The organism is Streptococcus varani, assembly GCF_001375655.1.
Taxonomy (GTDB): Bacteria; Bacillota; Bacilli; order Lactobacillales; family Streptococcaceae; genus Streptococcus; species Streptococcus varani.
Map to the genome: position 1 here is coordinate 230,258 of NZ_CTEN01000001.1, position 57,671 is coordinate 287,928.

Sequence of the window (57,671 nt, forward strand, 5' to 3'; positions counted from 1 at the left end):
AAACTTTATGCACCTGATAAAACTGATTCCGGAAAATATGCTATTGATTCCGAAGGGAATCCTTACGATTTCAATAAAGACGGAATTACTGAAAATCTTATCGCTGACCCTAACAATGATACAAAAGGTTGGTTCCATCACGAAGGTGATCGTGCAGGAGATGATAGTCGTTGGGCATTCCGAAATAAAGAGCTGGGTTCCTTAGCAGATTTCTCTCAGGAAAACAAAGAAGTTGTTAGCTTTTTAGAAGGTGCGACAAACTACTGGGTTGGAATGGGAATTGATGGCCTTCGCCATGACGCTACATTACATATGAACCCTGCATTTGTTAAAGGTTTAAAAGATAATGTAGCTGAAAAAACAACGATCTCTCATTTTGGTGAATACTTCATTGGAAGGCCTGATCCTAAGTATGGAGACTATATTTATTTCCCTAAACAAACCGGTGTTAATAATCTAGACTTTGAAATGTATCGCTCATTAACATCTACTTTTGGAGACTTCAGCAAGTCAATGAAAGATTTTGGTGAAATGCTTCAATATACTCAAAAAGATTACGAGTATGAAAATCAAGCAGTAACCTTTATTGATAACCACGATGTTACACGTTTTGGCTTTGTGCAACGAGAACCAAAAGTTTATAACGCTGGACTAGCTGCACTTTTGACAAGTCGTGGAACTCCAAATATCTACTACGGAACCGAACAATATGTTCAACCTACCGATGCTAGTGACGTATCTGGCCGAGTGTTCATGGATAAAAACAGTTCCTTTAATACCAATACTACAGCATATAAATTAATTAGAGCCATATCTGATTTACGCAAAGATAACGATGCTATCGCTTACGGCGAAACAAATGTTATGTATAGTGATACTGATGTTATCGTATTCGAAAGAAAATTCTATGATGATATTGTACTGGTTGCAATCAATCGTCGTCCTGACCAAAGCTACACAATATCAAATGTACATACTAACTTGCAAAATGGCAAGTACACCGACCATTTGAATGGACTATTGAATGGGTCAGAGGCAACTGTATCCAACGGAGTTATTGCTAATCTTGAGTTGTCTGGTGGAGAGGTCAATATCTGGAGTTATAAGGATACATCTACTAAAGCTCCTAAAATTGGAGATGTCGTCTCTACAATGGGACGTGCTGGAAATACAGTGTATATCTACGGTAAAGACTTTGAAAATGCATCTAGTGTTAAATTTGGAGATGTAGAAACACCAATTTTAGAAAATACAGGTACTAAAATCAAAGTTCAAGTTCCAACAGAAGCAGTTCCAGGTTATAATAAGATTACAGTTTCAAGTTTATCTGGAACAAGCAATCAATTTGATTATAATGTCCTCTCCGGCGACCAAACTCAAGTTGTTTTCCACGTAAAAGCTGACACTAATGTCGGCGAAAATATTTACGTTGTTGGTAATATCCCTGAATTAGGAGATTGGAACCCCGACAAATGCTCAGAAGCTTTCTTAAATCCAAAACACCCAGAATGGTACCTACCTGTAAGCGTACCTGCTGGTAAGGAAATTAAGTTTAAATTTATCAAGAAGGATGCCAGTGGTAAAGTTATCTGGGAAGAAGGTATCGCTGATAGAAGCGTTGTCTCTTCAGATGACTCTGCTGGTGTTATAGACACTCCAATATATAACTGGGGTCAATAATTTCATTATTTCATAATTCAATACATTAAAATAGGAGGAAAATCGTTATGGAATTTAATTTTAAAAAAGCTGCATTCTCAGCTTTAATTGCAACATCTGTTGTATCTCTTGCTGCCTGTGGAGCTGGAAACAAGAAAGCTGACAACACATCTGAATCTAAAGAGTTGACCGTCGCTGTCGATAAACTCTACGTAGACTATATGGAAGGGATCAAAGCTGACTTCGAAAAAGAAAATGGTGTCACAGTCAATGTAAAGGCTGTTGACCAAAGCGATGTGCTTACTAACCTTCCTATCGATGGTCCTACAGGTGAATCTCCAGACGTTATGATGGCACCGTATGACCGCGTTGGTGGTCTCGGTTCAGAAGGTCACATTGCCGAAGTTACAATCAGAAATGAAGATAACTTCGATGACACAGTTAAAAACCTTGTGCAATTAGATGGCAAAACTTTTGCTGAACCATCAGTTATTGAGACATTAGTTCTCTACTACAACAAGGACCTTGTTCCAAACGCACCAAAAACTTTTGCTGATTTAGAGGCTCTTCAAAAAAACGATGCATTCAAATTTGAATCTGAAGCAGGTAAATCTACTGGTTTCCTCGCAAACTGGACAAACTTCTACTATGCTTATGGCTTGACAGCTGGTTACGGTGGCTATGCATTTGGTAAAGATGGCACTGATGCAAGCGATGTCGGTGTCGCAGCTGGCGATTCTTTGAAGGCGCTCGAATATGCTAAAACTTGGTATGACCAATGGCCACAAGGTATGAAAGACATGACCAAAGCAGGTAGCTTTGCTTCTGACCAATTTATCAAAGGTAAAGTTGGTGCATTGATTGATGGACCTTGGGTTGCTGCTTCATTCAAAGATGCAGGAGTAAACTACGGCGCAGTTAAGATTCCAACTCTTCCAAATGGTAAAGAATACAGCCCATTTGCAGGTGGTAAAGCTTGGGTCATCTCTAACTATTCTAAGAATAAAGAAGTAGCCCAAAAATGGCTGGACTATGTTACAAATGATGAAAACCAAACAGCATTCTACGAAAAAACTCAAGAAGTTCCTGCCAATGTGAATGCCCGTAAAGTCGCTTCTGAAAAAGGAACAGATATTACAAAAGCTGTAATCGAACAATTTGATAGCTCTAAACCAATGCCAAACATTCCTCAAATGGCTGAAGTTTGGGAACCATCTGCTACTATGTACTTTGATGTTGTATCTGGTAGCAAGACTCCAGACCAAGCTTCTAAAGATGCATTGAAAACAATCAAAGATGCAATTGAACAAAAGTATGGTAACTAACCTATTGTAGCAATTGGCTGAGCATTATCATGGTAATGCTCAGTTTTTGCTACTGAGGTATGAAAATAGATAGAAAGAAGGAGAATATGATAGATAAAGGGAAAACAAAAAATCCAAACTTGGCTATGTTTCTCTCTATTATCCCTGGATTGGGACAACTATATAACAAACAAGTTATAAAAGGGGGATTCTTTTTAACAATTTTTTTATTGGAAATTGTTGAAATTCTTACATTTGGAATTCGCGCAATCAACGATTTGATTACATTAGGCTCTACACCTATGGAAGATCACTCTCTGTTTATGCTCATAGAAGGGGCAATTCAGATTCTGGCCTTCATTCTAATGTTTCTACTTCATGCTGTTAGCATGGCTGATGCAAAACATACGGCCCAGTTGATTAATCGTGGCAAAAAAGTTCCCGTGACGTTGAAAGAAACATTGCTGGGGATTTATGAAAAGGGATTTGCCTATATTCTCATCATCCCTGCCTATATCACTATGATTTTTGCAATCGTCTTTCCTGTCATTGTAACGCTATTCATTGCATTTACAAACTATGATTTCCGTCATATTCCACCAAATAAGTTATTAGATTGGGTTGGCTTTAAAAACTTTTTGAATATCGTGCAACTCAGTACCTTCAAAAGTGCTTTTACGTCTGTTTTATCTTGGACAATTATTTGGACCTTACTTGCCTCTACTCTTCAGATAGTAATTGGTGTCCTTGTAGCGATTGTATATAATCAGCCTAAAGTCAAATTCAAACGTATTTTCGGAGTTATCTTTCTATTACCTTGGGCTATTCCTGGCTTTGTATCCATCATGAGTTTTAGTAATTTTTTCAATGACTCAATTGGCGCCATGAATATGCAAGTTATTCCCTTCCTAGAACAAATTTTTCCATTTTTAAACTTTGGTTTGATTTCGTGGAAGACAGATCCAACTTGGACAAAGGTTGCGGTTATCATGGTGCAAGGTTGGCTTGGTTTCCCATATATCTACATCTTGGTATCTGGTATCCTCCAATCTATTCCACAAGACCTTTATGAAGCTGCAACTGTGGATGGTGCAACTGCTTTGCAAAAATTCTGGAAAATTACTTTACCAATGATTTTGGCAGTAGCTGCTCCAACCTTTATCTCTCAGTATACCTTTAACTTTAACAACTTCTCTATCATCTATCTCTTCAACAATGGTGGTCCTGGTAGTGTCGGTGGTGGTGCTGGCTCAACAGATATCCTGATTTCATGGATTTATAAGTTGACAACACAAAATGCTCCACAGTTTTCAATTGCAGCAGCAGTCACATTGGTTATTTCAATCATTGTCATTTCAATCTCATTGATTACCTTTAAGAAGTTCAATGCATTTAACATGGAGGAAGATTAAATGAGTCAATTTTCATTAAAAGGTGGTATGAAACGCAAACAAAGACTGACTTCATTCTTTACCTATGCATTTCTCATACTGGTTTCAATTATTGTTTTGTTCCCCGTCCTAGTTACTGTTAGTTCTGCTTTCAAACCAGGAAATGTGATTGCATTTACACTTGATTTTAATAATAGTTGGACACTTAATAATTTCACCAGGTTATTCACTGAAACAGATTATGGACGTTGGTATTGGAACACTTTGGTCGTTGCTTTTTGGACTATGGTGGTACAAGTTACCATCATCACCTTAACGGGCTACGCTTACAGTCGCTACAAATTCGTTGGTCGTAAGAAAAGCTTGATATTCTTCCTAATCGTCCAAATGGTTCCTACAACTGCATCTTTGACTGCTTTCTTCGTTATGGCTTGGCTATTCAATGCTCTCAACCAATACTGGTTCCTCATCATGATTTATGTCGGTGGTGGTATCCCGATGAATGCTTGGTTGATGAAAGGTTACTTTGATACTGTTCCTTACGATTTGGATGAATCAGCCAATTTAGATGGCGCAGGTCATTTAAGAATTTTTTATCAAATCATCTTACCTTTAGTCCGTCCAATGATTGCGGTTCAAGCTCTCTGGGCATTTATGGGACCATTTGGTGACTTCATGTTGGCAAAATTCTTACTGCGTTCACCAGACTACTATACTGTCGCTATTGGTTTACAAACCTTTGTTTCTGATGCGAAACGCCAGCAAGTCACTCTCTTTGCTGCTGGGGCCATTCTCGTAGCAATCCCAATTTCCATCCTATTCTTCTTCTTGCAAAAGAACTTCGTTTCTGGATTGACAAGTGGTGGTACCAAGGGTTAAGATTGTATATGCAAAACATGTCAGAGTGGGCAAGCAAGCTTGTGCCACTCTTTCTTATCAGATTTTCAAGATTATACGCAAAGAAAATCAAAGATAGATGCGGTAAAGCGACGCAGACATACCTAGTATTAGGCAAGGAGCTTTAACAAAGACTAATGTTGATTTTCAAAGACTATCCGATCAGAATCTTTGGAAAAACGCTTGTTCCATAGCATCTTAGAGCTTTTTGTGTTATATTATTTGTGGATAAATAGTAATCGTATCCTATGAAAGAAAGGACCCAACATGCAGCCCTACCCACTCTCGTATTTTTCAAGTATTTTTACGGCTAAAGATAGTTTCGCCAAACGAAAAGATTCTAAAATCTGGCAAAAACTTTTGACAACCTTCTTTCTCATCGCCCTCTTAGTCATTCCGACCTCTATTCAAGTTGCCAACCTTAAGACCTATCCCTTAGACACCTTGCTTGAGGGAGTCTATGATCCGCTGACTCAGGAGGTTATGCTGGACTTTAAGCAAGCTCAAATCGTGGGTGACCAATTCCTCTATTCTGGCAAGAGTCACGAGAAGGTTTATGCTTCGGAAACTCCTCAAGATGTCCAAGGTTTTTCCTATCAATTCACAAAAGAAAAACTGATTATCCGCAAAGATAAGGAAAATCTAGCAGAGATTTCTTATCAGCACTTTTCCACTAAGGATTTTGCTGACAGAGCTTCTTTGACATCTGCCATTTCCCAAGCCTGGTTTAGAGAGAACCGAATCCCAACTAGCCTACTAATCATGGGCATATCTAGCTTACTTTTAGCCATCAACTTTATATTTTTGATCCTTGGATCTACTTTGATTCTCTGGCTGATTTCCAAAACTAAATTTTTTGATTTTAGGAACTTTGGAGAGTGTTATCAGTTCTCTCTCAACTGTTTAGGTCTCCCTACTTTATTGGCCTGCTTATTTGGACTTTTTCAACAACCCATCCAAACTGTTATCCTGGTGCAAAATATGCTCTTTGCCCTCGCCTTGGTCTGGGTATTCTACAAGACACGTTTCCGTGACTTAGACTAGGAGATTTTTATGCGTTCTACCATTAAAGACGTTGCTAAATTAGCCGGAGTCTCACCTTCGACTGTGACGCGTGTCATTCAAAACAGCTCTGCCATTAGTCAAAAAACAAAGGACATTGTCCGTCAAGCCATGGTAGAACTGAAATATCATCCCAATCTTAATGCTAGAAGTTTGGTCAGCAGTTATACTCAGGTTGTTGGTCTAGTTCTTCCAGAAGACTCTGATATTTTTTATCAAAACCCCTTCTTCCCTCAGGCTCTGCGTGGTATCTCCCAGGCTGCAGCGGACCATAATTATGCTATTCAGATCAGTACTGGTCAAAATGAGCAACAGCGGCTAGAAGCCATTTCCCAAATGGTGGATGGTAAGCGGGTGGATGGCCTCATTTTCCTCTACTCTATGCCCGATGATCCCCTAGTAGAACTAGCTGTTGAACGGCAGTTTCCTTTCCTTATTCTGGGAAAGGCAATCTCGCCTTTTATCTCCTTAGTGGATAATGATAATATCCGGGCTTCCTACGAAGCGACCAGTTACTTCATTGATAAGGGCTATAAAAACATCGCTTTCATGGCCGGAAACAAGGAGTTAGTCGTCTCTCAAGACCGTTATGAAGGTTATAAGAATGCTTTGACCTCTCATCACCTTCCTATCAATGAGAGCAAAGTTAGCTTCTCAAATGGCTTCCTCCTAGAAGAGAACAGTTACAAGGTCATGCGGAAGTTGACCAAACAAGCGATTGACGCTATCGTGACAACGGATGCTATGGTAGCTGAGGGAGCTCTTTCTTATCTCAAGGAGCACCAGCTGGATTTTCCCATTATCACCTTTGATTCTGTCAAGCCAAAGATTGATGTAGAGGCCTATGTTGATATCAATGCTCTTGAATTGGGCCGAGAATCCTTTAATACCCTTCTACAAATTATTAGCGACAGCAAAGACAAGAAACAAGTCTGCTATCGTCATGTCATTCCACACGCTATTAGAAAACTTAAGTAAGAAAGGAGCCCTCTGTACCATGGCCCTAAGAACATTCCAGCCCTATCTAGATGATACGGCAACCATTCGGTTGGTAATGGAAAAACGCTTCGATGCGGACCTTATGTCCTTTACCATCGAATCCCATCAATCCGCCTTTGAGTTGTTTATTAACAGACGAATCGAAGATGCACAAACAGTTACCTATCTTTTAAAGAGCATTCATCGTTTCAATTTAAAAGAAGAGTATTTCATTTATGACCAAGATCGAAATTCTGCTGAATTAGCTTATGGACACATCGTCCGTAGCAGCCTTTTTGAACAAGAATATACCTATTCTGGCAGTGATTTAGGAGCAACTTATCATCCAAGTGAGACAAGCTTTAAAATCTGGGCTCCTATTTCTAAACAAGTCATCCTTTGTTTAGAGGACTCTACTTATCCCCTGGTTAGAAAAGAACATGGAGTCTGGGAAATGAACCTTCCTGGCGATTGGGATGGTAAGGCTTATCACTATCTTCATCGTGTCAACGGTCAATGGGTGGAAGTCCATGATCCCTATGCTATCTCATCCATGGCTAATTCCGGAAGAAGCATCGTCATTAATCCAGTCAGATTGGCTAAACCCACACGATCCCAGACCCATATCCCCCTGTCACAGGCTGTCATCTATGAGATGAGCGTGCGTGATTTTTCTTGGCAAAAGGAAGCTGGCTTCCAACATCCTGGCCAGTTTAAGGGCTTAAATGAATCCCCAAAACTCGAAAATTTATCCCTAGGTATGGATTACGTTAAAAACCTAGGGGTAACCCATATCCAACTCATGCCTCTTTATGATTTTGGTAGTGTCGATGAATTGCATCCTCAAGCAGTCTATAACTGGGGCTACGATCCCGTTCAATACAATGTTCCAGAAGGATCCTTTTCTTCTAACCCAAGAGACCCCTATGCTCGTATCTTAGAGTTACAGGCAGCTATCCAGGCCTACCATGATGCAGATATCAACGTCATTATGGATGTAGTCTACAATCATGTTTATCATGCTGAGACCTACGCGTTTGAGAAAATTGTCCCTGGTTACTTCTATCGTTACAACGAGTTTGATCAGCGAACAGACGGTACCTTCTGTGGGAATGACGTAGCTAGTGAACGAAGTATGGTTCGCAATTATATCAAACAATCTCTAAAACACTGGGTGCAACTATATGGTTTTGATGGTTTCCGCTTTGACCTCATGGGAATCCTTGATAGTAAAACCATGCACCAAATTCAGATAGAATTATCAAGCATCTTTCCAAGCATCTACTTATACGGTGAAGGATGGTCCATGCCTACTGGCTTACCACCACAAAAACTAGCTCATCAGTACAACGCTTATGAGTTGACAAAAATTAGCTTCTTCAACGATGACTATCGTGATACCTTCAAGAAAATTCTTCTCAATCCTTTTTATATTATCGAACATCAGCAACAAGAAAAGATTCAAGATTTACTAGCAGGTAGTATCAACAGTCATTTCATCAGTCCAACACAGTCGCTCAACTACTTGGAATGCCATGACAATGCGACCATGTATGATTATTTCAAAATTAAAAATCCTGAGATTTCCCACCATGACCAAAAACGAGCAGCGAGTTTTGGTCTACAATTGGTTCTAATTAGCCAAGGTTTGTCCTTTATTCACTGTGGTCAAGAGTTCTTCAGAGAAAAGGATGGGATTGATAATACCTACAATAGTCCCGATGCGATCAACCGAGTTGATTGGATCAGAGCGCTTCGTTACCAAAATCACGTCCAGTATATTCGTGATTTCATCGCATTCCGCAAGGCACACCCAAGTCTGTCTCAGGACAATTATTGTCAGATTCAGGAAAACTGTCATTTCTTCTGGTTATCAGAACTTGTACTTCGTTACGAAGTTCATTCTGACAACCAAATTATCCAGTTTATTATCAATTTTTCTCATCAGGACTTTTTATACACCAAGAATGAAAAACAAGAAGTTCAATTTACTTATCCACCGCTTGTGGATAAGTCCCAAGAAACTTTCTACATTGCAGGCCAAAGCATCTGCACTCTGCTTGAAGAAAAAAGATAAACCGATGGAAGAGGAAAGGACAAAAAAATCTAGAACAGAGCAAAAAGCATAGAATCACCTTATCAAAAAACCTTGATTCTATCATTTTTTAAAGTGTTTCATTTTCATATAATAGGCTGGGATTCGGTTTTTCCCAGCCTATTTTTGCGCTTACTTCATTTTTAATCCCCTTTTGCGAACAAACTGTGTAGGAGGTTATGAATGAAAAAATATTCTACACTATTGTTATCGTCTACACTCTTGTTGTCTACCCTGACCAACAGTTCCTTGATTGCTGCCCAGGAGACGGAAAACTCTACTGAGTTGCCCTTGACAACCACAATAGCAGAGTCAAATCAAGAAGTTACTAGCATCTTAGAAACCACAGAGACATCTGAAGAAATCATACCTTTGGATCCTAGACCAAAAGTTGCTGTCACCGAATCGGCTGTAACTAGCCAAGCCAATCAAATCATCACTACTCAGCAAAACGGCAATAACCTATCCATCTTCTACCAACGATCCAATGCACAAAAAAATCTCGAAATTAAATATGCCATCTGGTCTCATGAGAATGGTCAAGATGATTTGAGATGGATCAGTGCAAGAGATTACCAGACTGATATTTCCCTTGTAGATTCTAAAGCTGGTAGGTACTCTATTCATGCTTATATCACCATCGAGGGAAAATCAATCTTTTTACAGGCTATATCCATAGATATCACCAGGCCAGCACCTAGCATGACAGCAAAGATTAACCAAATTGGACTACTGGATATCGCCATTCATAATATCTCTCCGGATGTTCAAGAAGTCCTTGTTCCCACATGGTCCAATGTCAATGGTCAAGATGACATCAAATGGTATAAAGCCCAACGACAAACAGACGGAACCTATAGTCTACGTGTTTACCTCAAAGACCATCACTTCAATACAGGCGCTTATTCCATCCATGTCTATACTAAAGATACCCAGGGAAGACAAAATTTTGTTACCAATACAAGTATCCAGATTTGCAATCAAGATGTTCCTAGCAAGCCCCAACCAGACATTGCTCTTGAAAACCTGCAAGCCATTCATGGAAGATACCAAGTCGCTGTTTATGAAACAGCAAGTAGCAAACCGATTCGTTCTGTAGAGGTGGCTAGCTGGTCCATGGAGAAGCAGGCCAATCTCATATGGCGTACTGCCAGCTTAGAGAATGGCAAGTATCTTGTTGCTGTCGATTTTCAGGAGCAACAAAATCATAGTGGAAATTACCATAACCATGTCTATGTGACCTATACAGATGGTAGCCGCGTTGGTTATGCCAGTCAGATAGTCGATTTGACATCGGCCAGACTTCCACTAAAGTTCAGCACACATCTAGCCAAAATTGGGCATATCCAAGTCACACTGAGCAATGTTTATGATCATCAAGATCTACAATTTGCTGTTTGGTCAGATGAGAATGGACAGGATGATCTCAGATGGTATAGCGCCAAAAAGTCTGCAGACCGAACCTATTTAGCAGATATTCTACTAAACCAGCACAAAGGAGTTGGGAAATACCACGTTCATGCCTATCAGGGTGGAAAAGGTTTGGGTGCCTATAGCATGATGGTAAGTAATAGTGATCGCTATTCTTCCAATAATACCTATCCCATCGGCCAATGCACTTGGGGAGCTAAGGAAGTAGCTCCTTGGGTCGGAAACGCCAACCAGTGGCCCGCATCTGCACAGAGGGCTGGCTTCAGAATAGGAAATAGACCACAAGTAGGAGCCATCGCAGTTTGGCCAGCAGGCCAATATGGACATGTTGCTGTCGTTACTGCAATCGACAGTAGTGGCCGTATCCGTGTTCAAGAATCTAATTATGCAGGAAATATGAGCATTGGAGACTACCGGGGTTGGTTCAATCCAGTTACCAGTGGCGTCACCACCTATATCTATCCTCATTAAAAAATCAACGACTCTTTTGTTTTTTGGTATAATAAAAGAAAACGATTTGGATAGTTTCTTATGACACAAACCACTAAAAGAGCCTTAGAGGAATCTTTAAAAAACTTGCTCCTAACAAAGCCCGTCCCTAAAATTACCATCCAAGATATCGGAGATGATTGCGGAATCAGTCGAATGACTTTTTACTACCATTTCAAAGATATTTATGATTTGGTTGAATGGGCTTGTATGGAGGATGCGCAGAAAGCCTTAGGAGAAAACGGGCACTATGATAGTTGGCAAGTGGGACTGCTTCATATTTTTGAAGCTGTTCAAGACAATAAACCCTTTATTCTCAATGTTTATCATTCCGTCAGTCGTGAACAAGTTGAAAATTATATCTATCAAATCACCCATCCACTTATCCTGTCTATTATAGATGAAAAAGCTTGTGAATTTCATATTCGGGATGCGGAAAAGCAATTTATTGTCGATTTTTATAAATATGCTCTTGTTGGCTTTCTTCTAGATTGGATCAAAAAAAAACATGAAAGAAAATCCCAAAGAAATTATCGCTCGACTTTCAGTATTGATTCACGGTCATCTCTTAACCACTCTCCAACATTATAAGAAAAGAAGTTCCTAGCAACTTTACAAAAAGCCCAAAATGTTTAATTTTTTATCATTGGGGCTTTTTTGTTTATAGTATTCATCCCTTCAAGGAATTATACTAAAGAAAAAATATCGGAGGTTGTTTACATGTACTACTCTAGTGGAAATTACGAAGCTTTTGCACGGCCCATGAAACCGGAAGGGGCAGATCACAAGTCAGCTTATATTATTGGTTCCGGTTTGGCTGCTCTAGCTGCAGCCTGTTTTCTAGTTCGTGATGGACAAGTTCCCGGCAAACAGGTTCACATTCTGGAAAAAGATCCTATCCCCGGTGGAGCCTGCGACGGTTATCAGTACAGTGATATTGGGTATGTGATGCGAGGTGGACGTGAAATGGATAATCATTTCGAGTGTATGTGGGATCTCTTTCGTTCAATTCCAGCACTTGAAACACAGGGAGCAAGTCTTTTAGATGAATATTATTGGCTTAACAAGGCGGATCCCAATTTTTCTCTTTGTCGTGCTACTGTAAATCAGGGTCAAGATGCTCGCACCGAAAATAAATTTGGTCTTTCGGATAAGGCATCTACTGAAATTATGACATTGTTTTTCACACCTAACGAAGAACTCTACAATAAGCGAATTGATGAAGTCTTTGATAATGAAGTTTTCGATTCTAATTTCTGGCTTTATTGGAGAACGATGTTTGCTTTTGAAAATTGGCATTCTGCTCTGGAAATGAAGCTGTATCTCAAACGATTCATCCATCACATCGGCGGTCTACCTGATTTTACAGCTCTTCGCTTTACTCGTTACAATCAATATGAATCCATCATCCTACCAATGGTAGAATACCTCAAATCTTTTGGAGTTGTATTCCATTACAATACTAAGGTGGTTAATGTTCTCTTTGATTGCACAGACAAGAAAAAAGTTGCCAAAAAAATTGAACTGATTCATAATGAAGAAAAGGATTCCATTGACTTAACAGAGAACGATTTGGTTTTTATTACAAATGGGGGATGTGTTGAAAACTCAAGCTATGGTAGCCAAGATGAACCCGCTTCATTCCAAAAAGAAATCCGATCAGGCGGTGGTTGGGATATGTGGCGTAAAATTGCTGCCCAGGATGATTCCTTTGGCCACCCAGATAAATTCTGTTATGATTCTGAACAATCAAATTGGATGAGTGCTACTGTCACGACCCTTGATCATAAAATACCCGCTTATATTGAAAAGATTTGTAAGCGTGACCCGTTTTCAGGTAAAGTGGTAACAGGTGGTATTGTAACCGTTCGTGATTCAAGTTGGCTTCTCAGTTGGACAGTCAATCGTCAACCTCAATTTAAATCTCAAAAAGAAAACGAATTAGTTGTCTGGGTTTATGGACTTTTCTCTGATAAAGAGGGAGACTATATCAAGAAACCAATGCGTGATTGCAGCGGAAAAGAGATTTGTGCGGAGTGGTTGTATCACATGGGTGTGCCGATTGAAGAGATTGACATCCTAGCAAGTACTCATGCTAAAACCGTTCCTTGTATGATGCCATATATTACTTCTTTCTTTATGCCACGTGAAAAAGGAGATCGTCCAGATGTCGTTCCACAGGGTGCTGTTAACTTCGCCTTTCTAGGACAATTTGCCGAAACTCCTCGCGACACTATTTTTACGACGGAGTATTCCATTCGTACAGGTATGGAAGCCGTTTATAGTTTGCTAGAGATCGACCGTGGCGTTCCTGAGGTCTGGGGAAGCACCTATGATATACGCGACCTCCTCCATGCATCCGTTGCATTACGGGATGGAGCGAAAATAACGGATATGGAGTTGAGTTTTGTTCAAAAAATGGCTCTAAAAAAAGTATTACAAAAAATAAAGGGAAGCGATATTGAAACCATTCTCCGTCATTATCAAGTCATTGATTAACTTGATGCTCTAGCAATCAAACATGATATAGATAGATTGACTACAGATAGAAGTTAGCTCATTATGAAAAAATAAAAGACAGCTACTTTTATTTCAAAGAAAGTGACAATACAAGCACCTCACCTTTCCACTACCTAGCAAAAAAAGCGAACAAAATAGAGTCACTGGTTAACAGCACACTCTATTTTGTTCGCTTTTTATTGGGATGAGATTTTTCTCTTCCACTTTATATCCTGTTTTCTAATAGGGAAATAATCTTTTGACCCACACGTTCGATGTCTTGATTAAGGCCGCGCAACTCCACTTCATCTAAGACAGGAAATCCAAACCGTTGGGCATATTGTTTGGCTGTTAAGCAATACTGATGGTTAAAATTACGATTACCAAAACCAACGACGCCTAGACAGTGTTTGTCATTGCCCTCATAAGCAATGAAGTCTCCCAAGGGGTTGGTCAAAATTTCCCTATCTCCATTGTCTAGACCATTTCCACCCTCCAGATAGGTGGGTAAAAAAGCCACAAAAGGAGCATCTAGAGCATAGTAAGGGATTGCTTCTTTAACCAAATCCTTGACATGGATTTCTTCTACATCAAGATCAAGGCTCGAATGGAAGTTCAAAAAGCTGGTCAATCGGCGAATAAAACTCTGAGTATTGCCACTGAGGCTGATATAGACCAAATAAATCTTCTTCATACTTCTCCTATCCTAATCTATATCGACAAAGCGCCCCATAACACGGACATTTTCGGCAATGGAAACAAAGGCATGGGGATCCGCCTTGGACATAAAATATTTAAAATCACTGTATTCTTCCCGCGTAATAATGGCTAGAAGAACAGCTTTTTTCTCATGCTGAAAGGTCCCTTCTGCCTCATTGATGGAGGTCACACCACGATGAAGTTTCTTATGAATCATCTGGATAACACGATCAGGATGACTAGTCACAATCAAGGCTTGCATTTTCTTCTGTCTGGTGAAGAGGGCATCCGTAACACGGCTGGAAACAAAGATGGTCACCATAGAGTAGAGAGCGTATTGCCAGCCAAAAAGGAGGCCGGCAAAGAGCATGATAATCCCATTGACCACCAACGAAATACTGCCAACGCTACGACCCGTCATCTTACGAATGGTCAAGGAAATAACATCAGTGCCTCCGCTGGATATCCGATTTTTTAAGCCAAACCCAATCCCTGTTCCCATCACCAAACCACCAAAAATAGCATTGATGAGGGGATCTGGAGTCAGCGTTACCTGAGGAACCAGTTGAATAAAGAGGGAACTCATGGTTACCGTGATAAAGGTAAAAACGGTAAACTTATGTCCAATCTTATACCAGGCCAAGACCAAAAGAGGTAAATTGATGGCGTAAAAGGCCAGAGCGACCGGGACGGTAAAACCCAGATAGCGATCACTAATAGCCGATAAAACCTGAGCTAAACCTGTCGCTCCGCTAGAATAGACATGGCCAGGTTGAAAGAAAAAATTGACAGCAATGGCTGACATCAAGCCATAAAAGAGAGAAGCCGAAAATTTCTCTGCATATTTTTATCTTGAAATGCTTTTTAGGGTCTGAAAGATGCCAAATTTTTTGGCCCAACGTTTCACAAGATATTTGATTCGTTTTGGTAAGGGAGCTCGTTTAATCATAACTTTCTACTGTTAATGCTAGTTCTTCCAATTGCTTCGAAGCAACCAAGCTAGGTGCTTGGGTCATCGGATCTGATGCCTTGTTATTTTTAGGGAAGGCAATGACTTCACGAATGTTATCTTTACCAGCCAAAATCATGACCAGACGGTCCAAGCCGATGGCTAAACCACCATGCGGTGGGAATCCATAGTCCATAGCCTCCAATAAGAAACCAAACTGTTCATTGGCATCCTCAGCTGAGAAGCCAAGTGCCTTAAACATGCGTTCCTGAATCTCTTTTTGGTTGATACGTAAGCTACCACCACCAAGCTCATAGCCATTTAAAACGATATCATAAGCTACTGCACGAACATTGGCCAATTCACCTTCTAATTCATGAGCTGTTTCATCTGTTGGCAAGGTGAATGGATGGTGGGCAGACATATAGCGACCTTCCTCCTCAGACCATTCAAACATTGGCCAATCGATAACCCAAAGGAAGTTGAACTTAGACTCATCAATCATCCCCAACTCTTTGGCAATACGGGTACGCAGAGCACCTAGAGTACTATTTGCAACCTCAAGTATATCGGCTACAAAGAGGACAAGGTCATTTTCAGCCAACTGTAAAGTAGCTGTCAAGTCTGATTCAATCTCTGTCAAGAACTTAGCAACTGGACCGGCCAAACTACCTTCTGTCATCTTAACCCATGCCAAACCTTTTGCGCCGTATTGTTTTGCGACTTCTGTCAGCTTATCAATGTCTTTACGAGAGTATTTATCGGCACTGTCTTTCACTACGATGGCCTTGACAACAGGAGCTTCTGAGAAGACCTTGAAGTCAACATTCTTGACAGTGGCTGTCAAGTCTTGCAATAACATGTCAAAGCGGGTATCTGGTTTGTCAGAACCATACGCATTCATAGCATGATCATAAGCCATACGTGGGAATGGTAGAGTAACGTCAATTCCCTTTGTATCCTTCATCACTTTAGCAATCATGCCTTCAACGATATCTTGAATTTCTTGCTCATTCAAGAAAGAAGTTTCCAAGTCAACTTGTGTAAACTCAGGTTGACGGTCTCCACGCAAATCCTCATCTCGGAAACACTTGACGATTTGGTAATACCGGTCAAATCCAGCATTCATCAGCAATTGCTTAGTAATCTGTGGACTTTGTGGAAGGGCATAGAAATGACCTTGACTAACACGACTAGGTACCAAGTAGTCACGCGCTCCCTCAGGAGTTGACTTGGTCAACATGGGTGTCTCCACATCGATAAACTCAAGCGCATCCAAGTAGTTACGGATAGAGTGAGTCACTTTGGCACGCAACTTAAAGTTTTCGAGCATTTCTGGACGGCGAAGGTCTAAATAGCGGTAACGAAGACGGGTATCATCTGCGGCTTCCACCCCGTCCTTGATTTCAAATGGCGTTGTCTTAGCAGTATTAAGGATGACCAAGTCAGATACTTTCAACTCCACACTCCCTGTCGGAAGCTTGTCATTAGCTTGCTCACGCGCAGCAACAGTTCCTGTCACCTGAATGACAAACTCACTACGAAGAGTCTCTGCTGTTTCCATAATGGAGCTTGAAACTTCTTCGGGATTAATGACCAACTGCATGATGCCCTCGCGGTCACGCAGGTCCACAAAAATCAAGCCACCCAAATCACGACGGCGACCAACCCAACCCTTGAGGGTGATTTCTTGACCAATGTGCTCACTGCGAACACGACCTGCATACATCGAACGTTTCATAAATAAAGTACCAAGCCTCACAAAAGCAAGCGTCTACTTTTCAAGGCTCCTATTCCTTTCGCATCTAATGTTTTAAATATTTTTTCATTCCTTACTATTATAGCAGAAAGGACCAAAAAACCCCACCCATGAGGAGGAGTTTTTTCTTTGCCAACCTTGCTTTTTTACTTTTCTCCTTCTGTCAAAACTTTTTGACAGGAAAAATAGTCCATGTCTGCAAATTTTGATAGACAAGTTCATGGAAATTCATTACACTGGAGATAGAAACGAGGGATGATTATGACAGAATATATCAATATCGGACAAATATTGCGAGCGGCTAGAAAGGCTCAAAATCTCACTCAAGAACAGATAGCTGAAAAACTCTTCCTTTCACGACAAACCATTTCTAACTGGGAAAACAACAAATCTTATCCAGATATTCTCAGTTTGATTCAGTTAAGTGATTTTTATAAGATTAGTCTGGACAGTCTAGTCAAAGGAGACCAAGCCATGATTCAACACCTAGCAAAGAGTACAGATGTGGTAGCCAGTAACCACAAACTCATTTTAGCAATCGGTCTAAACATCCTTCTCTTAACCATCTTTACTATTTACAATGCCATTATTGTGGGCAATATCTATCTCATCTTGGCCTGTGCTATCATTTGGCTAGCCTCTACAGGTTTTCTTTTCTATCAAATTATTAAGCATATCTAGGAGGTCAATCATGTTACTTTTTCTAATCAGCGGTATCGCTTTAACCATCCTGGCAGGTTTCTACCTGATGACCCAAGTCTTTCAAATGGTCAAAATTGATGCCTACTATCGCGGTATCAAACACCCAAAATTTTGGGCATTTTTAGCCTCTACTGGTCAAAGAGGTGACGGACTCATCCTCTATTTGCTCAAGCGAAGAAATTTCCAAAGAGAAACCATGTCGGATAAGGATTTTCTTGCCTTTCAAAGCTACAAAGGTCGAGCTCTGGTCGCCCTCATTTTTCAACTAGTAGGTGCTGCTATGACTATCATCGCTCTCATTCTTTATTTAAGGTAGAAAATAAAAGACTATAACAATAACTCTTCAAGGTAAAAAAAGAAGAGCCAATAAATTTAGGATTCCCATAGGTGGAAAACGAATTTATTGACTTTTTCTATTGATCTTTTAATACTTTTTTATGGCAAAATATTGCCCGCTGATCTATAGATGTGATACCACTGTTCACGGCTCAATTGAACATCAAGTGCCTGAGCGATTTTAGCCAAGCGCTCAGGGTTCATAGAACCAACAATAGTTTGGATTTTTGCCGGATGACGGAGAATCCAAGCCACTATGATAGCTTCATCCGCCACACCATAATGTTCTGCATAGTGAGCAATCGTATCATTAAGCTCCTGATAAGTTGGATTACCAGCAAAGAGGCCTGCTCCTAGACTAATCTGGAAGGGTGACCAGGCCTGAACAGTTACCTTATTGAGCTGGCAGTATTCCAAGATGCCACCATCACGCATGGTTGCTGCATCATCTTTCATATTGACATGGAAACCTGCATCAATCATCGGTGTATGGGCAGGTGACAGTTGCAATTGATTGACGACTAGTGGCTCATCTAAGTAAGATTGCAAGAGTTCCATCTGATAGCGATTTTGGTTACTGACACCAAAGTGACGAACTTTTCCGGTTTCTTTCAAAATACGAAAGGCTTCAGCTACTTCCTCTGATTCCATGAGGGCATCCGGACGGTGTAGAGCCAAGACATCCAGGTAATCTGTATTCAATCGGGCTAAAATATTATCCACAGATTCTAAGATATGACTTTTTGAAAATTCAAAATAACCTTTTCGAATCCCACACTTGGACTGAATAATCATCTCCTCGCGTTTGATTCCCAAATCTTTTACCGCTTGGGCAAAACGAACTTCTGATTGTCCACCACCATAGATATCCGCGTGGTCAAAGAAATTCATTCCCTTTTTCATACTCGTTTCTAGAACACGCGCTGCTTCCGTACTTTCTAGATCTGCCATCCGCATACAACCAAGAGCAATACGAGCTACTTCCAAATCAGTACTTCCAAGAATTTGTTTCATAAGGTCCTCCATTTCTTTCTACCAGTATATCACAAAGGCAAGCGTTTTCCCAAGAGCTACCTTTTTTATATCACATCCACAATTTCTAATCTTTTCAAAAAACTACCCACCTCTCTTCAGCAATCGCTATTAATCATCCTGATTTTTCTCTAGAATGACTGGTAAAAACGAATCTACAGAAAAGGATGTCACTTCCGAATCTTCATCACAATGTAGCAAAACCTTGCAGGCTGATTAATCCATTGAGATAACTTTCTCTCTCCGTATCGATATAATCTGTCGCTTTCAAGACCATGTCTTTCACTTCCCATCATCATACCTTAAATGGTTGACCATACACCCTTCATAAGCGACAGTCGCAGTATAACTTGAGGCTCTTCCTATTGTTTTACACGAAAAAAGTTATCCAACTTCCCACTTCTTGGTTTTTTCCAAGAAGTAGCATGCTAATGATAGGAAAGTAACGCTTGCCTGTTTTATATCGTTAATCATCAGAGAAAACTCATCTGCTCTTTTATTTTGAGGTTGATTGGCTTAAACTCTTCATCACACCGTAAGGTTTCAAGATCACGTCGAATAAATCAATAACAATTTATCTTCGGATGGGCTGTTTAAATCTAAAAATAAGGAGAAAATCTCCTTATTTCATGGAAATATTGCCATAGCTATTTAGGATAATAATCTTTCCCGTAGCGTCTTTTTCTGTGTGGGAAACTCTTGTCCCGGTATTTTCACTGACTTTTTTCAAATCCTGATAGTGACCAGAGAGTTGAATATCTCCCCCGTAACTCTGGATGTCTACGTTAGTTTTACTATCTGCGGCCAAATTAATATCCATATTGATAGCGGAAGCCATGAAATGATTTTCTCCAAGAAGTTTTACATTTTCAATAGTGACTTGTGATTCGTATCCATAGTAATTGTCTTCACCATTACTTGATGCTGCAAGCTCAGCTTCTTTCTGGATTTCTTCTTCCGTGGAACCATCGGAATAACTTATATTTTTTAAGGTCGAATTGCTAAAGTTGATACCTCCACTTTGATCTGTAATAACTAGATTTTCACCACTTGAGTTTGTAAATTGAGAATAATCTGAGTATAAATTCAATTTTACATCTTTTAGTTTACTGTCATTAGCTGAAATAGAACCTTGTAGATTTCCTTTAGAAATAGTAGAATTGACAATTCCTGTAAAACTACCTTGATAATCAATGTTTTCAATGGTAAGATTGGTCAACTGCATCCACATGCTCCACCCAGTTAAAGCCTCAAGAGGTTTATCCTTTGGTAAGGTCACTACAATTTCACGAAAGTCACTCGTACGACCGCTTTCATTAAGAAGATAGCCAAAGACTTCAATCAAGCCAGTCATTTCGAACTCTTTCTCAACATTCTTTATTGATAGAAGATCCCCTTCTTTTGTCAGCTCAATATCCGAAAGAAATGTACTCTTTTTATAATAACTGACCGTTGGTTTTTGAACATCCCCAGATTGAATATGAATGTTGCGATAAGTATTAACTCTTAACTCGGAAATATCAGTAAAAACCTCACTCACTTTCTGTGGGGCTGTAATGCTTTTAATAGCCTGAATCCCTCCCATTGCAAAACCAGCACCCAATAGTAGAGCACCTATAAAAAGGCTGATAACTGAAACTTTTAGGCATTTTTGGGAAAATTTGCTCATCATACAGTCCTCACTTTCCGTATCATTTTTTGCCAGAGAAGAACAAGACCTTTGCCAGAGAAACGAGCCAGGAAGGTGGTAACCATCCAGACTAATATGCTTCCACCAAAAAGCATAAGGCTAGCTCCAATTCCCATTGCGACAGCCGAAAGAGAGCTGGTTAGAAGAGTAAAACTTTCAAAGAGAGTCATAGCTGCCAGAACCAGACCCGCCAACCCCAATAGATAGGCTGCTATAATTGCCGACAAAACTAGCGCGACGATGGCTAACATGAGTAAAATCAAGAATATTAAGACTGGCAGAGCAATTGGAGCAGCAAAAATGGACAGAACTATCATCCCAATGATTGTCGCATTGGTCTTTGGAGTCTTATTCGGCTCGGTAACATGCTTTCCCAAAACAGTTGAAATAACATCACTCGCTGCTTCCTTGGGAGTTCCCAACTCAGCAATGACCGTTTCTTCATTTTCTGGACCCGCCTCTTCAAAATATTCTACAAAGTAATCCATAGCCTCCTCATAGTCCACTTGAGGCAAGCGTTTTAGATATTTGTCCAATTCAGCTAAGTATTCAATCCGCGTCATGATTGCTTCTCCCTTCTACAATTCCATCCAGAGTATTCTTATATTTTTGCCATTCTTCCCTTAAGTAGATTAACTGAAACCTACCAGCCTCGGTAATGGCGTAGTATTTACGCTGACGGCCTTGATGTTCCTGATTATAGGTTGTAACAAACCTTGCGATTACGAGTTTCTTCAAGATAGGATAAAGAGAAGATTCTCTCGCATTTGTGACCAACTTAATAGTCTGGCTAATTTCATAACCATAAGAATCATGCCGGTCTAGCATGGATAAAATCAGAAATTCTATCAAGGTTGATGATACTGGAAAGTACATAGATTCAACCTCCTCTATATGTCAAATAATGACATATAATTATTTTTTGCACATTAATTGTATATCATTATATTCCATAAGTCAACTGATATATGCAAAATTTTATTATATAGTTTAAGATATTTTTGAGGTACAAAAAAAGAGCCCATAGGACTCTCACAAAATGGCTCTATAATTTCTGTAGTGGGTAAGACCACTATGGAGGTTATGGAGCCTTTTTGAGTGTATACAAAAAGTCCCATATGACCTATAATGAAAAGCGACAAAACCATCATTTTAGAAAGACTCATATATGGAGCCTTTTTGAGTGTATACAAAAAGTCCCATATGACCTATAATGAAAAGCGACAAAACCATCATTTTAGAAAGACTCATATGGAACAATTTGATTTTATCACAAACTTACTTGGAATAAAAGACCCTAATATCACCATTTCAGATTATGTGGACGCTGGAACTCATAAAGAAGTCATCGCTAAACTTGACTATCCGGCTCCTAAATGCCACAACTGTCATGGTCAGATGGCTAAATATGACCTCCAAAAAGAATCTAAAATCCCCTATCTGGAATGTGCTGGATATAAGACCTTAATTCGTTTAAGGAAACGTCGTTTTCGTTGTCAGGATTGCGGAAAAATAGCTGTCGCAGAAACTTCTCTGGTCAAGAAGAATCATCAAATACCAGCTATTGTTAACCATAAGATTGCTCAAAAGCTGATTGAGAAAGGTTCTATGACAGACATCGCTGAATGCTTGGCCGTATCCACTTCAACAGTCATTCGCAAACTCAAGGAGTTCCAATTCAAGACTGACCTAACTTGGCTCCCAGCTCACATGAGCTGGGATGAATATAGTTTCAAGAAGGGCAAAATGAGCTTCATCGCACAAGATTTTGACTCGCTTACTATCTTAGCTATTCTAGATGGACGAACACAAACGACCATTCGCAATCACTTCCTCCGCTATTCCAGACAGGTGAGAAACCGAGTCAAAGTCATCACTATGGACATGTTTAGTCCTTACTACGATATCGCTAAAAAATTATTTCCAAACGCTAAAATTGTCCTCGATCGCTTTCATATCGTCCAACATATGAGTCGGGCCATGAACCATCTGCGCATCCAAATCATGAAGCAGTTTGACAGAAAATCTCATGAATACAAGGCGCTAAAAAGCTACTGGAAACTCATTCAACAGGATAGCCGTAAACTCAGCGATAAACGCTTTTATCGCCCTACTTTTCGGATGCATTTAACCAACAAAGAGATTCTTAAAAAACTACTTTCTTACTCGCAGGAACTTCGAGAACACTATGAACTTTACCAACTATTGCTTTTTCATTTTCAAAAGAAGCAAGCTGAACATTTCTTTGACCTCATTGAGGAGCTGCTTCCCAGCGTAAATCCCATCTTTCAAACTATTTTTAAAACCTTTTTGAAGGATAAGGACAAGATCATTAACGCATTAGAACTCCCCTATTCAAACGCCAAACTAGACGCTACTAACAACCTCATCAAAGTCATTAAGCGTAATGCCTTTGGTTTCCGGAACTTTGACAACTTTAAATTAAGAATTCTCATCGCTTTGAACATCACTATGGACATGTTTAGTCCTTACTACGATATCGCTAAAAAATTATTTCCAAACGCTAAAATTGTCCTCGATCGCTTTCATATCGTCCAACATATGAGTCGGGCCATGAACCATCTGCGCATCCAAATCATGAAGCAGTTTGACAGAAAATCTCATGAATACAAGGCGCTAAAAAGCTACTGGAAACTCATTCAACAGGATAGCCGTAAACTCAGCGATAAACGCTTTTATCGCCCTACTTTTCGGATGCATTTAACCAACAAAGAGATTCTTAAAAAACTACTTTCTTACTCGCAGGAACTTCGAGAACACTATGAACTTTACCAACTATTGCTTTTTCATTTTCAAAAGAAGCAAGCTGAACATTTCTTTGACCTCATTGAGGAGCTGCTTCCCAGCGTAAATCCCATCTTTCAAACTATTTTTAAAACCTTTTTGAAGGATAAGGACAAGATCATTAACGCATTAGAACTCCCCTATTCAAACGCCAAACTAGACGCTACTAACAACCTCATCAAAGTCATTAAGCGTAATGCCTTTGGTTTCCGGAACTTTGACAACTTTAAATTAAGAATTCTCATCGCTTTGAACATCAAAAAGAAGAGAACCAAGTTGGTCCTCTCCAGGTTATGACTTTTCAGCAACCCACTACAGTTGACAAAGAGCCCACAAAATTTAGTAAAATATTACAACATTTTGTTGTAGAATTCAACGACAAGTGCTTCGTTGATTTCTGGGTTGATTTCATCGCGTTCTGGCAAGCGAGAAAGTGTTCCTTCCAATTTTTCAGCATCGAATGATACGAAAGCTGGACGTCCAACGATTGCTTCAACAGCTTCAAGGATAGCTGGAACTTTCAATGATTTTTCGCGAACAGAGATCACTTGACCTGGAGCAACGCGGTATGATGGGATGTCTACACGTTTACCATCAACAAGGATGTGACCGTGGTTTACGAATTGACGTGCTTGACGACGAGTAGTTGCCAAACCAAGACGGTAAACAACGTTGTCCAAACGACGCTCAAGAAGAACCATGAAGTTGAAACCAAGAGTTCCTTCTTTGATTTTAGTTGCTTGTACGAACAAGTTACGGAATTGTTTTTCACCCAAACCGTATGAGAAACGCAATTTTTGTTTCTCAGCCAATTGCAAACCGTACTCAGAAAGTTTTGAACGGTTGTTTGGTCCGTGTTGTCCTGGTACGTAGTTACGACGTGCCAATTCTTTACCTGTGCCTGTGAGTGACAAGCCAAGGCGGCGTGATTGTTTCCATGATGGTCCTGTATAACGTGACATGTTATCAGTCCTCCTCTAAATAAAATATATGTTGAGGAAATAACGTCTTTTGAAAATCCTAGTTCGTGCAGATGCCCTTCGCCTAAACAGCCAAGGTTACTTCTATTTCAAGACACCTGTTGACGAGCTCCATATTTTCATGCTGCTATTTCACACAAAGGTTAGTATATCACAAAAAAAAGGCTCTGTAAAGCCTTTTTAACTGGATTTTAGTCCCAATCGGTTGAGAATTTCTTCTTTATATTGTAGTTTTGCCAATTCGGGTTGCTCAGCATTCTTCCAATCCATGTTCAGCTCAGCAACGATTTGGCCAGGCTTGTGATTGAGGACATAGATACGGTCACTAAGTTTAATGGCCTCGTAAATGCTATGGGTGATGAGGATGGTTGTTAGTTTGAACTGCTTGTGAATGTTCAGATACCAGTCATGCAGGGTCATCTTGGTCATCTCGTCCAAGGCGCTGAAGGCCTCATCTAGAAGAAAGAGGTCATGACCGAAGAGATAGGTCCGCAGGAGGGCAATCCGCTGCCGCATGCCACCGCTCAGTTCATGAGGATAGGCATCCCGAACACTGTCCAGACCAAATTCTATCAAAAGAGCATCCGCTTCTTGAACAGCTTGCACTTTTTTGATACCTCGAATGGTCAAAGGCAGAATAACATTCCCCAAAATGGTCTTGTGTTCTAGTAGCAAATCCTTTTGTAGCATGTAGCTGACCTTGCCCTTAGGATTGTCCAGACCATCGACCATTATTTTCCCCTCTTGAACAGGTAAAATACCAGCTATGAGATTAAAAAGGGTCGTTTTCCCCACCCCACTAGGGCCCAGGATAGAAACAATTTCTCCCTGATCAACATGAAGGTTGATGTCTTTGATGATAGGGGCCTCTTCATAAGCAAAGGTCAGTTCTTTCAGTTCGAGTTTTTTCATTGGGACAAGTAATCATTTGAAAAACCTTGATTTTTCAAATCGCTTTCTAGGATTCCTTTTTTATAAGCCCAAGCATAGAAGGCATTCCAGCGGTCTGCATCAAACTCCCCCCACTTTTCAGGATTGGAAGCGTAGTGCTTAGACAGGTATTCTTGGGAGGCTAGGACAAATTCTTTCTGATTTTCCAAGGCTGGTGCATGCTTGATAAGGATTTCCGCACTTTCTTTTGGGTTTTCTATAGCATATTGGTAGCCTTTTTTAATGGCTTTAAGAACTTTTTTGGCCTGATCTGGATGTTCTTTTAAGTAGTCATTATTGGCGATAATCACTGGCGAATAATAGTCAAATTCTGGCGCAAAGTCCCTTAGATAGAAATAGTTTGTTTTCATACCTTCTTGTTCAGCCATGATGCCATCCCAACCGTAGTAAATCCAGGCTGCATCAAACATCTTATTGGCAATTGGCGTAATCGAATTCGCATCCGTATTGGGTACTTTTTCAACCGTAGCAAAATCGCCACCCTCTTCTGAAACCAAGGTTTCTAACATAGCCAACTCAATTGGATCATTCCAGGTTCCATATTTCTTACCAACCAAATCTTTAGGGCTCTTGATGTTGGCTTCACCAGCGGAAATAATACCTGAAGTGTTGTGCTCAACCAAGGCTGCAACGGCTGTAATCCCCGCACCTTTTTCCAATTTCTTAGCCATAAAGTCTTGGAAATAGACGACAAAAGGAGCCTTGCCATTGATCACTAAATCCGATGAGCTATCTTCTGATGGCAGTTTGATGTCGACCTTGACGCCCTCTTCTTCAAAATATCCCTTATCCAAAGCTACATAGAGACCGGTATGATTGGTATTTGGGGTCCAGTCTAGGATAAAATCAATGGTGTCATCTTTAGTTGAAGCACACGCTCCTAAAATAAGAGTAGCGGATGCCAAGAGAACCATAGCCGTCGATTTCATCTTCTTTTTCATAGTTTTCTCTTTCTATTTTATTGTAGGTTTCCATTTGATAACCATTTTCTCACTAATTTGAACCAATTTCATTGCCAGAAGGCTAATCAGTGAGACCCAAATGATAATGGCGAACATGGTATCGTACTGGAAGAGTTTTTTGGATTGTATCATATAGACTCCCAAGCCCTCAAAACCGCCTAGCCATTCGGAAACGACAGTGGCGATAAAGGCATAAGAGACGCTGACCCGAAGACCAGCATAAAAATAAGGTAAGGCATTGGGAATTTTAAAATGCCACAGTACTTGCCAAGGTTTTGCTCCCATGAGTTGGAAAAGCCTCAATCCGTCCGCATCACAGTTACGAAATCCATCTAGGATGTTGACAATGATTGGAAAGGTTGTTGTTAAGATAATGAGGACAATCTTAGGTAAAATCCCATACCCTAACCAAAGGACCAAAGTAGGTGCCAAAGCGATAGTCGGAATGGTTTGGATGACCACCAAAATCGGGTAGAGCATATCATTGACCCAACTATATCGATCCATGATAAGAGCCAACAAGCAGGCAATCAGCACTCCCAAACTCAGACCCAGAAGAGCCGTCTGCAAGGTATGGAGACTATGTTGCCCTAAAAGGACCCTATCACGCGCAAAAGCCTGTAAAATTTCGATGGGAGTCGGCAGGATATACTTTGGTAAAAGCTGGAGAAAACCAGCTATCTGCCAGATGAGCAAGAGCAAGATGATACCTAGACTGCTAATCTGTTTACGAATGATATTTTTCAATTTTTTCCTCAATAGACAAGATTTGTCCGTAGTTTATTTTGACATTGGCGAAGATATTATCTGCCTCACTACCGGCCAATTCAATAGCAGTCTTAAGAATGAGCATCAACTCCTCCCATTCTCCCTCTAGCACTGTTTCAAATGGGGTCACTACTTGGTTGACAGGCTGTTTTTGTAAGTAAGCAATCACCTTCTCTATGACCTGCAAACGGTCAGCTGAATGACTCAACGGCAGAATTTGTAGTGCGATACTAGCTTTCATTGTTGTAACCTCCTTCTGTTGTAGATGTTTTTAACCTCTCTAAACTCCGTTTTGCCTTTCAGGTTCACTTTTGCTAAGATATAGAAAAAACACTTCTCCACATGGAAAAGTGCCTAAAATTAGTCTTATCTTATCGTTCCTACGCTAGCATTACCTAGATCAGGTGCGGTCGAAGCTTACACTTCCTCTCAGACTGTACACAGACTCCCATATGAACCTATCATAACGAAAAGGCTTGCAAAAGTCAAGAGAAGAGCTTTTCAAAACTTATATAAACATGTTTTTTGTCAAAAATAACGATAGATTCTGTTCTCTCAACTTGAAGTCCTTCCATTCAAACTCAGGTTTTCCGCACAGTCTTGATTGATTTTCTTTGCCTATAAAAAACCATAAAAAGTTTTCGTTCTTCTGTTTGAAACAAAAAAAGATTGAAGACTCTATTTCAGATTGTAGACAAACTTCATTTTTGAGGTTTGTCTTTTTTTGTATATTGCCGAAATATGGTGGAAATTGGCAGATTTGGACAAAATAAAAAGGCTTCCCAGCCATCATTTTCACCAGTTTTTTGATATTGAGACATGCCAAGGTCAGTCCAACCTTGTCTTCCATTTTGGACCGAATACCATAGAGGCACTGAATAAGAGGGATTTTAACCAGCATGACAGGATCTAAACTCGGACGACCATTATCGGTTGAGTAGGTGTCCTCTACCAACTCATAAATGAAGTTAAAATCAATCACCTCATCAACTTGACGAAGGAAATGATCAATTGGAACAAGGTCATCAAGTGTATAGAAACCATATTGATTGCGGTTGTAATCTGGTTTTTCCTTATGAAGCATAGCCAAACCTCCTCATACTAGATACTTTTATTATACTCCTATTCACAAAGAAAAGCCCTTAGAAACCTAATTCCAAGGACTTTGTCTTCAGTCTGGACTCTATTTTTCTTCAATCTGTGATTTTATGAACTATTTTTTTAAGCTTCGTCCAAATAATTAATCAAAATCTTTTCCGTCAAGATATCTGAGTAAGTATAGGATTCTACATAGGTATTATTTGGATCTTCAAATTCTACAATAAAGAGAGATTGATAGACTTCCATGATTCGTCCTTGTTTATTTTTCTCACGTTTACGGCCATTTTCAAGGGTCAATTCAACAATTTGTCCTTCATGCTCCTTGATATCCGTTTTTATTTGTTTCATTTTGGCAACATCTGTAAATGCATCACTCATTATTTTTTATCCTTCCTCTCTCTTAGAGATACTTGAAAACTTGTTGTATTCCTTCTGGAACATCAGCTCAACCGAACCTCGGGAACCTGAACGGTTCTTCTCGATGATGACTTCAACTGTATTATTGGGAATTCCAGCCTCTTCTTCGTCCGTATGGTAATAATCATCACGATGAAGGAAGGCAACAATATCAGCATCCTGCTCAATGGAACCTGATTCCCGCAAGTCAGATAGCATCGGTCGTTTGTCTTGACGCTGCTCAATAGAACGAGAGAGCTGACTGAGGGCAATAACTGGAACTTTTAATTCCTTGGCCAAAATTTTCAACTGACGAGAGATCTCTGACACTTCTTGTTGCCGACTCTCGCGGCCATTGCCAGTAATCAATTGCAAATAGTCAATCAGAATCAAGCCCAAATTCCCGGTTTCTTGGGCTAGTTTTCGAGAACGGGAACGAATTTCCGTAATCCGAATACCCGGGGTATCGTCAACATAGATACTAGCCCGCGCCAGATTGGACTGAGCAATCATTAATTTTTGCCACTCTTCGTCAGAAAGCTGTCCCGTACGGATAGAGCGGGAGTTAATGACTCCTTCTGAAGCCAACATCCGGTCTACCAAGCTCTCAGCCCCCATCTCCAGAGAGAAAATAGCTACCGTCAAACCGAGTTTAGTTCCGATATTCTGGGCCACATTGAGGGCAAAGGCTGTCTTACCAACGGCGGGTCGAGCAGCTAAAATAATCAGCTCTTCCTCATGAAAACCGGTCGTCATATTGTCTAAAGCTGGGTAACCAGAAGCAATACCCGTGATATCCGAAGTCTGCTGAGAACGAGCTTCTAAATTTTCAAAGTTGAGGTTGAGGACATCATCAATCTTTTTGAAGCCGGAACGACTAGCCCCCTCACTGACATCAATCAGGGCTTTTTCCGCATTGGCAATGATGGTATCCGAATCATCCGCTCCATCATAGGCTTGATTGACAGATTCCGTCAAGCGTTCAATCAACTTACGAAGACTAGATTTTTCAGCGACAATTTTGGCATAATATTCTGCATTAGCAGATGTCGGGACAGAGTTAATGACCTCAGCCAGATAGGCCAAACCACCGATGTTTTCCAAATCCCCATGGTTGGCCAGATAGTTGCGCATGGTGGTCGAATCAATCGCTTCATTTCGCTCGGATAAGGCTACCATGGCTGCAAAAATTAAGCGGTGAGCATGCTTAAAGAAATCCTCAGCCTCGATATATTCGCGAACGAAAACCAACTTATTTTCATCGATAAAAATCGCACCTAAAACGGACTGCTCCGCCAAAATATCCTGCGGTTGCATACGCAATTCATCAAATTCTACCAAAATCTCACCTCCCACCTCTTGCTTTTCTTTTAGGCTTCTTTGATACTCAAGTTAATGACACCTGTCACATCTTGGTAGAGTTTAACAGGTACATCAATTAGGCCAACTGCACGAATCGGATGGTCTAATTGAATATGGCGTTTGTCCACCTTGATGCCGAATTGCTTAGCCAATTCTTCTGCAATTTTCTTGCTGGTAATAGAGCCAAATGTTCGACCATCCGGACCTACTTTTTCCACAAATTGAACCAGGGTTCCTTCTTCAGCTAGTTTGACTTTCAGAGCCTCTGCTTCAGCAATCATTTCTGCATGAGCTTTTTCTTTGGATTTTTCTTGGCCACGAAGCTCACTGATTGCCTGATTGGTTGCTTCTTTAGCCAAGTTTTTTTTAATTAAAAAGTTTTGAGCATAGCCAGTTGGTACTTCTTTGATTTGGCCTTTCTTACCTTGACCTTTTACATCTGCTAAAAAGATAACTTTCATGGTAGTCTCCTATTCTTCTTTTAATTCTTCTAAAATTTTGTTCATCAATTGAACCTGAACTTCAATAACGGATTGATCATAAACCTGGGCTGCAGCCAAGTTAAAATGACCGCCACCACCTAAGGATTCCATAATCCGCTGAACGTTGACTTTGCTACGACTACGAGCAGAGATAGACACAAAATCTTTGATATTCTTAGTGACTACAAAAACTGCCTCAATACCGGCCATGTCCAAGATAGCATCTGCTGCTTTACTTGGCACGACATTGTCATATCTTGTTTCTTCATCCCCACCAACCAAAATAATATCTTCCGTAATATTTTTTCCACGCAAGATTAGTTCGTTGATTTTACGGTACTCTTCAAAATCTGTTGCAGCAATCTGGTGGATTTCCAAACTATCACTCCCACGGGCCCGCAAGAAACTGGCCACATCAAAAGTCCGGCTAGTTACACGAGCTGTAAAGTTCTTGGTATCCAACATAATGCCAGCCATCAAAAGACTAGATTGCAGACGGTTGAGTTTGTGGTGCTTATCATTTTGGAATTGAATCAATTCCGTCACCAATTCACTAGCTGAAGAGGCTCCACTTTCGATATAAGTCAAGATCGAATTGTTTGGGAAATCGGTATCCCTTCTGTGGTGGTCCACAACAACGACCTGTTCAAAAAGTTCATAAAAGTCTTTTGACAGGGTCAGAGCAATTTTAGAATGATCCACCATAATCATGAGGGATTGTTCTGTTACCATCTTCTTGGCCTCTTCAACGGTCACCAGATTGGAACAATTTTCGTTTTGTAACTTGGAGATTGCACGAGCAATATCCGGTGACATTTCTGACTCATTGTAGACAGTGTAAGCATTGTTCATGATATTTTGAGCAAAATGCTGCATACCTACCGCAGAACCAAGAGCATCCATATCTAGATTGCGGTGACCAACCACAAAGACAGCATCTACCGTTTTTAACTTGTCTGAAATAGCTGTCATCATCGCACGAGTACGGGTACGAGTACGTTTCACTGCAGAGGCTGTCCCACCACCAAAGAAAATGGGTTGCTTACTCTCATCGTTTTCTTTGACGACAACTTGATCTCCACCGCGAACTTCAGCCATATTTAGATTTTGTAGGGCAACCTGTCCGATTTGCTGATGATTACCATCGCCGTAGGCTATACCGATGCTAAGGGTCAAAGCTAGATCCATATTTTTAGCTTCTTCACGGAATTTATCAATAATGGAAAACTTGCTATCAATTAAAGCTTCCAGAACAGAATAATCCGTAAAGAGATAGAAACGATCCATTGTTCCGCGGCGGTAGTAAATGCCATGTTGGTGAGCAAATTCTGAAACGAACTGAGCCAAAAAACTATTGAGCTGACTGATTTGAGCGTCTGTCAGACTGTCCTCCAACTCATCATAGTTGTCAACCGAGATAATCCCAATTACTGGGCGAGAGCCCACAAGGTTAGTTGTGGCCTTATACTCCGTTGATACATCAAAAAAGTAAAAGAGTCCTTGCTTATAATCAACATGAACAGCATAGCGTTTACCGGAAAAATTGGCATAGGTCCGTTCATCATCCAAACCAACCTCTACAATCTCACGCAGTTTCTTTTTATCAAATTCCCCATCATCTTGAGCAAAAATCAGTTCCGCAAAAGGGTTGAACCACTCAACATGGTTGTCTTCTTGACGAATCTTGATGACACCAACCGGCATCTGATCTAGGAGTTGCATCAGACCTGTATTGGCTTCTTCATTCAAATACTCAATTTGTTCTAATTCACTAATTTCATAAGATTTCTTCTGATAGATAAAGAGAAGCACCAAAAGCAAGAAAGCTACAAAGGTTGCTAGGAGCGTGGTTGGTGGTTCAGGAAAAAGGCTGTGTAGGACAGCAATTATTCCAAATAAGATAAGACCGATCATTATAAAATGAAGGGCTGAAAATCGAAATTTCTTCATCATTAACCTCTGTTTGCCATTCTAACACAAAAGCGGTCAAAAAGCTAGTTTGCCCATCCTATTCTAGCTGTAAGAAAAGAAGAAAAGACAGCTATTCTCAGCTATCTTTTTGAGCATTTTTTGAAATGGAGCGGCTCCGTCCTTCTAAATAGACCATGAGAATGGAAATGTCAGCTGGATTAACCCCTGAAATCCGACTCGCTTGACCAATGGTTTCGGGCGCAATCAACTTAAATTTTTGACGAGCTTCTGTCGCAATGGAGTCAATATCATCCCAGTCAATATCTGCTGGAATCCGTTTTTCTTCCATGCGTTTCATCTTAGCAACCTGATCCAGGGCCTTGTTGATGTACCCCTCATACTTGGTCTCCGTCTCAATCAACTCAATAGTCTTGGCAGACAAGTCCTCTGCTGCCGGTCCGATAAATTTCACCACATCGGCATAGGTCACTTCGGGACGACGCATGAATTCTTGAGCTGTCAGGGCATCTGTCAGAGGTTTAAAGCCCATGGCCGTTACTTGTTCATTGGTCTCTTTGATAGGCCTGAGTTTGATGGACTTGAGACGGGTCATTTCATTGTCAAATTGCTGTTTGTGAATCTGGAAATGCTCCCAACGGTCATCATTGACCAAACCAACCTCACGACCAATCTCCGTCAGACGCATATCAGCATTATCGTGACGCAAAATCAAGCGATATTCAGCTCGAGAGGTCAAGAGGCGATAGGGTTCGATCGTCCCTTTTGTCACCAAATCATCAATCATTACACCGATGTAACCATCGCTCCGCTTCAAAATCAACTCAGGTTTGCCCTGCACCTTCAGTGCCGCATTGATTCCAGCTATAATCCCTTGACCAGCAGCCTCTTCATAACCTGAAGTACCATTGGTTTGTCCTGCCGTAAAGAGACCCGAAATCGCCTTGGTTTCCAAAGTTGCCCGCAGTTGATGAGGCAAGACCATGTCATACTCAATGGCATAACCAGTCCGCATCATTTCCGCCTTTTCCAGACCAGCAATGGAGTGAACTAAATCTTTTTGAACATCTTCTGGAAGACTGGTTGATAGACCTTGGATATAGATTTCATCCGTATCCCGTCCTTCTGGCTCCAGGAAGAGCTGATGGCGTTCCTTGTCTGCAAACCGCACAATTTTATCTTCAATCGATGGACAGTAGCGCGGACCCACCCCTTTGACAATCCCTGAAAACATCGGGGCGCGATGAAGATTGGCATTGATAATCTCATGGCTACTTTCGTTTGTATAGGTCAACCAGCAAGGAATTTGATCTTGCAGGTAATCTTCATCCTTAGACAAGAATGAGAAATGATTTGGCTTCTCATCCCCTGGTTGAATCTCTGTCACCTCATAATTGATGCTTTTGGCATTGACACGAGGCGGGGTACCTGTCTTAAATCGACCAATTTCAAGACCTAATTCTTTCAAATTGTCCGCCAACTTGACAGAAGCCAGGCTGTTGTTTGGACCAGATGAATACTTGAGGTCTCCAATGATGATTTCCCCACGTAGGGCTGTACCCGTTGTGACGATAACTGCCTTAGCAGCATAAAACTGATTGGTCGCGGTCCGAACACCGATAACCTGTGCCTCTTCCACCAAAATCTCATCAATCATGGTTTGATGGAGGGTCAGATTGTCCTGTTTCTCCACCGTTTTTTTCATTTCACGGGAGTATTCAGCCTTATCAGCTTGAGCCCGTAAGGCCCGCACCGCTGGTCCTTTACCAGTGTTGAGCATCTTCATCTGGATGTAGGTCTTATCAATATTGCGTCCCATCTCGCCACCTAGAGCATCGATTTCCCGTACCACAATCCCCTTGGCTGATCCACCAATCGAAGGATTACAGGGCATAAAAGCTAGCATATCCAGGTTAATCGTTGCTAGTAAGGTTTTACAACCCATACGAGCTGTCGCTAGACCTGCTTCAACTCCAGCATGGCCTGCTCCGATGACGATAACGTCATAGTTTTCTGTGAAAGTATAAGTCATTATATGTTCCTTTTTTAATCTTTGTTTATGAAGTGTTGGATTGGTCCATCTTGCTTCAATAAGGCTTCTTTTAAAAAGGCAGGATTGAGATTGATAGCAGCTAAATCATCAAGGGCAACCCATTGGCAGTCCCTAGTCTGACCACCCTCTTCCATTTGATGATTGGGCTCGGATAAAGGACGAACTAGGTAGTGAAACTCAATCTGATGAAAGTCTTGATCCTCTAGAGTAAAGAGGTTCTCAACCACAAAGGCTAGTTTTTCAATTTTTACATCAATGTCAATTTCTTCCCTAACTTCCCTTTTAAGGGCTTCTTCTGTCTTTTCACCAACATGGATTGCCCCACCGATGGTATAATATTCTTCTTTTGGTGATTTAGCTAGAAAAATTTTTCCATCCTGAATGACAAGGGCTGAAACCCTAACTCCAAAAGAACCTTGATCTGTCTGTGTCCTGAAATCCATCTTCTCCTCCTTGCAATATAAAACACAAAAATAGCCAAAACTCCCGAAAATTGCATGCCAAAAAGGCACACAATTCCCATGAGCTTTGACCATCATGTTATTGTTAAGTTTATTGTATCAAATATGACATAAAAGTCAATAATTGTTGATTAAACTTCTAGATTCCTTGACAACAACTGTCAACTAGATATACTGACAAGCGACTCCGTCTTTATAAGCCATGTCAATCATACCACCGCCGAGACACTCTTGTCCATCGTAGAAGACAACAGCTTGACCTGGTGTGATGGCACGTTGTGGTTCATGGAAAATCACTTCAGCCTGATTACCAGAAACCTTGACAGTCACTTTACTATCTGGTTGACGGTAGCGGAACTTAGCGGTACATTCAAACTCGAATTCTTCAGGCATTTTCCTTGTAAAATGAACTTGACTAGCCTGTAAAGAAGTTGACATCAGTGATTCATGATAGAAACCTTGACCAACATAGAGAATATTTTGCGCCAAATCCTTTCCGACTACAAACCACGGTTCATTGTCACCACCGATTTGACCTCCAATACCGAGTCCTCCACGCTGACCGATGGTGTAGTACATCAGTCCTGCATGTTCACCCATATCGCGACCATCGACTGTCAGCATGCGGCCTGGCTGTGCGGGTAGGTATTGACCAAGAAATTCCTTGAAGTTTTTCTCACCGATAAAACAAATCCCTGTTGAATCTTTTTTCTTAGCAGTTGCGAGCCCTGCACGCTCTGCAATAGCACGCACTTCTGGCTTTTGTAAATGCCCCAAAGGAAACAGGGTCTTTTGCAACTGTTCTTGAGATAATTGGCTAAGGAAGTAGGTTTGATCCTTGCCATTATCAGCTCCGCGTAACATATGAACGAGTCCGTCTTCATCACTTGTCACTTGTGCATAGTGGCCTGTCGCCACATAATCTGCTCCCAAAGTCAGTGCATAGTCCAAGAAAGCCTTGAATTTAATTTCTTTGTTACACATGACATCAGGATTCGGCGTCCGACCAGCTCTATACTCCTCAAGAAAGTATTCAAAGACTCGATCCCAGTACTCTTTTTCAAAGTTGACAGAGTAGTAAGGAATCCCAATTTGATCTGCCACTGCAGCCACATCTTTGTAGTCCTCTGTTGCTGTACAAAAGCCATTTTCGTCTGTATCATCCCAGTTTTTCATGAAGATGCCAATCACATCATAGCCCTGCTCCTTCAGTAAAAGAGCCGTAACAGATGAATCGACACCCCCACTCATCCCAACAACGACACGAGTTTTCGAGTTATCACTCATAATAGATTTCTCCCATCTTTTCGTAGAAATAACGATTTGAAGGTCGTATTTCAAATAAATTTCAAAAAACGATTTGAAGGTCGATTTTGATGCGTTTCTTACGCAGATGCTATTATATCAAGATTTCTCCATAATTCCAACTAGATAAGAAATTGAAAGCATTCTCAAAAAGAGCTGGTTGCATGTCCTTTGATTTGTTATAATGTGAGTAAGAAAAAGTGAGGCAAGTATGACAAATTTAAAATTTCAATCTGTTTTTGACATTATCGGACCAGTTATTATTGGTCCATCCTCTAGCCATACTGCTGGCGCCGTTCGAATTGGAAAAATCGTATCCTCTATTTTTGGCGATAAACCAAGGGAAGTTGAATTTCAACTCTTCAATTCTTTTGCCAAAACCTACCGTGGACATGGGACAGATGTGGCACTGGTAGCTGGAATTTTGGGTATGGATACGGATGATTCACGAATTCCTCAAGCTCTAGATATTGCAAGAGAACAAGGGATTAAGGTTTACTGGAAAGTCCACAAAGACAGCAATGCTCCCCATCCGAATACCACGCGCATTTTGATTAAAAATGACGAAAAATCTCTATCTGCAACTGGTATTTCCATCGGTGGAGGTAATATTCAAGTGACCGAACTAAACGGCTTTGCGGTCAATTTACATATGAATACTCCAACTCTTATCATCGTTCATCAAGATGTCCCTGGAATGATTGCACATGTGACCGATATTCTATCTAAATACGACATCAACATCGCACAAATGAATGTGACTCGAGAAAAGGCTGGTGAAAAAGCGATCATGATTATCGAAGTCGATTCTCACCAATGCGATGAAGCCGTTGAAGAAATCAGTCAAATTCCACATTTACATAATGTCAACTTCTTCAAGTAGAAAGGGATAAGATGTTTTATACTATAAAAGAACTAGTCCACCAGGCAAATACGTTTTTTTCAGGTAATGTAGCCGAGTTGATGTTGACTACTGAAACGGAATTGACTGGTCGAAGTCGGGAAGAAAACTTGACAATTATGTCAAAAAACTTGACAGTAATGAAAAATTCAATCCAAAAAGGATTGAATGACCATAAATCGCTTTCTGGTTTAACAGGAGGAGATGCGGCTAAATTAGACCGTTATCTGAAGTCTGGTAAAACTTTAGCCGGTGCTAGTGTTCTATCTGCCGCTCGTAATGCAATGGCTGTCAATGAATTCAATGCTAAAATGGGTTTGGTTTGTGCGACACCGACAGCAGGATCAGCAGGTTGCTTGCCTGCTGTCCTAGGATTAGCAATAGAAAAACTCGCTTTGAGCCATGAAGAACAATTAAACTTCCTCTTTTCTGCTGGAGCTTTTGGTTTGGTTATTGCAAACAATGCCTCTATTTCTGGTGCTGAAGGGGGTTGTCAAGCTGAGGTAGGATCAGCTGCTGCTATGTCTGCAGCAGCACTTACCTTAGCAGCTGGCGGAACTCCCCACCAAGCCAGTCAAGCTATCTGCTTTGTCATAAAAAATATGTTGGGCCTAATCTGTGATCCGGTCGCAGGCTTAGTTGAGGTGCCCTGCGTCAAACGAAATGCTATGGGAGCAAGCTATGCCCTAGTCGCTGCGGATATGGCTCTCGCGGGTATAGAATCTAAAATTCCAGCAGACGAAGTTATTAACGCTATGTACCAAGTTGGTTCTAGCCTACCACCTGCTTTCCGCGAAACAGCCGAAGGCGGGCTTGCAGCAACTCCAACTGGTCGCAAACTGGCTAGAGAATTTTTTGGAGAATAGTCATGACTACAATCTATTTTATTCGCCATGCCCAACCAAACTATGACAACCATGATGACTATTCTAGAGAACTAACTGAAAAAGGTTTACAAGATAGTAAAGACCTTGTCAAGCGGTTCGAAGATATTAAGATTGATGCTTTCTATTCCAGTCCTTACGTTCGGGCTATTGATACCATCAAACCTTTAGCCGAAAACCGACAAAAAACAATCCACCTTGTCAAAAATTTTAGAGAAAGAAAGATTGGCAATCATTGGATTAAAGATTTTAATGGGTTTGTTGAAAAACAGTGGACTGATTTCTCATTTAGACTTTCAGATGGTGAATCTCTTTCCCAAGTTCAGTCACGCAATATCCAAGCATTAGAAACTTTACTAAAAGAACATCCAGAGCAAACACTTGTCGTCGGCAGTCATGGAACGGCACTTTCCGCTATTATCAACTACTATCAGCCAGCGTTCACTTATAGTGACTTCCAGAAAATTAAAGATGTTTTCCCTTGGCTGATTACACTGCAATTTGATGGCAACTCTTGTATATCCATCGCTGAATTCCAATAAAAAGAGACGACAAATCGTCCTTTTTTATTTTGCAGTAATTTTACGATAGGTGAAGTTAAATCCGATACCAAGAATAGCCAATACAATAGCCACATAGAAAGCAACTGAGAAGTTTCCGTTGTTTGCTGTTGCAATTTTAGCTGCAATGCTTGGTGCAAAGTAGGCTGCGATAGAGTAACCCGAGAAGACAATAACATAGTTGACACCTTGATTAGCTGGTCCGTAATTTTCCATTACAATTGATGGAAAGACCCCCATGACACCACCAAAACAGATTCCTAAGCCGACAATCCCGACAATAAAGCCGATTTGGCCGGGTACAAAAGCAATAACTGCCAAGGCCAGAGCAACAACTGTGTAGATGATGTATAGGGTTTTAGAGCGACCAATTTTATCCGATACACTACCCCAGATGAAACGACCACTAGAGTTAGCAACGGAATAGAGTGACACGTAAAGGGCAGCTGCCGTTGCAGACAAACCAAACATGGACGTACCAATTGTACGAGCGTTAGCCGCAATCATCAATCCTGAGAAAGCACCAACAAAGAACATAAGGATAATAACATAGAAAACTGGAGTTTTGATCATCTCCACCCAGTTTTTGTTGGCCATTGTTTTACCAGCAGCTTGTTCTGGCGGATTCCAGCCTTCTGGTTTATAGCCTGCAGGAGCTTTTTTGATAAAGAGACTGGCAACAAGGACAATAACAATGTAGACCATACCAATCGTACGGAAAGCATATCGAACATCATGTGAAAGAATGAGGCTATTTCCAATGGGAGAAGCAAATACGGCTGCTAAGCCCATTCCTCCAGTGATAATACCGGATGCCAAACCACGTTTGTCTGGGAAGAGACGCAATGTATTGGATAAACATCCTGAGTAGGCAAAACCTTGACCAAGACCAGCAATCACCCCGTAATATAGATACAGTTGAGTTAGACTTGTAGCTGTCCCAGTCAGGTAAAAACCAACCGCAAACATAAGAGCTCCAACGGCGATACTCCATTTTACCCATCCTTTATCTGCAAAGTATCCACCTAAAATCATTGGAATTGGTCCAATAGCCGAGTTGATAGAAAATGCTAGCATAATCTCTGGCATACTCCACTTCATCTGCTCACTCAAGGGCATAGCAAAAGTTGAGAAGGCATAAACAGCGCCTGTACAGAGGAGAATAGCTGTTGAAGCCGCCAATACTACCCATCGATTCAGTTTTTCATCCATGATATATCTCCTTAAAAGAATTTGTATAATATTTCACAAAAATAATAACAAAAAGATTTTTTTATGTCAATACTTTTATAGAAATTTATGTATTCTTTTACAGATAACGCTTGCAAAATAGGTGTGTTTGGTGTATAGTTAAAGAAAAAATTGAGAGGAAATTCACAAATGAAACTTGTTGCTATTGTAGGGACCAACTCAGGTCGCTCTACCAATCGCAAACTTCTACAATTCATGGCCAAGCACTTTGCCAATCAGGCAGAGATTGAGCTTCTTGAAATTAAGAATTTGCCAGCCTTTAATGAGCCTGAAGAGCGCGTAGCTCCAGAAGCAGTTGATCAGTTTTCAAAAAAGATTTTAGCCTCAGATGGAGTTATCATTGCTACGCCTGAGTATGACCACACTATCCCAGCACCACTTGCTAGTGCGTTGGAGTGGATTGCTTATACCAGTCGCGCTCTCATTAACAAACCAACTATGATTGTAGGGGCTTCTCTAGGTTCTCTCGGAACCTCACGTGCTCAAAGCCACTTGCGCCAAATCCTTAACGCACCCGAACTCAAAGCTCGCGTTATGCCGGGTATTGAATTTTTCCTTGGTCACTCTGAACAAGCTTTGGATGCTGATTCAAATCTCTTGGTTCCTGAAAAAGTTGCCGAACTGGAAGAGAACTTCGCAGAATTTTTAGTGTTCGCTAAGATTACCCATGTTTTAGTGAATCAGGCCAATACCGACCGCAAACGAAATTTTGCTTGGGAATTAGAGGAAGGAGAGTAAGTATGATGAAATTTATCGCCATCGTCGGAACCAATGCTTCCAAATCATACAACCGTAAACTCTTGCAGTTCATACAAAAACATTTTGCAAGTAAAGCTGATATTGAAATTCTTGAAATTGTTGATGTGCCTATGTTTGATGAAACCAATGATCAATCAAACACTCCAGTTCTTCAAGAATTTAATGAAAAAATTCTGGCTGCTGATGGGGTTATCATTTCTACTCCTGAGCACAACCATACTATCCCATCTAGCCTCAATAGCTTGCTGGAGTGGCTGTCCTTCAATCTCCACCCACTAGCAGGTAAACCAACTATGATAGTGGGAGCTTCTTATGATGTACAAGGCTCATCACGTGCACAGCTCCATTTACGTCAAATCTTAGATGCACCAGGTGTCAATGCCACTGTTATGCCGGGCAATGAGTTCCTTCTAGGACGAGTGCATCATGCTTTTGATGAAAATGGAAATTTAAAAGACATTAAAACAGTGGACTTCTTGGAATCTTGCTTCAATCGCTTTATCCGCTTTGCCAACATAGCTAATCAGCTCAATGAACCGGAAGAAGTGACCTTTGAACCTGGAACCTACTCCGTCACAACAGCCGGACACAACGGTGATTTACCAATGCAAGTCACTCTCTCTCAAGACCGCATCGAAAAGATTGATATTGATTCTTCTGGAGAAACCGGTGGTATCGCCGATATTGTCTTCACTCGTGTTCCTGCAGAAATCATCGAAGGTCAAACCCTCAATGTTGATGCAGTATCTGGTGCTTCCGTTACATCAAACGGTGTTCTAGACGGCGTAGCCCGTGCTATCAAGTTAGCTGGTGGAAATCCAGATATTCTTCGTTCTCGTCCAAAAGCAGCCTCTGCTTTAGATAAAGAAGACAAGACTTATGATACCGACTTAGTAATTGTCGGTGGTGGTGGTGCCGGATTGGCTGCCGCTGCGCGTGCCCTTCAAGAAGACAAGAAAGTCATCGTGGTGGAAAAATTCCCTGCGGTTGGCGGAAATACCGTTCGCGCTGGTGGACCAATGAACGCACCAGACCCAGCATGGCAAAATACCTTTGCTGCGAACCCGGGTGAAGCCCACAACTTGCAGGAATTGCATGATATTGATGAAACAACGATTGATCCAGAATTCCTGGAAGATTTTCGTTCACTCAAAATCGAATTGGAAAACTACTTCAAAGACCCAACTTATCTCTTTGATTCTAAACTCCTCTACCGCATCCAAACCTATATTGGTGGTAAACGAACTGACCTCAAAGGTCAAGAAATCCATGGTAACTATGACTTAGTCAAAGTCTTGACTGAAAGAGCCCTCGAATCCGTTCGCTGGTTGGAAAATGTCGGCGTTGAATTTGTTCGTGATGAAGTGACCATGCCAGTTGGTGCACTATGGCGCCGTGGTCACAAGCCTAAAGTGCCAATGGGAGTTGCCTTCATCTCTGTCCTTCAGGACTATGTACTGAAACACGGTGGCACTATCCTGACTGATAGCCCTGTAAAAGAATTGATTGTCACAGACGGTCAGATTACTGGTGTCAAAGCTACTGGACGTAATGGACAAAACATTACTGTCAATGCCAAAGCTGTTATCCTGACAACAGGTGGTTTTGGAGCTAACACTAAGATGCTGCAAGAGTACAACACTTACTGGTCAGAAATTGCAGATGATATCGCAACATCTAATACTCCAGCCGTAACCGGTGACGGTATCATCCTTGGTCAATCAGTCGGTGCTGACTTAGTCGGAATGGGCTTCAGCCAAATGATGCCAGTATCCGACCCTGTCACCGGTGCCCTCTTCTCTGGTCTCCAAGTACCGCCAGCAAACTTTATTATGGTCAACACCCAAGGCAAACGCTTTGTTGATGAGTATGGTAGCCGAGACAAACTATCACAAGCAGCTATTGACAACGGTGGGCTCTTCTATCTGATTGCTGATGACAATATCAAGGCAACTGCTTACAATACCAGTCAAGATAAAATTGATGCTCAGGTAGCAGCTGGAACCCTTTTCCGTGCAGATACAGTGGAAGAATTGGCAAGCCAAATCAACATTGAACCAGCTGTCTTGGTGGATACCATTACTAAATACAACTCCTATGTAGATGCAGGCTTTGACCCTGAATTCCATGTTATTCTCCTATTTGATAGTCTCCCAAGTCGAAATAACATCACCACGACCGGTGATGTTGGCTAAATGTTTGAAATTAATATTGAACTGTTGAAGAATGTCCTTTAAGCTAGTGTAGTTCGTGGCAGTTCGGAACAAGTTAACGTCGCCAATGTTCAGTTTTGAACTAGGGCGATCACTAGAGCGATGAGCATCGATCTCTAGTTTCCCCGGTAAAGTCTTTACAGACCAGCCGTCTGAGTTGTCAAAGGCAGATGAAGCTAAACGTACGACATCACCAACGATATCAATCTGGTCTATGTTATTACCATTCCAACAGCGAACACCAACAAAGCCACCATCATTAGAGGATTCCGTTCCATTACGATTAGAACCGATAATGGTGACACCCGTCTTCTTACCATTGGAAGTACCTGTTGTAAACCGGATAAATTGCGTTGGATAACCTGATAAGACCCTACGAAGCGCCGGGCTGTCCGTGTAGAAATCCAAGGCTCCTGTATTGAGATTGAATTTTGTAGCCCCATTAATAGCGGCTAACAGACCTCCTTTAACCCGATTCGCTGAGATGTCCACAGCTTGAACCTGTGTGATAAAGGCTGTTTTGGCAAAGAGCTGTCGCACATAAGCTTCATTGGCAAAGAGCTTAGTAAAGAGGGCTTGATCAACCTTAACGTGCTTAGCGCTCACAGCTTCTGCGGATAAGAGGTATCCTGTAATAGCCCCTGCCTTAATATGACCGGTCTCTACAGCACCAGTCACTAACTTTCGGCTTGTGATAGAGCCATCAACCAACATATCGCCACTGACTTTTATAAGATTACTAAAGATCCTTATAGCATCAGGGGTTACTGCAAAGGAGGAGCCAATAGCTCTTGCCATATCGCTAGTACTCTTACCAGCCTTGAGGACAATACCATCAGAAGTGATGCTCACATCGGCTTTTTTGAGCGTCTGGTTACTGAGACTTTCCACATTGGCTTTTATCTCGCTAGAAGTCTGTTCAAACTGCGAACGAAATTGTGTCAGCTTTTGGTCCGAGTAGGCTTTCAGGTCATCTGGAGATGGACTCCAATCGGCTGCGATAGAGCCTTTTGTCAGTCGCAGCTTAGTCACACGAAAGGTTAGCTGACTAGCTGTAAAGCGTATCTTAAGAGATGTACCTAAATAGTTAGTAGAGTTTGCGACAAAGCTGACCTGATAGGTGCCACGGCCTAAGACCGTTCGCTCTACCTCGCCAAGCCTTTGAATCTTACCGCTGTGACCGTGTAGTTCAATCTCATAAGAGCCAAAGGCTGTTTTATTAGTAGTGAAATAATTAAAGGCAAGGGTCAACGTATCGCCAACCGAAACACCTTTCACGGCCAAAGTGGCACCAAAGTCATAAAGGTCAAAAAGACCGTCGGACGAGACCGTCACATAGACATCTTTGTCCGTCCCTAATGCGTAATTCTGACCACCAGATGAGAGACTTTCAAAGCGTCTTGCGACTCCCCTTGCATTCTCCTCATAGGTCGACTTAGCCACATAAGACCCACTAACTTCTGTTCGTAAGGCTGTGAGCTGCCTTGCCGTTTCTGTTTTGCTGGCTTCAAAATAACGACTGGCTCTGGTTGGTTCTAAAGCAGTGTATGTCTCAAGGGCTTTCAGTGAGGTTTTAAAGCCCGCAGCAGTTTGTTCACTCTGGCTTTCAACCTGATCAATCCTACCCTTGACAGTCTCTGTTAGCCGGTTAAAAGTAGCTAGCTCTTGATGAACAGTCTGCTTAAAAGTGGCTAGGCCTGAAACAGCATTTTCAACCTGTGTGGTTAAGGCAGCCTGTTGTTGGCCTTGGCTAAGAGATTGTGCTTTAACTTGAGCGATTTGAGCTAAGGCTGTTTGCCTATGATTGGTTAGTTCTTTGGTAAGTCCTTGAAGTTCTGCCTGTGATTGAACTAAAGCAGCCTGCGCTTTCAAAGCCAGACCTTTAGCTTCACTGGCGACTGGTAATAGCTGATTATCCAAGCGACTGGTCAGTTCTGATTTGAAGACTTCTACTTTGGCTTCCACCTTAAGTTTAAAGTTATCAAAATTAAGTTCTGCTAAGCGAAATCGGTCATCAAGTTCACGATTCCTAGCAACAATACGCTCCTCAAGTTCACGATAAAGCTGTTGGATAGACTGATTGTTACTATGGATGAATTCTTCTGTGTAACGTTCGATGGCTTGTCTTCGTGATGTCGACTCACGATTTTGCACCGAGCTGTAATCTCCTAAAATGACAGTTGAACTGTCCTCATTTAACTTGTCGTAACTAATCTCATCAATTCGAGCTTCAAAGGCAATACCAACATCATCATAGATGATAGCAACGGTATCACCTTTAGAAGCATCTAATCCTAAACTCAAAATATCAGCCTTATAAATTCGCAAAGGAACTGATAAACGTTGTAACTCTCGCCACGTTGCCTTCAAAAGCGCTGACTTGTCTTCTATATCTTCATTGACAAAAACACCCCATCGGTGTTTTAGAACACCATTTTGTGATAGGCCGTAGGTTTCTTTAGCCTTGTCTAGAGCGATAAAGTTTTGCCCTCTAGGCTTATCGGTAGGGTCTCCATTTGCTTGAGACCATACAATATCTGTAAACTCAATCCTGCGGCCGTACCCATCCCCGCTAGGTGATGGTTCACCTTTTCCTCGACCAATCAAACAAGTTACGATATCATCGGTCGACTCCTCATACACAACCTTCAGTAAGTTGTTCCCATGCTCAAATTGCTTACCTGTTGGTTGACCAAAGCGATGCGCTAGGTCAATATAACGACTAGTGATTTTATTCTTGACAAAAGTATACCTGACCGAAAACTCACACCCATAGGTCTCCACTAATTTCACTAAGGCCTCTCTCGGACTGATATAGTAGAAATTGATAGTTCTCAACTCGCTAAGACCACTCACTGAGCCGACTTGATAACCTGTCCCTTCAAGAATAACAGCCAAACTCTCGGCTGCAGAAGAGGAGCATTGACGCCTATCCTTAATAACGGCAATGGTGTGGAGGTCACTTTCCGCTTTATCTAACCCTTTAAAATAACGGCTATCTTCGAGTTGCTGGTCAATGACCTTGAATAACTTGAAGGCATCTTTGTGGAAAAAACCGAAGTACATAAACGGCTCGATGGCATAGTCAACAGGTAGTTCAAAGCTAGCTTGATCCCAGTCGTTGTTCTTTACTCTAAATTGCCAAGATAATAAGACATCTTCACCGATCGTCGCAATTAATCGCTCGAGTTTATCAAAAAGATATATCATAAATAAACCTCCCTGAACTCTGATGTAATGGTTGCGCCAATACTACAATTTAAGGTATTAACTCCCGAATCAAAAGCGAAATAACGGCTATTAACCATATCTAAATCACTAAGAATGTTTCGCCCATTTTGCGTGATTTTTCCGGTAACCATGTCTATTACAATGACGTTTCCTGCTTGATAAACACCTTTCAACCTAATGTACTTCTGACTCTCGACATGTAAAAGCCGCAATTCTGAACCACCTCCAGTTAAAGTTAAGGTGAGTTTTGGCTTTGTATTAAATAGACCATTGTTTCAATAAAGGTGGCTTTGACCTCAGATGTGTCAAAGCACCATTCTACGCAACTCCACGCAAACCTGCCGTTCACCACACCATGGGAGGTCTCAAGATTGATACCCATACCCATGTTATCAATGAAGCTGGACAGATTATCCCTGGACTCTATGCAGCAGGTGAAGTAGCAGGTGGTCTCCACGCCGGTAACCGTCTGGGAGGAAATTCTCTGACAGATATCTTTACATTCGGTCGTATTGCGGTAGAAACAGCCATCCTAGAACACTTTTAATTGCTCTTATAAGACAAGATAAAAAGCTTGAGTTTCCTCAAGCTTTTTATGGTTTAGTACCAACCTTTAGCATTTGAATGAGCTAAAGCACCTAACCATGAACCATAACGACCGATGACATAAGCATCAGCAACACGTTCTTGGTTTTCCGGAGATAAATCTCCATTTAAGTAGGCAAGCATCAACTGATAACGACCATAATACTGACCATTTTGAGCTGTGTAAGAACCACCAGATTCACGACGGGCAATTTCTTCTTTGGCTGCCGCTTCCTCAGCGCTAAGGCTTGAAACGTAGTTTCCACTAGTTGCAACTGGTGCCTGAACCGGAGCTGGTATTTGTGCCGGAGTTTGAACAGGAGTTTGAGCAGCCGGTACCTCTGGCGTCTGAACAACTTGAACAGCTGGTTCTACTTGAACAGCTTCTTCTACCTTTGGCACTGGAGCTGGTGTGACTGTATTTACTACTTGTTCAGTAGCAGCAGACATAACCTGGTTGGTTTTCAAAACCTGGCCAATCATAATCAAGTTCTTATTTTCAATATCGTTTAGTTGAGCAAGTTCATCAGCCGTTGTTTGAAAAACGGATGCGATGTTCGATAGAGTATCTCCAGCTTTCACTGTGTAAGTTTCAGCTTGGATGCTGCCAGTAGTAAGGAAAATACTTCCAAGTAACAAAAAACTAGCAAGAAAATGTTTGATTTTTGAGAATGTCATAAAATAGATCCTTTCATTCCATAGCTACCATTATACCCTACTTGTATTACTCTTTCTTTTAAAAATGATTACAATTGTTACAAATTCGTTGAAAATCAGCAAAAAAAGTGCTATTTTTGCACTTTTTATCTATATATTGTGGTTTTTAAAAAGAAGAGCACAAGACCTAGTAGTATCATGGTTAAAATAGCTAAGCTATCAATGACCTTCCAGTCCAAAACACGATACTTACTTCTACCATCGCCTCCCTGGTAACCGCGTGCCTCCATAGCCGTTGCTAAGGCATCTGCACGCTTAAAACTAGAAGCAAAGAGAGGAATCAAAATCGGAATGACAGCTTTTACTTTTTGAACAATATTGCCCTCTCCAAAATCTACACCACGCGCTCGTTGAGCATTCATAATTCGGGTTGTGTCATCCATAAGAGTCGGTACAAAACGCAGACTCATGGATAGCATGAGACCAATTTCATGAACCGGAACTTTCAATCGAGCTAGTGGAGCTAGGCCAGCTTCAACACCATCCGCTAAACTAAGTGGCGTAGTCGTCAGAGTTAAAAGCGTCGAAAAGATAATAATCAAAACAAAACGAATAAAGATAATTCCCGCTTGTTGAAGTCCTTCCATGGTCATCTTAATGAACCAAAATTGGAATAAAATAGTTGGACCACCCATAAAGAAAACTTGGAATAGGGTTGTAAAAAGGATTATGCCAATCATGGGTTTAATTCCATTAATAAAAAACGAAAATTTAATCCCAGATAAAAATACCAAAAGCAATACAAAAGTAAAGATGATAGCATTAGTGATGAGGTTATTAGCCCAAAAGATAATAAAAAGAAAGAGTATCATAGCCAAAAGCTTACTTCTAGGATCTAATCTATGAATGATAGAATCTCCTGGAATATAGCGGCCTAAAATCAGTCTATCCATGTCCAATCACCTCCGTAAATTCTTCTAGGGTGATAGGTAGATTTTCAAAAACAAAGCCTCTACGTTCCAAAGCAGCTGCAAATTTAGTAATTTTAGGGACTCCTAATTGAATTGACTCCATAAAGTCAACATTTTGAAAAACAAGGGAAGGCTGCCCAGATAGGACGACCTTGCCCTTCTCCAAAACATAAACAAAATCAGCAAAATCAGCAACGTCATCCATGAGATGAGTCACCAACACAATGGTCAAACCATTTTCATGCAATTGTTTAAACATGGCCATCAGTTCTTTACGACCAGCAGGATCCAATCCAGCAGTTGGCTCATCCAAAACTAAGATATGCGGTTCCATAGCCAGAATTCCAGCAATGGCTACCCGACGCATTTGCCCACCAGACAACTCAAATGGACTCCGCTCAAAAAGCTCCTCGTCAATACCAACCAAAGCCAGTTTCTCCCGAGCTGTCGCCTCTGCATTCTCCTTTGATACACCGAAATTCTGCGGACCAAAAGCAACATCTTTAAGAACCGTTTCGTCAAAGACCTGACTCTCAGGAAACTGAAAGACCAAGCCAACCTTCTTGCGAACTTGCTTGATATCCTTATTAACAGATGTTGGAGTAATGAGTGTCTCATCAATCAAAACACTGCCGGAAGTTGGAATATTGAGGCCATTAAGCAATTGCAAGATAGTCGATTTACCTGAGCCTGTATGCCCAATCAAGGCCGTATAGGAACCCTCTTCTATTTCCAAATCTACACCAAAAAGAGCACGCCCCTCAAAAGGCGTGTTGGCTTGATAGGTATAACTTACTTGTTGGAGAGTAATGCCCATAATGATTCTTCTAATTCCTCTTCTGTAAAGTAACGATCTGGCAAATCCAGACCATTCTGACGCAGTTGATCCACCAATTCGGCAGTAAAAGGTCGATCCAAATCCAAATCCAACAAATCTTTTCGTATAAAAAGTTGATGGGGCTGGCTAATTGATTCTACTTGACCATCTCGCATAACGATGACTCGGTCACTAAGTGCTACCTCATCCAAATCATGGGTGATAGAGATAACAGTCATATTGTAACGGTCTTTGATTTCCTTGACTGTCTGAATCAAATCTAGGCGGCCTTCAGGATCCAACATGCTAGTGGCTTCATCTAAAATGATGATATTTGGACGTAAGGCAACAACTCCAGCAATCGCTACGCGCTGTTTCTGACCACCTGATAGTCTGGCAGGTTCTCTTTTTTTAAAGTCAGACATACCCACCAAATCCAAAGCCTGGCTGACCCTTTCTTGCATTTCTTCCAAAGGGAGACCTTGGTTTTCAAGTCCAAAAGCCACATCATCTTCAACGGTAGCACCCACAAATTGGTTATCTGGATTTTGGAAAACCATGCCAATTTGACGACGTTTTTCCCAGACATTGTCAACAGTCAGTTTGTCTCCACAGATAACAATATCACCTGATTCAGCTTCTAACAAACCATCAATCAAGCGAACAGTAGTTGATTTTCCTGAACCATTGTGACCAATGATGGACAACCATTCCCCTTGTTTCACGTGAAACGAAACACCGTTGAGAGTGTATTTTTCATCACTTTGGTCATACTTATATTTTAAATTTTTTACTTCAATAATATTATTCATTTACTTAAAGGTATCTTTGAATAGGAAAGATGCACCCTTGAAATAATCATATCCCGAGTACAGGGTAAAGAAGAGTGCAATATAAAGCGTGATTTGACCAAGCAAATTCCAGTGCATTAACAAGAAAATGATAGCAAACATTTGAGAGAAGGTCTTGATCTTTCCTGGCATAGCAGCAGCCAAGACTGTTCCACCATTTTCAACCAATAGCAAACGAAGTCCGGTTACTGCCAACTCACGACAGATAATAAGAGCAACCACCCAAGCAGGAGCCATCCGCAATTCCACTAGCATGATAAAGGCGGTCATAACCAATATTTTATCCGCCATGGGATCAGCAAATTTCCCAAAGTTTGTCACAACCTTCCATTTGCGGGCTAAATAGCCATCTAAATAATCTGTAAAGCTAGCAAAGGCAAAAAGAATAGCTGACAAGATATGACTAATTGGATTTTGCCAAAGGGTCAGCAATAAGATAAAGACTGGGATAACCAAGATACGTCCTACTGTTAAGGCATTGGGGATATTTTCTTTTTTCATAAGTTTCCTTTATTCGATAATCAGGTGAATGTAAGCAGTTTGTTCTGTCAATTTTGATGTATCCAATCTTTGACCAGCAATCATCACTTCTACTCCTTGCACAACCCCTAAAGTCAGAGTCGGACTGGTCACACCCTCCGGTAAAGTAATCTTGACATGTGGATTATCAGGGGATAGGACAAGGCCGTTTGCAATATCTGTATCTGTCAAACTGATCCAGCTAGTTACTGTTGATACCTTAAGTTCAACTTCCACAGGTTTTTTAGCATGGGCAACCGTCACAGTTAGATTGGAAGCATCACCTGACACATTTAATTTGGTGACAGCTTCCTCTTCTTCTGTCGTTGGAGTTGGAGCAGAACTATCAACTGCCTCTGTCGTTGCTTGACTTTCACTTGTCTGCGATACAACTGAATAAGAGGTTGATGGTGGGGTAATAGCTTGGTTTTGAATCCGCTGAGAAACAATATAGGCAATAAAAATCAAAATAAAAATAGCAGCAAGTAAGAGATAAATCAAGGGCAAATAAGACTTGATTGACTTTTTCTTCTTATTATTCCGACGACTTTCAATTCCTGAACCTAGTTCCTCACCTGCATCATAATAGGCAATCAAGCTATTGGAATCAAAAGCATCTAAAATGACCGCTGCATCTAAATCTAAAACTTCAGCATAACGTTGCAAAAATGTTCTCGTGTAGTCTCTATCGGGAATCATCTCAAAATCATTGTATTCTAAAGCCTGCACCAATCTTGCTTGAATCTTAGTCATGCGTTGGATATCTGCAAAAGTCCAACCACGACTTTCACGTGCATCTCTTAGAACCTCTCCAATACTTTTTTGCCTCATTGTTGCCTCTCTCTTACATTTAATATTCAATACAGTATTGTAACAAAAAAATAGGGATTTTTCGATGATAAGTAGCCATTATTTTGGGAAAATAATAAAATCTGTCATATCACAGTTTGAAATAAAAGTACGGCCTGCATTGATAACATCCTCTAAAGTGATTTTCTGCAATATTTCTGGTAGATCAAAAATCGTCTCTGTCTCCGAAAAATACTGCATAAAATGACTAGCTGTATACTCCAAAGAATTGAGACTGTGGATAAAATCTCCATAACTTTCTTTTTTAACCAGTTCCAAATGACTTTCAGATAAATCCTCATCTCTTTCAAATTTCGTAAGTGCCTTACGTAAATGCTTAGATAAGGCAATCGGTTCCTTGCTATCCAAAGTCATGACAAAAAATTGGTAATCAGACTGAATTTCTAAATGAAAAGAAAAGGAGCTATCAATTTTTCCATTCTCATAGAGTGACTGATGACGTTTTGAGGTCCAACCAAAGAGCATAGCGAAAAGAAGAGATAAAGAAAGTCGGTAACGGTAGATAGATTCTTCTGCAAGTTCCTGATTCCCACGAACACCAATAGCCAATTTTGGACAGGCCACTTCCATCTGAATACTTCTTTTCTCCAAAACTCGTTGATGGATTATTTTTTTTCGTTCAACACTGCTGGACTGATCCATTTGAGACTGTTGATAGTCTTGAATTACTCTCCAAGTCTCAGCTAAAGGAAAGTTCCCAACTAGAAATAAGGTCATATTTTTCGTCTGGTAAAATGCTTTAAAATTCTCTTGGAGTAACTGGGCTGTAATATGCCCGATCGATTCTACACTCCCAGCAATATCATCCTCAAGGGGACTTCCTGGATAAAGACTGGCCAATACTTCAGTATAGAGTCTAGCATCCGGTTCATCAAGATACATCTCAATTTCCTGAGCAATAATCTCTTTTTCTTTCTCAACAGATTCCTCTGTAAAAGCAGCCTCTCGAACAAAAGATTGTAAAAGAGTTAAAGCTGGTAAGACAGCTTCAGAAGTGGACATCAAGTAACTAGTTTGAGAAAAGCTAGTAAAGGCGTTGGCATTGGCCCCAAGTTTTGCAAATTCCTGCAAAATATCTTTGCCTTCCCCTGTTTCAAAAAGCTTGTGTTCTAAGAAATGAGCAATACCTGCTGGATAAGTAACAAAATTCCCTTGACTTTCAGTCTTAAAGATTGTATTAAGTGAACCAAATTCAACCGTTAGCATCCCATAGGTTTCGTGGTAATCTTGTTTGGGAAGTAAATACACTGTCAAGCCATTGGTTAATCTTCCCTTATACAGTGGTTCTTGTAAATAGGAGTACTTCTTTTCCTCTAATCCTTCGAGCTTCATCCTGTTCCTTCCATAAAATAAATTGCCTGTAATTTCATCAATTTAGCAACAGACATGACCTCTTCTCTTGACACTAACTTTACAGATTTTATCCACTTGTCATAAGAAAGATCATCTTCCCCATAAATAGAATGATTATAGGTTTGCTCTATCAGAGTAGACATTCTATCCTGAGCAAGGGTCGCTGCATTCATTAACATTTTTTTACTGAGTTCTAAATCTTCATCTGTAAAGTAGCCACTTCTCATATCAGACCACTGTTGTCGAATTAATTGCAGGGTTTTCAAGCGTTGGTTCTTATCAATACCCGCATAAATCCTCAACATTCCCGAAAAAATATGGATCGAACTCCCAATAGTATAGGCTAGACCTTCTTTTTCTCGTAGGTTAACAAAGAGTTTAGAATGGGCAGAACTGCCAAAAAGACTATTGAAAACAAGTAAGGCTGGGTAATTTACATCATTGTAAAGAACTTGTAAATGGTAGGCCATTTCTAACACAGACTGTTTAGCTTCTTTTCGCTCTACTTTTTCTTTGGTGATAATAGAAAAATCTTGCTGATACTCTAAGACAAGTTTTGGATTGCGAAAAGTTAGAGGACAAACTTTAAAAAAATCGACAACCATATTCTGGTCTACTTGACCTGCTACAAAAATATCAATCTTGTCTAGACTCAACATGTCTTTATAAGCCTTGTAGACCGTACTTGCTGTTTCTTTTTCAACTAACTCTTTCGTAGCAACTCGAGGAATTTTCATATTTGAATCTTGATAAAATAGGCTATTCAACTCTTTATCAGCATGATAAAAATTGTCTTCAATTTCAGATTCCAAGTAAGAAATAAGATTCTTTTTTTCAATGTCAAAAACATGTTGGTCAAAAGCATTTTTCTGAGCCAAAGGCTTGAACAAAATTGCCTTCAGAAAAGTTAAGATTTTCTCTGTCAGCGAATCTTCGTCTAGCAAATGTTCTTCTCGAATGAAAGAAATAGTCAAATCAATAAAGTGAACCTGACCTCTACGAGAAATACTGGATGAAAACCTTGCACCATAAAGTTCAGCTAAACGACGACGAAAAGCTAGACTCGTAGGATAGTCAGCATTGGCTATTTCTAAAATATTAGCAACCAACACTCGTCCAGCAACCGTATCTTTCTTCATAGGAGCAGCAAATCGGATTTTAATAGAATTTGTAGTAAATTTCTCTGTTGGAATAAAATGAAGATGAACACCTTCTTGTAACTTCATGATTAACCTCGTTCAAACATTGTAATCTCCATTATACCATTTTATGTTATAATTATCTGGAAACGAGGTAAATTATGGACTACAAACTATTTGATGAATTCATCACCCTACAATCTTTGTTAAAAACAACCGGTATTCTTCCATCTGGTGGTGCTATCAAGGGATTTTTATCGGACAATCTACTGCTCTTTAATGGAGAAAAAGAAGAACGACGTGGTAAAAAAATTCGTATTGGAGATACTGTAGAATTGCCAAATCAAGGTCTGGTGATTAACGTCCTTGCTCCTAGTCCCCAAGAAATCAAGCAACACCAAGAGGATCTTGCTGAGAAAGAACGGGTGACGAAAATGGTGAAAGAAATGAACAAAAAAAACAAGCAAGAAAAGAGTATAGCTGTAGGCAAGACCAAAAAACAAAAGAAAGACACTCCTGCTAGAGGGCCTGTCCGTTTCCCAGGTACCTAATATGTGGCTTGAATCCCTCCAAATCAATCATTTTCGCAACTACAAACAAGCAGATTTGACATTTCATAAAGGGTTGAATGTTTTTCTAGGACAAAATGCCCAAGGAAAAACCAACATGCTTGAGAGTATCTACTTTCTTGCTTTGACAAGAAGTCATCGAACAAGAACAGATAAAGATCTCTTGCAATTTCAAGAAAAGAATTTAAATATTAGCGGTCTTCTCCATCGTAGCACTGGTAAACTGCCACTTGACATTGAGTTGACAGATAGTGGACGCATTACAAAAATTAACCATCTGAAACAATCCCGTTTATCTGACTACATTGGACATATAAATGTTATTCTCTTTGCTCCAGAAGATTTACAACTTGTAAAGGGTGGACCTGCTCTTCGTAGGAAGTTTATAGATGTTGAACTTGGGCAAATTAAACCTATCTATCTTTCTGACTTATCCCATTACAACCACATCCTCAAACAAAGAAATGCTTATCTGAAGAATAGTGAACGAGTAGATATCACCTACCTGTCTGTCCTTGACCAACAATTAGCTGACTATGGAAGTAAGGTTATTCAGCATCGGATAGACTTTCTAAAGAAGTTAGAAGTTTTTGCTAAGGAAAAACATTTGGATATTTCTCATCAAAAAGAAGAATTAGCCTTCACCTATGATTCCACCATTAAGTTTACAGAAGATGTGACATTAGTTGACAGTTTTTTGACAGAGTTGGAAAAATGCCGTAAACGCGACCTCTTCAAAAAAAATACAGGTGTGGGTCCTCATAGAGATGATATCTCTTTCTTTATCAATGGAATGAATGCCCACTATGGTAGCCAAGGCCAACATCGTAGCCTCGTCCTATCGCTCAAATTAGCTGAAATTGAACTGATGAAAGAAGTCACCCGTGAATACCCTATCCTTTTATTGGATGATGTCATGAGTGAACTGGACAACGACCGCCAAATGAAACTACTTGAAACCATTTCTGAGAAAATACAGACCTTTATCACGACTACTTCTCTAGAACATCTCCACACCTTACCAGAAGAGTTAAAAATCTTTCATGTTTCAAATGGACGTATCTGTGAGCAATTTAACACTGATTGATAATTTTGTAAACCAACTGTAAAGATAGTTTTTTAAAAGAAGCTGGGCTAAAAAGGCTAAAAAATAGAAAATGGCTTAGAATAACGTCGTCAGAAACGTTAATTCTAAGCCATTTTTGGTTATTATAATTTTAATAGAAAGTCTAAATTTTGAGTTTTTTCCCAGCCTCTTTTATTGAACGGAATAGTTTGGTGCTTCATTAGTGATTTGAACATCATGTGGATGACTTTCTTTCAGACCAGCACCTGACATTTCAATAAATTGGGCATTGTCATGTAGTTCTTGCAGATTAGCTGCTCCAACATAACCCATTCCGGAGCGGATACCACCCAACATTTGGAAAACGATGTCAGCTGCGGCACCTTTGTAAGCAACACGGCCTTCGATACCTTCTGGAACCAACTTATTCGCTTCATTGACAGATCCTTGGAAGTAACGATCGCTAGATCCTTTCTTCATGGCTGCAATAGAACCCATTCCACGGTAAGTTTTAAATTTACGTCCTTGGAAGATTTCCGTCTCACCAGGTGCTTCATCCGTACCAGCAAACATAGAACCGAGCATGACAGCATTTCCACCGGCCGCTAAGGCTTTAACGATGTCACCCGAATACTTGATACCACCATCTGCAATGATGGTTTTGCCATACTCACGCGCAACTGCAGCGGCATCATAAATAGCTGTCACCTGTGGCACACCTACACCTGCAATAACACGAGTGGTACAGATAGATCCTGGACCGATACCCACTTTGACCACATCTACACCTGCATCGTAAAGAGCACGCGCACCTTCAGCTGTTGCAATATTCCCTGCAATCAAGGTACGGTCTGGGAAATGAGCGCGAATTTCAGCGATTTTACGAAGAACTCCTGCTGAATGACCATGAGCAGTATCAATGACAATCGCATCTGCACCTGCTTCAAAGAGAGCCTCTGCACGTTCAAAGGTATCCGAAGTCACCCCTACAGCACCAGCCACCAACAGACGTCCAAATTCATCCTTCGCTGCATTTGGAAATTCAATGACTTTTTCAATATCCTTGATTGTAATAAGACCAGACAAACGCCCATTCTCATCCACCAAAGGTAGTTTTTCGATACGATGCTCATGGAGGATACGTTCAGCCGTCTCAAGGTCTGTTCCAACAGGAGCGGTCACCAAGGCATCACTGGTCATATGTTCTGAGATTGGGGCATCATAATCTGAAATAAAACGCATATCGCGATTAGTAATAATACCAACTAATTTCCGATTTTCAAGGGTTTCTACAATAGGTACACCTGAGATACGATAGCCTTGCATCAGCTCTTCAGCTTCATGTACCTTATGATTGGGAGTTAGGAAAAATGGATCGATAATCACACCATTTTCTGAACGCTTCACTTTGCGAACTTCTTTAGCCTGCTCAGCAACCGACATATTTTTGTGAACAACACCTAGACCACCAGCACGGGCAATCGCAATAGCCATTTTGCTATCTGTTACGGTATCCATAGCTGCTGTAATAATAGGAATATTCAATGTCAAATTCTTGGCCAACTTTGTTTGTAAACTTACATCGTTTGGCAAAACATGGCTTTCTGCAGGAATAAGCAAGACATCATCAAAAGTAAAGCCTTTTTTCAAAAATTTAGTGTCCCAATTTGACATGAATCATCCTCTTTTCTATATAATAGTGATAATCTATCATAACATTTTCACATCATTTGTCAACCGAAATGACAGATAAACCGAACGAACCGGTTCTGAATAGCATTTGCACTCACATTCTATTTATAAACACGATTGTTTCTACAGAAGAACATCTTTTATATTTGTTTTTGGATTCCTATCTTATTCATCAATCATTAGGTTCAATTTATTATAACTTTTCTTAGTAGATTTCAAAATGGTATCCAGATAATCTAAATAAACACCACTCCCT

General features: G+C 40.7%; 48 protein-coding genes and 7 pseudogenes (2 of these 55 running past the window's edge). 22 read left to right on the top strand and 33 right to left on the bottom strand.

What is annotated here, in order from left to right; genetic code table 11:
• The 10 genes and pseudogenes from BN1356_RS01250 to BN1356_RS01295 form a co-directional block, all read left to right on the top strand.
• Positions 1–1,680: the 3' portion of an alpha-amylase family glycosyl hydrolase gene (locus BN1356_RS01250; protein ID WP_093649627.1), read on the top strand. 582 nt of this gene lie to the left of the window's left edge; only the last 1,680 of its 2,262 coding nucleotides appear in the window; its start codon lies off the left edge, out of view; its stop codon occupies positions 1,678–1,680.
• Between the two features lie 47 nt (positions 1,681–1,727).
• Positions 1,728–2,984, top strand: coding sequence for an extracellular solute-binding protein (locus tag BN1356_RS01255; RefSeq protein ID WP_093649628.1), 1,257 nt, complete (start codon positions 1,728–1,730; stop codon positions 2,982–2,984).
• A gap of 86 nt (positions 2,985–3,070) precedes the next feature.
• Positions 3,071–4,375 (top strand): sugar ABC transporter permease, encoded by a 1,305-nt coding sequence (locus BN1356_RS01260; RefSeq protein WP_093649629.1) that lies wholly within the window; start codon positions 3,071–3,073, stop codon positions 4,373–4,375.
• A complete protein-coding gene (locus BN1356_RS01265) occupies positions 4,376–5,233 on the top strand; it encodes a sugar ABC transporter permease (protein ID WP_093649630.1) in 858 nt (285 codons plus the stop codon). It abuts the gene before it with no gap.
• A 285-nt stretch (positions 5,234–5,518) separates the two neighbouring features.
• Positions 5,519–6,295: a DUF1189 family protein gene (locus tag BN1356_RS01270; RefSeq protein WP_093649631.1), complete on the top strand. Its 777-nt coding sequence runs from the start codon at positions 5,519–5,521 to the stop codon at positions 6,293–6,295.
• Positions 6,296–6,304: 9 nt separating this feature from the next.
• On the top strand, positions 6,305–7,291 hold the full coding sequence (locus BN1356_RS01275; RefSeq protein ID WP_093649632.1) for a LacI family DNA-binding transcriptional regulator: 987 nt from the start codon (positions 6,305–6,307) through the stop codon (positions 7,289–7,291).
• 19 nt (positions 7,292–7,310) lie between these two features.
• Positions 7,311–9,368 (top strand): type I pullulanase, encoded by a 2,058-nt coding sequence (gene pulA / locus BN1356_RS01280; protein WP_093649633.1) that lies wholly within the window; start codon positions 7,311–7,313, stop codon positions 9,366–9,368.
• Between the two features lie 201 nt (positions 9,369–9,569).
• Positions 9,570–11,288 carry a GBS Bsp-like repeat-containing protein gene (locus BN1356_RS01285; protein WP_093649634.1) on the top strand — a complete coding sequence of 573 codons (1,719 nt, stop codon included), beginning with the start codon at positions 9,570–9,572 and terminating at the stop codon, positions 11,286–11,288.
• Positions 11,289–11,348: 60 nt separating this feature from the next.
• Positions 11,349–11,913, top strand: a pseudogene (locus BN1356_RS01290) (TetR/AcrR family transcriptional regulator).
• Between the two features lie 113 nt (positions 11,914–12,026).
• A complete protein-coding gene (locus BN1356_RS01295) occupies positions 12,027–13,805 on the top strand; it encodes an oleate hydratase (RefSeq protein ID WP_093649635.1) in 1,779 nt (592 codons plus the stop codon).
• 226 nt (positions 13,806–14,031) lie between these two features.
• Here the strand turns inward: BN1356_RS01295 and nrdI are convergent, their stop codons facing one another.
• The 3 genes and pseudogenes from nrdI to aspS form a co-directional block, all read right to left on the bottom strand.
• On the bottom strand, positions 14,032–14,499 hold the full coding sequence (nrdI, locus tag BN1356_RS01300; RefSeq protein WP_093649636.1) for a class Ib ribonucleoside-diphosphate reductase assembly flavoprotein NrdI: 468 nt from the start codon (positions 14,497–14,499) through the stop codon (positions 14,032–14,034).
• Positions 14,500–14,511: 12 nt separating this feature from the next.
• Positions 14,512–15,453: pseudogene (locus BN1356_RS01305) on the bottom strand (YitT family protein).
• Positions 15,446–17,194: an aspartate--tRNA ligase gene (gene aspS, locus BN1356_RS01310; RefSeq protein ID WP_093649637.1), complete on the bottom strand. Its 1,749-nt coding sequence runs from the start codon at positions 17,192–17,194 to the stop codon at positions 15,446–15,448. The pseudogene BN1356_RS01305 and the gene aspS overlap by 8 nt, the downstream one beginning before the upstream one ends.
• Before the next feature lie 273 nt (positions 17,195–17,467).
• On the opposite strand from aspS, the gene BN1356_RS01315 reads away from it, so the two are divergent.
• Both BN1356_RS01315 and BN1356_RS01320 read left to right on the top strand, forming a co-directional pair.
• On the top strand, positions 17,468–17,893 hold the full coding sequence (locus tag BN1356_RS01315) for a helix-turn-helix domain-containing protein (protein WP_245620273.1): 426 nt from the start codon (positions 17,468–17,470) through the stop codon (positions 17,891–17,893).
• Between the two features lie 10 nt (positions 17,894–17,903).
• Positions 17,904–18,230 carry a hypothetical protein gene (locus tag BN1356_RS01320; RefSeq protein ID WP_093649639.1) on the top strand — a complete coding sequence of 109 codons (327 nt, stop codon included), beginning with the start codon at positions 17,904–17,906 and terminating at the stop codon, positions 18,228–18,230.
• 119 nt (positions 18,231–18,349) lie between these two features.
• Here the strand turns inward: BN1356_RS01320 and BN1356_RS01325 are convergent, their stop codons facing one another.
• From BN1356_RS01325 to BN1356_RS01340, 4 genes are all read right to left on the bottom strand, one after another.
• Complete coding sequence (locus tag BN1356_RS01325) at positions 18,350–19,264, bottom strand: aldo/keto reductase (protein ID WP_093649640.1); 915 nt, start codon at positions 19,262–19,264, stop codon at positions 18,350–18,352.
• A gap of 640 nt (positions 19,265–19,904) precedes the next feature.
• Positions 19,905–20,954, bottom strand: a complete 1,050-nt coding sequence (locus BN1356_RS01330; protein WP_093649641.1) for a DUF4097 family beta strand repeat-containing protein — start codon at positions 20,952–20,954, stop codon at positions 19,905–19,907.
• The gene (locus BN1356_RS01335; protein ID WP_093649642.1) at positions 20,951–21,535 is read right to left on the bottom strand and encodes a DUF1700 domain-containing protein; all 585 of its coding nucleotides are present in this window, start codon (positions 21,533–21,535) and stop codon (positions 20,951–20,953) included. Before BN1356_RS01335 ends, BN1356_RS01330 begins: the two co-directional genes overlap by 4 nt.
• The gene (locus BN1356_RS01340; RefSeq protein ID WP_093649643.1) at positions 21,522–21,848 is read right to left on the bottom strand and encodes a PadR family transcriptional regulator; all 327 of its coding nucleotides are present in this window, start codon (positions 21,846–21,848) and stop codon (positions 21,522–21,524) included. Before BN1356_RS01340 ends, BN1356_RS01335 begins: the two co-directional genes overlap by 14 nt.
• Positions 21,849–22,223: 375 nt before the next feature.
• Between BN1356_RS01340 and BN1356_RS12770 the strand changes: the two are divergent.
• Positions 22,224–23,441: pseudogene (locus BN1356_RS12770) on the top strand (ISL3 family transposase); the annotation flags it as partial.
• Positions 23,439–24,074: pseudogene (locus BN1356_RS12775) on the top strand (ISL3 family transposase); the annotation flags it as partial. The pseudogenes BN1356_RS12770 and BN1356_RS12775, both read left to right, overlap by 3 nt.
• A 53-nt stretch (positions 24,075–24,127) precedes the next feature.
• Here the strand turns inward: BN1356_RS12775 and rpsD are convergent.
• From rpsD to mnmA, 13 genes and pseudogenes are all read right to left on the bottom strand, one after another.
• The gene (rpsD, locus tag BN1356_RS01355) at positions 24,128–24,739 is read right to left on the bottom strand and encodes a 30S ribosomal protein S4 (protein WP_093649645.1); all 612 of its coding nucleotides are present in this window, start codon (positions 24,737–24,739) and stop codon (positions 24,128–24,130) included.
• 198 nt (positions 24,740–24,937) lie between these two features.
• A complete protein-coding gene (locus BN1356_RS01360; RefSeq protein ID WP_093649646.1) occupies positions 24,938–25,669 on the bottom strand; it encodes an ABC transporter ATP-binding protein in 732 nt (243 codons plus the stop codon).
• Positions 25,666–26,649 carry an ABC transporter substrate-binding protein gene (locus BN1356_RS01365; protein WP_093649647.1) on the bottom strand — a complete coding sequence of 328 codons (984 nt, stop codon included), beginning with the start codon at positions 26,647–26,649 and terminating at the stop codon, positions 25,666–25,668. The genes BN1356_RS01360 and BN1356_RS01365 overlap by 4 nt, the downstream gene beginning before the upstream one ends.
• Positions 26,650–26,661: 12 nt before the next feature.
• On the bottom strand, positions 26,662–27,417 hold the full coding sequence (locus BN1356_RS01370; RefSeq protein WP_425423505.1) for an ABC transporter permease: 756 nt from the start codon (positions 27,415–27,417) through the stop codon (positions 26,662–26,664).
• Entirely contained in the window at positions 27,398–27,679 is a 282-nt protein-coding gene (locus BN1356_RS01375; RefSeq protein ID WP_093649649.1) for a thiamine-binding protein, read from the bottom strand. Before BN1356_RS01375 ends, BN1356_RS01370 begins: the two co-directional genes overlap by 20 nt.
• 612 nt (positions 27,680–28,291) lie before the next feature.
• Positions 28,292–28,522: pseudogene (locus BN1356_RS01380) on the bottom strand (transposase); the annotation flags it as partial.
• A 137-nt stretch (positions 28,523–28,659) separates the two neighbouring features.
• Positions 28,660–28,917 carry a Veg family protein gene (locus tag BN1356_RS01385; protein WP_093649650.1) on the bottom strand — a complete coding sequence of 86 codons (258 nt, stop codon included), beginning with the start codon at positions 28,915–28,917 and terminating at the stop codon, positions 28,660–28,662.
• A 6-nt stretch (positions 28,918–28,923) separates the two neighbouring features.
• Complete coding sequence (gene dnaB / locus BN1356_RS01390; RefSeq protein WP_093650033.1) at positions 28,924–30,276, bottom strand: replicative DNA helicase; 1,353 nt, start codon at positions 30,274–30,276, stop codon at positions 28,924–28,926.
• Positions 30,277–30,305: 29 nt separating this feature from the next.
• The gene (rplI, locus tag BN1356_RS01395; protein ID WP_093649651.1) at positions 30,306–30,758 is read right to left on the bottom strand and encodes a 50S ribosomal protein L9; all 453 of its coding nucleotides are present in this window, start codon (positions 30,756–30,758) and stop codon (positions 30,306–30,308) included.
• A gap of 9 nt (positions 30,759–30,767) precedes the next feature.
• The gene (locus BN1356_RS01400) at positions 30,768–32,729 is read right to left on the bottom strand and encodes a DHH family phosphoesterase (RefSeq protein WP_093649652.1); all 1,962 of its coding nucleotides are present in this window, start codon (positions 32,727–32,729) and stop codon (positions 30,768–30,770) included.
• Between the two features lie 97 nt (positions 32,730–32,826).
• Positions 32,827–34,740, bottom strand: a complete 1,914-nt coding sequence (mnmG, locus tag BN1356_RS01405; RefSeq protein ID WP_093649653.1) for a tRNA uridine-5-carboxymethylaminomethyl(34) synthesis enzyme MnmG — start codon at positions 34,738–34,740, stop codon at positions 32,827–32,829.
• Between the two features lie 14 nt (positions 34,741–34,754).
• Entirely contained in the window at positions 34,755–35,204 is a 450-nt protein-coding gene (locus BN1356_RS01410; RefSeq protein ID WP_093649654.1) for an NUDIX hydrolase, read from the bottom strand.
• Positions 35,205–35,387: 183 nt separating this feature from the next.
• Positions 35,388–36,509: a tRNA 2-thiouridine(34) synthase MnmA gene (mnmA, locus tag BN1356_RS01415; RefSeq protein WP_093649655.1), complete on the bottom strand. Its 1,122-nt coding sequence runs from the start codon at positions 36,507–36,509 to the stop codon at positions 35,388–35,390.
• A 229-nt stretch (positions 36,510–36,738) separates the two neighbouring features.
• On the opposite strand from mnmA, the gene sdaAB reads away from it, so the two are divergent.
• Genes sdaAB through BN1356_RS01430 form a run of 3 tightly spaced genes read left to right on the top strand, consistent with a single transcriptional unit; the run spans position 36,739 to position 38,854 of the window.
• Positions 36,739–37,410 (top strand): L-serine ammonia-lyase, iron-sulfur-dependent subunit beta, encoded by a 672-nt coding sequence (gene sdaAB / locus BN1356_RS01420; RefSeq protein WP_093649656.1) that lies wholly within the window; start codon positions 36,739–36,741, stop codon positions 37,408–37,410.
• Between the two features lie 11 nt (positions 37,411–37,421).
• Positions 37,422–38,294, top strand: coding sequence for an L-serine ammonia-lyase, iron-sulfur-dependent, subunit alpha (gene sdaAA, locus BN1356_RS01425; protein ID WP_093649657.1), 873 nt, complete (start codon positions 37,422–37,424; stop codon positions 38,292–38,294).
• A gap of 2 nt (positions 38,295–38,296) precedes the next feature.
• The gene (locus BN1356_RS01430) at positions 38,297–38,854 is read left to right on the top strand and encodes a histidine phosphatase family protein (protein WP_093649658.1); all 558 of its coding nucleotides are present in this window, start codon (positions 38,297–38,299) and stop codon (positions 38,852–38,854) included.
• A 24-nt stretch (positions 38,855–38,878) separates the two neighbouring features.
• Here the strand turns inward: BN1356_RS01430 and BN1356_RS01435 are convergent, their stop codons facing one another.
• Positions 38,879–40,084 (bottom strand): L-lactate MFS transporter, encoded by a 1,206-nt coding sequence (locus tag BN1356_RS01435; protein ID WP_093649659.1) that lies wholly within the window; start codon positions 40,082–40,084, stop codon positions 38,879–38,881.
• A 168-nt stretch (positions 40,085–40,252) separates the two neighbouring features.
• Here BN1356_RS01435 and BN1356_RS01440 point away from each other — a divergent pair, with 168 nt between their 5' ends.
• Together BN1356_RS01440 and BN1356_RS01445 are read left to right on the top strand one after the other, a co-directional pair.
• Positions 40,253–40,861, top strand: coding sequence for an NADPH-dependent FMN reductase (locus tag BN1356_RS01440; RefSeq protein WP_093649660.1), 609 nt, complete (start codon positions 40,253–40,255; stop codon positions 40,859–40,861).
• 5 nt (positions 40,862–40,866) lie between these two features.
• Positions 40,867–43,011: pseudogene (locus tag BN1356_RS01445) on the top strand (FAD-dependent oxidoreductase); the annotation flags it as partial.
• Between the two features lie 9 nt (positions 43,012–43,020).
• Here BN1356_RS01445 and BN1356_RS12780 read toward each other — a convergent pair.
• Complete coding sequence (locus BN1356_RS12780; RefSeq protein ID WP_245620274.1) at positions 43,021–46,305, bottom strand: phage tail spike protein; 3,285 nt, start codon at positions 46,303–46,305, stop codon at positions 43,021–43,023.
• The gene (locus tag BN1356_RS13035; protein WP_245620275.1) at positions 46,302–46,538 is read right to left on the bottom strand and encodes a phage distal tail protein; all 237 of its coding nucleotides are present in this window, start codon (positions 46,536–46,538) and stop codon (positions 46,302–46,304) included. The genes BN1356_RS12780 and BN1356_RS13035 overlap by 4 nt, the downstream gene beginning before the upstream one ends.
• A gap of 62 nt (positions 46,539–46,600) precedes the next feature.
• On the opposite strand from BN1356_RS13035, the pseudogene BN1356_RS01460 reads away from it, so the two are divergent.
• A pseudogene (locus BN1356_RS01460) lies at positions 46,601–46,873 on the top strand (FAD-binding protein); the annotation flags it as partial.
• Between the two features lie 53 nt (positions 46,874–46,926).
• On the opposite strand, the gene apf reads toward BN1356_RS01460, so the two are convergent.
• From apf to yfmF, 8 genes are all read right to left on the bottom strand, one after another.
• On the bottom strand, positions 46,927–47,589 hold the full coding sequence (gene apf / locus BN1356_RS01465) for an aggregation-promoting factor (protein WP_093649661.1): 663 nt from the start codon (positions 47,587–47,589) through the stop codon (positions 46,927–46,929).
• Between the two features lie 125 nt (positions 47,590–47,714).
• On the bottom strand, positions 47,715–48,521 hold the full coding sequence (locus BN1356_RS01470) for an energy-coupling factor transporter transmembrane component T family protein (protein WP_093649662.1): 807 nt from the start codon (positions 48,519–48,521) through the stop codon (positions 47,715–47,717).
• A complete protein-coding gene (locus BN1356_RS01475; RefSeq protein WP_093649663.1) occupies positions 48,514–49,356 on the bottom strand; it encodes an energy-coupling factor transporter ATPase in 843 nt (280 codons plus the stop codon). The genes BN1356_RS01470 and BN1356_RS01475 overlap by 8 nt, the downstream gene beginning before the upstream one ends.
• Positions 49,332–50,168, bottom strand: coding sequence for an energy-coupling factor ABC transporter ATP-binding protein (locus tag BN1356_RS01480; protein ID WP_093649664.1), 837 nt, complete (start codon positions 50,166–50,168; stop codon positions 49,332–49,334). Before BN1356_RS01480 ends, BN1356_RS01475 begins: the two co-directional genes overlap by 25 nt.
• Positions 50,169–50,708 (bottom strand): CDP-diacylglycerol--glycerol-3-phosphate 3-phosphatidyltransferase, encoded by a 540-nt coding sequence (gene pgsA, locus BN1356_RS01485; RefSeq protein WP_093649665.1) that lies wholly within the window; start codon positions 50,706–50,708, stop codon positions 50,169–50,171.
• Positions 50,709–50,717: 9 nt separating this feature from the next.
• On the bottom strand, positions 50,718–51,557 hold the full coding sequence (rodZ, locus tag BN1356_RS01490; protein WP_093649666.1) for a cytoskeleton protein RodZ: 840 nt from the start codon (positions 51,555–51,557) through the stop codon (positions 50,718–50,720).
• Positions 51,558–51,635: 78 nt separating this feature from the next.
• Entirely contained in the window at positions 51,636–52,928 is a 1,293-nt protein-coding gene (yfmH, locus tag BN1356_RS01495; protein WP_093649667.1) for an EF-P 5-aminopentanol modification-associated protein YfmH, read from the bottom strand.
• On the bottom strand, positions 52,925–54,175 hold the full coding sequence (gene yfmF / locus BN1356_RS01500; RefSeq protein WP_093649668.1) for an EF-P 5-aminopentanol modification-associated protein YfmF: 1,251 nt from the start codon (positions 54,173–54,175) through the stop codon (positions 52,925–52,927). Before yfmF ends, yfmH begins: the two co-directional genes overlap by 4 nt.
• 74 nt (positions 54,176–54,249) lie before the next feature.
• Between yfmF and BN1356_RS01505 the strand changes: the two genes are divergently transcribed.
• Together BN1356_RS01505 and recF are read left to right on the top strand one after the other, a co-directional pair.
• Complete coding sequence (locus BN1356_RS01505) at positions 54,250–54,639, top strand: RNA-binding S4 domain-containing protein (protein ID WP_093649669.1); 390 nt, start codon at positions 54,250–54,252, stop codon at positions 54,637–54,639.
• A 1-nt stretch (position 54,640) separates the two neighbouring features.
• The gene (gene recF / locus BN1356_RS01510) at positions 54,641–55,744 is read left to right on the top strand and encodes a DNA replication/repair protein RecF (protein WP_093649670.1); all 1,104 of its coding nucleotides are present in this window, start codon (positions 54,641–54,643) and stop codon (positions 55,742–55,744) included.
• Between the two features lie 171 nt (positions 55,745–55,915).
• Here the strand turns inward: recF and guaB are convergent, their stop codons facing one another.
• Together guaB and BN1356_RS01520 are read right to left on the bottom strand one after the other, a co-directional pair.
• Positions 55,916–57,397 (bottom strand): IMP dehydrogenase, encoded by a 1,482-nt coding sequence (gene guaB, locus BN1356_RS01515; RefSeq protein ID WP_093649671.1) that lies wholly within the window; start codon positions 57,395–57,397, stop codon positions 55,916–55,918.
• 183 nt (positions 57,398–57,580) lie between these two features.
• A protein-coding gene (locus BN1356_RS01520) for a metallophosphoesterase (RefSeq protein WP_093649672.1) crosses the window boundary here: on the bottom strand, positions 57,581–57,671 show its 3' end. It continues 1,070 nt past the right edge of the window; only the last 91 of its 1,161 coding nucleotides appear in the window; its start codon lies off the right edge, out of view; the stop codon is at positions 57,581–57,583.

Excerpts from the sequence above, each read along its gene's own strand:
- aspS (WP_093649637.1), bottom strand. The coding sequence starts at position 17,194 with ATGAAACGTTCGATGTATGCAGGTCGTGTTCGCAGTGAGCACATTGGT.
- rpsD (WP_093649645.1), bottom strand. The coding sequence starts at position 24,739 with ATGTCACGTTATACAGGACCATCATGGAAACAATCACGCCGCCTTGGC.
- BN1356_RS01315 (WP_245620273.1), top strand. The coding sequence starts at position 17,468 with ATGATTATGACAGAATATATCAATATCGGACAAATATTGCGAGCGGCT.
- yfmF (WP_093649668.1), bottom strand. The coding sequence starts at position 54,175 with ATGAAGTTACAAGAAGGTGTTCATCTTCATTTTATTCCAACAGAGAAA.
- BN1356_RS01320 (WP_093649639.1), top strand. The coding sequence starts at position 17,904 with ATGTTACTTTTTCTAATCAGCGGTATCGCTTTAACCATCCTGGCAGGT.
- BN1356_RS01480 (WP_093649664.1), bottom strand. The coding sequence starts at position 50,168 with ATGAATAATATTATTGAAGTAAAAAATTTAAAATATAAGTATGACCAA.
- nrdI (WP_093649636.1), bottom strand. The coding sequence starts at position 14,499 with ATGAAGAAGATTTATTTGGTCTATATCAGCCTCAGTGGCAATACTCAG.
- BN1356_RS01275 (WP_093649632.1), top strand. The coding sequence starts at position 6,305 with ATGCGTTCTACCATTAAAGACGTTGCTAAATTAGCCGGAGTCTCACCT.
- BN1356_RS01440 (WP_093649660.1), top strand. The coding sequence starts at position 40,253 with ATGAAACTTGTTGCTATTGTAGGGACCAACTCAGGTCGCTCTACCAAT.
- BN1356_RS01505 (WP_093649669.1), top strand. The coding sequence starts at position 54,250 with ATGGACTACAAACTATTTGATGAATTCATCACCCTACAATCTTTGTTA.
- BN1356_RS01360 (WP_093649646.1), bottom strand. The coding sequence starts at position 25,669 with ATGAAAAAACTCGAACTGAAAGAACTGACCTTTGCTTATGAAGAGGCC.
- rplI (WP_093649651.1), bottom strand. The coding sequence starts at position 30,758 with ATGAAAGTTATCTTTTTAGCAGATGTAAAAGGTCAAGGTAAGAAAGGC.
- BN1356_RS01410 (WP_093649654.1), bottom strand. The coding sequence starts at position 35,204 with ATGGATTTCAGGACACAGACAGATCAAGGTTCTTTTGGAGTTAGGGTT.
- BN1356_RS01430 (WP_093649658.1), top strand. The coding sequence starts at position 38,297 with ATGACTACAATCTATTTTATTCGCCATGCCCAACCAAACTATGACAAC.
- BN1356_RS01255 (WP_093649628.1), top strand. The coding sequence starts at position 1,728 with ATGGAATTTAATTTTAAAAAAGCTGCATTCTCAGCTTTAATTGCAACA.
- BN1356_RS01265 (WP_093649630.1), top strand. The coding sequence starts at position 4,376 with ATGAGTCAATTTTCATTAAAAGGTGGTATGAAACGCAAACAAAGACTG.
- BN1356_RS01375 (WP_093649649.1), bottom strand. The coding sequence starts at position 27,679 with ATGAAAGCTAGTATCGCACTACAAATTCTGCCGTTGAGTCATTCAGCT.
- BN1356_RS01270 (WP_093649631.1), top strand. The coding sequence starts at position 5,519 with ATGCAGCCCTACCCACTCTCGTATTTTTCAAGTATTTTTACGGCTAAA.
- guaB (WP_093649671.1), bottom strand. The coding sequence starts at position 57,397 with ATGTCAAATTGGGACACTAAATTTTTGAAAAAAGGCTTTACTTTTGAT.
- BN1356_RS01400 (WP_093649652.1), bottom strand. The coding sequence starts at position 32,729 with ATGAAGAAATTTCGATTTTCAGCCCTTCATTTTATAATGATCGGTCTT.
- mnmG (WP_093649653.1), bottom strand. The coding sequence starts at position 34,740 with ATGACTTATACTTTCACAGAAAACTATGACGTTATCGTCATCGGAGCA.
- apf (WP_093649661.1), bottom strand. The coding sequence starts at position 47,589 with ATGACATTCTCAAAAATCAAACATTTTCTTGCTAGTTTTTTGTTACTT.
- BN1356_RS01470 (WP_093649662.1), bottom strand. The coding sequence starts at position 48,521 with ATGGATAGACTGATTTTAGGCCGCTATATTCCAGGAGATTCTATCATT.
- yfmH (WP_093649667.1), bottom strand. The coding sequence starts at position 52,928 with ATGAAGCTCGAAGGATTAGAGGAAAAGAAGTACTCCTATTTACAAGAA.
- sdaAB (WP_093649656.1), top strand. The coding sequence starts at position 36,739 with ATGACAAATTTAAAATTTCAATCTGTTTTTGACATTATCGGACCAGTT.
- pulA (WP_093649633.1), top strand. The coding sequence starts at position 7,311 with ATGGCCCTAAGAACATTCCAGCCCTATCTAGATGATACGGCAACCATT.
- BN1356_RS12780 (WP_245620274.1), bottom strand. The coding sequence starts at position 46,305 with ATGATATATCTTTTTGATAAACTCGAGCGATTAATTGCGACGATCGGT.
- BN1356_RS01365 (WP_093649647.1), bottom strand. The coding sequence starts at position 26,649 with ATGAAAAAGAAGATGAAATCGACGGCTATGGTTCTCTTGGCATCCGCT.
- BN1356_RS01295 (WP_093649635.1), top strand. The coding sequence starts at position 12,027 with ATGTACTACTCTAGTGGAAATTACGAAGCTTTTGCACGGCCCATGAAA.
- BN1356_RS01285 (WP_093649634.1), top strand. The coding sequence starts at position 9,570 with ATGAAAAAATATTCTACACTATTGTTATCGTCTACACTCTTGTTGTCT.
- mnmA (WP_093649655.1), bottom strand. The coding sequence starts at position 36,509 with ATGAGTGATAACTCGAAAACTCGTGTCGTTGTTGGGATGAGTGGGGGT.
- BN1356_RS01335 (WP_093649642.1), bottom strand. The coding sequence starts at position 21,535 with ATGACGCGGATTGAATACTTAGCTGAATTGGACAAATATCTAAAACGC.
- rodZ (WP_093649666.1), bottom strand. The coding sequence starts at position 51,557 with ATGAGGCAAAAAAGTATTGGAGAGGTTCTAAGAGATGCACGTGAAAGT.
- BN1356_RS01260 (WP_093649629.1), top strand. The coding sequence starts at position 3,071 with ATGATAGATAAAGGGAAAACAAAAAATCCAAACTTGGCTATGTTTCTC.
- BN1356_RS01340 (WP_093649643.1), bottom strand. The coding sequence starts at position 21,848 with ATGTACTTTCCAGTATCATCAACCTTGATAGAATTTCTGATTTTATCC.
- pgsA (WP_093649665.1), bottom strand. The coding sequence starts at position 50,708 with ATGAAAAAAGAAAATATCCCCAATGCCTTAACAGTAGGACGTATCTTG.
- BN1356_RS01475 (WP_093649663.1), bottom strand. The coding sequence starts at position 49,356 with ATGGGCATTACTCTCCAACAAGTAAGTTATACCTATCAAGCCAACACG.
- BN1356_RS01385 (WP_093649650.1), bottom strand. The coding sequence starts at position 28,917 with ATGAGTGATGCATTTACAGATGTTGCCAAAATGAAACAAATAAAAACG.
- BN1356_RS01435 (WP_093649659.1), bottom strand. The coding sequence starts at position 40,084 with ATGGATGAAAAACTGAATCGATGGGTAGTATTGGCGGCTTCAACAGCT.
- BN1356_RS01330 (WP_093649641.1), bottom strand. The coding sequence starts at position 20,954 with ATGATGAGCAAATTTTCCCAAAAATGCCTAAAAGTTTCAGTTATCAGC.
- BN1356_RS01325 (WP_093649640.1), bottom strand. The coding sequence starts at position 19,264 with ATGAAACAAATTCTTGGAAGTACTGATTTGGAAGTAGCTCGTATTGCT.
- recF (WP_093649670.1), top strand. The coding sequence starts at position 54,641 with ATGTGGCTTGAATCCCTCCAAATCAATCATTTTCGCAACTACAAACAA.
- sdaAA (WP_093649657.1), top strand. The coding sequence starts at position 37,422 with ATGTTTTATACTATAAAAGAACTAGTCCACCAGGCAAATACGTTTTTT.